The organism is Streptomyces sp. NPDC046465, assembly GCF_040646035.1.
In the GTDB taxonomy this organism is placed as follows: domain Bacteria; phylum Actinomycetota; class Actinomycetes; order Streptomycetales; family Streptomycetaceae; genus Streptomyces.
On sequence record NZ_JBEYZK010000026.1, the window covers coordinates 1 to 57,202 of the forward strand.

General features: G+C 72.4%; 47 protein-coding genes. 23 read left to right on the top strand and 24 right to left on the bottom strand.

Annotation, left to right across the window (positions count from 1 at the left end):
* The 4 genes from ABZ953_RS32180 to ABZ953_RS32195 form a co-directional block, all read right to left on the bottom strand.
* A partial coding sequence (locus ABZ953_RS32180) for a 3-deoxy-7-phosphoheptulonate synthase (protein WP_361731378.1) occupies positions 1–248 on the bottom strand: 248 nt, incomplete at its 3' end.
* 348 nt (positions 249–596) lie between these two features.
* A complete protein-coding gene (locus ABZ953_RS32185) occupies positions 597–1,877 on the bottom strand; it encodes an FAD-dependent oxidoreductase (RefSeq protein WP_361731381.1) in 1,281 nt (426 codons plus the stop codon).
* Positions 1,877–2,200: a 2Fe-2S iron-sulfur cluster-binding protein gene (locus ABZ953_RS32190; protein ID WP_361731384.1), complete on the bottom strand. Its 324-nt coding sequence runs from the start codon at positions 2,198–2,200 to the stop codon at positions 1,877–1,879. The genes ABZ953_RS32185 and ABZ953_RS32190 overlap by 1 nt, the downstream gene beginning before the upstream one ends.
* 267 nt (positions 2,201–2,467) lie before the next feature.
* Complete coding sequence (locus ABZ953_RS32195) at positions 2,468–3,388, bottom strand: LysR substrate-binding domain-containing protein (protein ID WP_361731386.1); 921 nt, start codon at positions 3,386–3,388, stop codon at positions 2,468–2,470.
* A gap of 291 nt (positions 3,389–3,679) precedes the next feature.
* Here ABZ953_RS32195 and ABZ953_RS32200 point away from each other — a divergent pair, with 291 nt between their 5' ends.
* From ABZ953_RS32200 to ABZ953_RS32225, 6 genes are all read left to right on the top strand, one after another.
* Positions 3,680–4,981, top strand: a complete 1,302-nt coding sequence (locus ABZ953_RS32200) for a cytochrome ubiquinol oxidase subunit I (RefSeq protein ID WP_361731389.1) — start codon at positions 3,680–3,682, stop codon at positions 4,979–4,981.
* Between the two features lie 64 nt (positions 4,982–5,045).
* Positions 5,046–6,068: a cytochrome d ubiquinol oxidase subunit II gene (gene cydB / locus ABZ953_RS32205; protein WP_361731392.1), complete on the top strand. Its 1,023-nt coding sequence runs from the start codon at positions 5,046–5,048 to the stop codon at positions 6,066–6,068.
* A 30-nt stretch (positions 6,069–6,098) separates the two neighbouring features.
* Positions 6,099–7,805 carry a thiol reductant ABC exporter subunit CydD gene (gene cydD / locus ABZ953_RS32210; protein ID WP_361731395.1) on the top strand — a complete coding sequence of 569 codons (1,707 nt, stop codon included), beginning with the start codon at positions 6,099–6,101 and terminating at the stop codon, positions 7,803–7,805.
* Positions 7,802–9,556 carry a thiol reductant ABC exporter subunit CydC gene (gene cydC / locus ABZ953_RS32215; RefSeq protein WP_361731398.1) on the top strand — a complete coding sequence of 585 codons (1,755 nt, stop codon included), beginning with the start codon at positions 7,802–7,804 and terminating at the stop codon, positions 9,554–9,556. The genes cydD and cydC overlap by 4 nt, the downstream gene beginning before the upstream one ends.
* Positions 9,557–9,681: 125 nt before the next feature.
* Positions 9,682–10,680 carry a TIGR03842 family LLM class F420-dependent oxidoreductase gene (locus ABZ953_RS32220; protein WP_361731401.1) on the top strand — a complete coding sequence of 333 codons (999 nt, stop codon included), beginning with the start codon at positions 9,682–9,684 and terminating at the stop codon, positions 10,678–10,680.
* A 49-nt stretch (positions 10,681–10,729) separates the two neighbouring features.
* Positions 10,730–11,410, top strand: coding sequence for a DUF4232 domain-containing protein (locus ABZ953_RS32225; RefSeq protein ID WP_361731404.1), 681 nt, complete (start codon positions 10,730–10,732; stop codon positions 11,408–11,410).
* Positions 11,411–11,428: 18 nt separating this feature from the next.
* Here ABZ953_RS32225 and ABZ953_RS32230 read toward each other — a convergent pair whose 3' ends face one another.
* Complete coding sequence (locus ABZ953_RS32230) at positions 11,429–12,493, bottom strand: biotin/lipoate A/B protein ligase family protein (RefSeq protein ID WP_361731407.1); 1,065 nt, start codon at positions 12,491–12,493, stop codon at positions 11,429–11,431.
* A gap of 221 nt (positions 12,494–12,714) precedes the next feature.
* Here ABZ953_RS32230 and ABZ953_RS32235 point away from each other — a divergent pair, with 221 nt between their 5' ends.
* Positions 12,715–14,088: a deoxyribodipyrimidine photo-lyase gene (locus tag ABZ953_RS32235; RefSeq protein WP_361731410.1), complete on the top strand. Its 1,374-nt coding sequence runs from the start codon at positions 12,715–12,717 to the stop codon at positions 14,086–14,088.
* 19 nt (positions 14,089–14,107) lie between these two features.
* Here the strand turns inward: ABZ953_RS32235 and ABZ953_RS32240 are convergent, their stop codons facing one another.
* Positions 14,108–14,764, bottom strand: coding sequence for an SDR family NAD(P)-dependent oxidoreductase (locus ABZ953_RS32240; RefSeq protein WP_361731413.1), 657 nt, complete (start codon positions 14,762–14,764; stop codon positions 14,108–14,110).
* Positions 14,765–14,868: 104 nt separating this feature from the next.
* Here ABZ953_RS32240 and ABZ953_RS32245 point away from each other — a divergent pair, with 104 nt between their 5' ends.
* From ABZ953_RS32245 to ABZ953_RS32275, 7 genes are all read left to right on the top strand, one after another.
* Positions 14,869–15,882: a MerR family transcriptional regulator gene (locus ABZ953_RS32245; RefSeq protein ID WP_361731416.1), complete on the top strand. Its 1,014-nt coding sequence runs from the start codon at positions 14,869–14,871 to the stop codon at positions 15,880–15,882.
* Between the two features lie 44 nt (positions 15,883–15,926).
* On the top strand, positions 15,927–17,783 hold the full coding sequence (locus ABZ953_RS32250) for a gamma-glutamyltransferase (protein WP_361731419.1): 1,857 nt from the start codon (positions 15,927–15,929) through the stop codon (positions 17,781–17,783).
* Between the two features lie 109 nt (positions 17,784–17,892).
* Positions 17,893–18,720 (top strand): inositol monophosphatase family protein, encoded by an 828-nt coding sequence (locus ABZ953_RS32255; RefSeq protein ID WP_361731422.1) that lies wholly within the window; start codon positions 17,893–17,895, stop codon positions 18,718–18,720.
* A gap of 91 nt (positions 18,721–18,811) precedes the next feature.
* Positions 18,812–20,224, top strand: coding sequence for an NAD(P)/FAD-dependent oxidoreductase (locus ABZ953_RS32260; RefSeq protein ID WP_361731425.1), 1,413 nt, complete (start codon positions 18,812–18,814; stop codon positions 20,222–20,224).
* On the top strand, positions 20,221–20,748 hold the full coding sequence (locus ABZ953_RS32265) for an O-acetyl-ADP-ribose deacetylase (protein ID WP_361731428.1): 528 nt from the start codon (positions 20,221–20,223) through the stop codon (positions 20,746–20,748). Before ABZ953_RS32260 ends, ABZ953_RS32265 begins: the two co-directional genes overlap by 4 nt.
* 98 nt (positions 20,749–20,846) lie before the next feature.
* Positions 20,847–22,358: an AlkA N-terminal domain-containing protein gene (locus tag ABZ953_RS32270; protein ID WP_361731431.1), complete on the top strand. Its 1,512-nt coding sequence runs from the start codon at positions 20,847–20,849 to the stop codon at positions 22,356–22,358.
* A gap of 32 nt (positions 22,359–22,390) precedes the next feature.
* Positions 22,391–22,894: a methylated-DNA--[protein]-cysteine S-methyltransferase gene (locus tag ABZ953_RS32275; protein ID WP_361731434.1), complete on the top strand. Its 504-nt coding sequence runs from the start codon at positions 22,391–22,393 to the stop codon at positions 22,892–22,894.
* Between the two features lie 49 nt (positions 22,895–22,943).
* On the opposite strand, the gene ABZ953_RS32280 is transcribed toward ABZ953_RS32275, so the two are convergent.
* The 6 genes from ABZ953_RS32280 to ABZ953_RS32305 form a co-directional block, all read right to left on the bottom strand.
* On the bottom strand, positions 22,944–23,444 hold the full coding sequence (locus ABZ953_RS32280; protein ID WP_361731437.1) for an NUDIX hydrolase: 501 nt from the start codon (positions 23,442–23,444) through the stop codon (positions 22,944–22,946).
* A gap of 28 nt (positions 23,445–23,472) precedes the next feature.
* Positions 23,473–27,246, bottom strand: a complete 3,774-nt coding sequence (locus tag ABZ953_RS32285; RefSeq protein WP_361731440.1) for an SAV_2336 N-terminal domain-related protein — start codon at positions 27,244–27,246, stop codon at positions 23,473–23,475.
* Between the two features lie 4 nt (positions 27,247–27,250).
* On the bottom strand, positions 27,251–28,246 hold the full coding sequence (locus ABZ953_RS32290) for an AAA family ATPase (protein ID WP_361731443.1): 996 nt from the start codon (positions 28,244–28,246) through the stop codon (positions 27,251–27,253).
* The gene (locus tag ABZ953_RS32295; RefSeq protein WP_361731446.1) at positions 28,243–30,435 is read right to left on the bottom strand and encodes a trypsin-like peptidase domain-containing protein; all 2,193 of its coding nucleotides are present in this window, start codon (positions 30,433–30,435) and stop codon (positions 28,243–28,245) included. The genes ABZ953_RS32290 and ABZ953_RS32295 overlap by 4 nt, the downstream gene beginning before the upstream one ends.
* Before the next feature lie 2 nt (positions 30,436–30,437).
* A complete protein-coding gene (locus ABZ953_RS32300) occupies positions 30,438–30,848 on the bottom strand; it encodes a CU044_2847 family protein (protein WP_361731449.1) in 411 nt (136 codons plus the stop codon).
* Between the two features lie 93 nt (positions 30,849–30,941).
* Positions 30,942–32,666, bottom strand: coding sequence for a BCCT family transporter (locus ABZ953_RS32305; protein WP_361731452.1), 1,725 nt, complete (start codon positions 32,664–32,666; stop codon positions 30,942–30,944).
* A gap of 247 nt (positions 32,667–32,913) precedes the next feature.
* Here ABZ953_RS32305 and ABZ953_RS32310 point away from each other — a divergent pair, with 247 nt between their 5' ends.
* The 3 genes from ABZ953_RS32310 (at position 32,914) to ABZ953_RS32320 (ending at position 35,556) form a co-directional block, all read left to right on the top strand.
* Positions 32,914–34,029 carry a glycerate kinase gene (locus tag ABZ953_RS32310; RefSeq protein ID WP_361731649.1) on the top strand — a complete coding sequence of 372 codons (1,116 nt, stop codon included), beginning with the start codon at positions 32,914–32,916 and terminating at the stop codon, positions 34,027–34,029.
* 154 nt (positions 34,030–34,183) lie between these two features.
* Entirely contained in the window at positions 34,184–34,804 is a 621-nt protein-coding gene (locus ABZ953_RS32315) for a hypothetical protein (RefSeq protein WP_361731455.1), read from the top strand.
* Positions 34,801–35,556: a hypothetical protein gene (locus ABZ953_RS32320; RefSeq protein ID WP_361731458.1), complete on the top strand. Its 756-nt coding sequence runs from the start codon at positions 34,801–34,803 to the stop codon at positions 35,554–35,556. Before ABZ953_RS32315 ends, ABZ953_RS32320 begins: the two co-directional genes overlap by 4 nt.
* 60 nt (positions 35,557–35,616) lie before the next feature.
* On the opposite strand, the gene ABZ953_RS32325 is transcribed toward ABZ953_RS32320, so the two are convergent.
* Positions 35,617–36,855, bottom strand: coding sequence for a helix-turn-helix domain-containing protein (locus ABZ953_RS32325; protein WP_361731461.1), 1,239 nt, complete (start codon positions 36,853–36,855; stop codon positions 35,617–35,619).
* Positions 36,856–37,186: 331 nt separating this feature from the next.
* Here ABZ953_RS32325 and ABZ953_RS32330 point away from each other — a divergent pair, with 331 nt between their 5' ends.
* The 5 genes from ABZ953_RS32330 to ABZ953_RS32350 are packed head-to-tail and all read left to right on the top strand — an operon-like array spanning position 37,187 to position 42,032.
* Positions 37,187–37,978, top strand: a complete 792-nt coding sequence (locus ABZ953_RS32330; protein WP_361731652.1) for an ABC transporter ATP-binding protein — start codon at positions 37,187–37,189, stop codon at positions 37,976–37,978.
* The gene (locus ABZ953_RS32335; protein WP_361731464.1) at positions 37,975–38,787 is read left to right on the top strand and encodes an ABC transporter ATP-binding protein; all 813 of its coding nucleotides are present in this window, start codon (positions 37,975–37,977) and stop codon (positions 38,785–38,787) included. The genes ABZ953_RS32330 and ABZ953_RS32335 overlap by 4 nt, the downstream gene beginning before the upstream one ends.
* On the top strand, positions 38,784–39,674 hold the full coding sequence (locus ABZ953_RS32340) for a branched-chain amino acid ABC transporter permease (protein ID WP_361731467.1): 891 nt from the start codon (positions 38,784–38,786) through the stop codon (positions 39,672–39,674). Before ABZ953_RS32335 ends, ABZ953_RS32340 begins: the two co-directional genes overlap by 4 nt.
* Before the next feature lie 37 nt (positions 39,675–39,711).
* Positions 39,712–40,773: a branched-chain amino acid ABC transporter permease gene (locus ABZ953_RS32345; RefSeq protein WP_361731655.1), complete on the top strand. Its 1,062-nt coding sequence runs from the start codon at positions 39,712–39,714 to the stop codon at positions 40,771–40,773.
* Positions 40,770–42,032: an ABC transporter substrate-binding protein gene (locus ABZ953_RS32350; RefSeq protein ID WP_361731470.1), complete on the top strand. Its 1,263-nt coding sequence runs from the start codon at positions 40,770–40,772 to the stop codon at positions 42,030–42,032. The genes ABZ953_RS32345 and ABZ953_RS32350 overlap by 4 nt, the downstream gene beginning before the upstream one ends.
* 283 nt (positions 42,033–42,315) lie before the next feature.
* Here ABZ953_RS32350 and pssA read toward each other — a convergent pair whose 3' ends face one another.
* From pssA to ABZ953_RS32395, 9 genes are all read right to left on the bottom strand, one after another.
* Entirely contained in the window at positions 42,316–43,170 is an 855-nt protein-coding gene (gene pssA, locus ABZ953_RS32355) for a CDP-diacylglycerol--serine O-phosphatidyltransferase (protein ID WP_361731473.1), read from the bottom strand.
* Positions 43,157–43,813: a phosphatidylserine decarboxylase gene (locus tag ABZ953_RS32360; protein WP_055555195.1), complete on the bottom strand. Its 657-nt coding sequence runs from the start codon at positions 43,811–43,813 to the stop codon at positions 43,157–43,159. Before ABZ953_RS32360 ends, pssA begins: the two co-directional genes overlap by 14 nt.
* A gap of 170 nt (positions 43,814–43,983) precedes the next feature.
* Positions 43,984–45,189: an acyl-CoA dehydrogenase family protein gene (locus ABZ953_RS32365; RefSeq protein WP_361731476.1), complete on the bottom strand. Its 1,206-nt coding sequence runs from the start codon at positions 45,187–45,189 to the stop codon at positions 43,984–43,986.
* Between the two features lie 2 nt (positions 45,190–45,191).
* Positions 45,192–45,716 carry a MaoC family dehydratase gene (locus tag ABZ953_RS32370; RefSeq protein WP_361731479.1) on the bottom strand — a complete coding sequence of 175 codons (525 nt, stop codon included), beginning with the start codon at positions 45,714–45,716 and terminating at the stop codon, positions 45,192–45,194.
* Positions 45,717–45,721: 5 nt separating this feature from the next.
* Positions 45,722–46,741 (bottom strand): CoA ester lyase, encoded by a 1,020-nt coding sequence (locus ABZ953_RS32375; protein ID WP_361731481.1) that lies wholly within the window; start codon positions 46,739–46,741, stop codon positions 45,722–45,724.
* On the bottom strand, positions 46,738–48,765 hold the full coding sequence (locus ABZ953_RS32380) for a protein meaA (protein ID WP_361731484.1): 2,028 nt from the start codon (positions 48,763–48,765) through the stop codon (positions 46,738–46,740). Before ABZ953_RS32380 ends, ABZ953_RS32375 begins: the two co-directional genes overlap by 4 nt.
* Positions 48,766–48,787: 22 nt before the next feature.
* The gene (gene ccrA, locus ABZ953_RS32385) at positions 48,788–50,149 is read right to left on the bottom strand and encodes a crotonyl-CoA carboxylase/reductase (protein WP_361731486.1); all 1,362 of its coding nucleotides are present in this window, start codon (positions 50,147–50,149) and stop codon (positions 48,788–48,790) included.
* A gap of 440 nt (positions 50,150–50,589) precedes the next feature.
* Entirely contained in the window at positions 50,590–51,396 is an 807-nt protein-coding gene (locus ABZ953_RS32390; protein ID WP_361731488.1) for a TetR family transcriptional regulator, read from the bottom strand.
* Between the two features lie 112 nt (positions 51,397–51,508).
* Positions 51,509–53,290 (bottom strand): 3-hydroxyacyl-CoA dehydrogenase family protein, encoded by a 1,782-nt coding sequence (locus ABZ953_RS32395; protein WP_361731491.1) that lies wholly within the window; start codon positions 53,288–53,290, stop codon positions 51,509–51,511.
* Between the two features lie 354 nt (positions 53,291–53,644).
* Here ABZ953_RS32395 and ABZ953_RS32400 point away from each other — a divergent pair, with 354 nt between their 5' ends.
* Entirely contained in the window at positions 53,645–54,214 is a 570-nt protein-coding gene (locus ABZ953_RS32400) for an adenylosuccinate lyase (protein WP_361731493.1), read from the top strand.
* A gap of 150 nt (positions 54,215–54,364) precedes the next feature.
* Here the strand turns inward: ABZ953_RS32400 and ABZ953_RS32405 are convergent, their stop codons facing one another.
* On the bottom strand, positions 54,365–55,975 hold the full coding sequence (locus ABZ953_RS32405) for an alpha/beta hydrolase (protein ID WP_361731496.1): 1,611 nt from the start codon (positions 55,973–55,975) through the stop codon (positions 54,365–54,367).
* A gap of 122 nt (positions 55,976–56,097) precedes the next feature.
* Positions 56,098–57,144, bottom strand: a complete 1,047-nt coding sequence (locus ABZ953_RS32410; RefSeq protein WP_361731499.1) for an Rv2578c family radical SAM protein — start codon at positions 57,142–57,144, stop codon at positions 56,098–56,100.
* Positions 57,145–57,202 lie beyond the last annotated feature (58 nt).

Below are 57,202 nucleotides of genomic sequence, written 5' to 3' on the forward strand. Positions count from 1 at the left end.
ATCAGGCCGAGCGAGCCGGCCAGCAGGTCGAGCAGGGCGGCCTTGCGGGCCACGTGGCGGGGGGTGCACTCCTGGGGGTCCTCGGCGCAGTCGCCGGACTGCAGGACCATCGCCTGGCCCGCGGCGACCTTGCCGAGCAGGGTGCGCAGCGTGGCCAGGTCGTCGCCCTGGACCAGCGGGGGGCGGGCGGCCAGGGCCTCCCCGACCCGGTTCAGCTGAGAAAGGTCGCTCCAATCGGGTTGCTGCAAAGCCCCGCGGATACGAATCTCCCGTATAACGTCTTCCACGACGTACTCCGATCCAGCGGAAATCGAGTGGTCCTCAGGTGGATATATCGGTGCGCTTTATCTCCGCATTAGAAGCGGGCATGACGGTCTCCTCTATGAATGGTGAGGAAATTTCGGGGGATGGCCGGCGCGGGCCGAAGGCCGCCCGTTGGCCCTGAGCGATCCTGCCCGATTCAACGAGGCAAATCAACACCGTTCCGGTGTTCACCAATGAATTCAAATAACCATGCAATCGGTGCGATTAATTCTGCGGATCGGCGCGCGACGGGAATAGGAACAGAGAATTCCGGTCGCGCGCGTACACCGCTGTCAGAGGGCCGCAGGCGCCTCCGTCCCACTCCTGGTCAGGCTCCGCAGGTGCTCTCGGAGGGTGAACCCGGGCGCCGAGGCGGCCTCGGGCGTCAGGGGGGTGCCCTGGGTGCTCCGCGTCAGGAGCCGTCGGGCCGTGAGGTGGTCGGTGGGACGGTTGACGGACTCGACCGCCTGCAGATCGTCCCCGCGGAAGAGGAGGACCGAGAACGCGTCGGGGTCCTCCCCGAGCACCACCTCGGTGTCGTGCCCCTCGTTGAAGCCCGCGATCTGCACGGTCGTGGCGAACTGGTCGCTCCAGAACCAGGGCAGTTCGTCGTAGCCGTGGGGCGCCCCGGTCAGCCGCCGAGCGACCGACTGGGCGTGGCCCACGGCGTTCTGCACGGATTCGAGCCGCAGCCTGTTGCCGGAGCGCACCTGGGGGAACGCCGCGCAGTCGCCGATGGCCGAGATGTGCTGATCACCGGTCAGCAGACGGGCGTCGACGGTGATGCCGCCGTCCACCGCGAGACCGGCCGCGGCGGCCAGCTCCGTGCGCGGGATCGCACCGACGCCGATCAGGACGAGGTCGGCGGGCAGTCGGCTGCCGTCGGCCAGCTCCACCGCCGTCACCGCCGAACGGCCGTCGCCGTGCAGCGCCTTGACGCCCTGGCCGAACAGCAGCCGGGTGCCCGCGGTTCGGTGCAGCCGTGTGAAGTGCTCCGCGGTCGGGGCCGAGACGACCCGGGCGAGCGGGCGGTCGAGCGCCTCGACGACCGTCACCTCGACGCCCGCCTCCCGCGCCACGGCGGCGAATTCGAGGCCGATGAACCCGGCCCCCACCACCACCGCACGGCGGGCCCCGGCCAGTGAGGCCCGCAGTGCGACGGCGTCCCGCGAGGTCCGCAGGGTGTGCACGCCGCGGAGCCCGGCGCCGGGCACGCCGAGCGTGCGGGGCTCGGCGCCGGTGGCCAGGACGAGATGGCCGTAGCCGTACGCGGAGCCGTCGGCGAGGCGCACCGTGCGCCCGGCCGGGTCGATCTCCGTGACGGTGCCCGCGACGAGGTCGATCGACTGGCGGACGTAGTACGTCGCGGGCCGCAGCCACAGCTCGGTCTCGTCCGCCTCGCCCTTGAGGTACGCCTTGGACAGCGGCGGACGCTCATAGGGGAGCGCGTCCTCGGCGCTGATGAGCGTGATGTCTCCCGTGTAGCCGTGCTCCCGCAAGGACGCCGCCGTCTGGTAGCCGCCCTGGCCCGCTCCGACGACGACGACGGACTCGGGGGTCGTGCCGTCCGTCATCAGTTCTGCCGCTCGGGGAGGTGCACGATCAGGCCGTCCAGCGCGTCACACGACTTGAGCTGGCAGCTGAGGCGGCTGTTGGGCTTGCGCGGGCAGGCCGTGAAGTCGAGCATCTCGTCCTCCCGCTCCTTCGGCGGCTCCAGCTTGTCGAGGGTGGTCTCGTCCACGTAGACGTGGCAGGTGGCGCACTGCATGTTGCCGCCGCACTGGGCGACGATGCCGTCGATGTCGTTGAACACGGCGCCGCGCATGACGCTCGTGCCCTCCGGGACGTCGATCGACGTCTCGTGTCCGTTGATGGCGACATACGTGATTTTGGGCATGACGGAGCTCCTCGATGGCATCCGGACGCGCGCGGGGGCGCGCCGTGGCGCGGATGCCTGGCAAGTGGAAAGACGGAAGGTGGAGATGGTGCGGCCCGGCGGTCGGCGGAGGAAGCGGCACCCCGGCCAACTCGCCATCACCAGCCGGCCGTTCGGACACGCGACGTCCTGGGCCAGGGATATGGCAGCGCTGCGGAGCGTACCAAACTACTTCCGGCCAGACCAGGAGCGGATGGCTGGGACCGGCCGGGGATGTGACACAGGCTCTCAGGTCCTGCGGCCGCGGCGCGGGTCGGGCAGGCGGTGTGTCATGAAGGGCCTGCTGGTGGTGAACTCCCGGAATTTCACGGCGGCGTCGGACAGGTACGTGTCGCGGTTCCACACCAGGGTGAGCACCCGGTGGCAGTCCGGCGCGTTGAGATGCACCCAGGCCACCGGGACCTGGGAGTCGGTGCCGGCCTGGCGGGAGATGGCCGGGATGAGTCCGATGCCGAGGCCCGCGCTGATCATGTCTTGGCTCGCCCCCGGCTCGTCGCCCTCGCAGGACAGCATCGGCGTGAGCCCCTCGGACGCGAAAAGGCGGTCCAGGAGGGTGCGTTGCCAGTGCCCCGGCCGGGTCGTGACGAAGGGCTCCGCGGCGATCTCACGGATCGTCACGCTCTCCTGGCCGTCGAGCCAGTGGCCGCGCGGCACGGCGAGCAGCACCTCCTCGCGGGCGAGTTCGATCGAGTCGAGGTTCGTGCCGGTCAGCGGCTGTGAGGCGACGCAGAAGTCGACCTCCCTGGCGCGCAGCTGGCGGTCCATCTCCTCGGCGTTGGACTGGTAGAGCCTGACGTCGGCGCGGGGATAGGCGGCCCGGAAGCTGCCGAGGAGATGCGTGATCGTCAGGAGGGTCTCGGAGGCGACGCTGACCCGGCCGAGCGCCGTGTCACGGGCGTCGCTCAGGGCCCTGCGGGCGTCGTCGAGCTCGCTCAGGGCGCGGTCGACGTGGCGCAGGAACACCATCCCGTACTGGTTGAGCCGGATGCGGCGGCCCTGCCGGTCGAAGAGCGGGACGCCGAGCTCGCTCTCCAGGCGCGCGATGGTGCGGCTGAGCGAGGGCTGGGCGACGCGCAGCTCCTCCGCGGCGCGGCTGATGTGCTCGAAACGGGCGACTGACTGGAAGTAGCGCAACTGCAGAAGATCCATGCTCCACCTTCACTTATGCCTTCCGAGACATCCTCACATGGCAAAACCGGTCTTGGAATGCATAAGGAATCCTCCCTACGGTTTTCATCGAGGTCACCGCACAGGTGGCGGGCAGCGGCGCCCGGCACCTGCACACGCGAAGCGGCGGCCCCGCGCCCGCCCACCGTCTCCCACAGAAACCGTCCACCGCCCCGACGACACCGTGCTCCCCGAACCCCCCCGAACCCCCCGAACCCCCGAACCCCCCTCAGCCGTCCCAACCGGCCACCGTCCCCCCAGGAAGGTCGCATCATGAGCGCTGCGGATCTGGCCCGACTCCAGTTCGCGGCCACGACCGGCATCCACTGGCTGTTCGTGATCCTCACCATGGGGCTCGTCCCCATCGTGGCGATCATGCACACCCGGGCCGCGTTCACCCGTGATCCCGCCAAGAGAGCAGTCCGGGAGCGGATGACCCGCTTCTGGGGTCAGCTCTACGTCATCAACTACGCGGTCGGCATCGTCACCGGCCTCGTCATGGAGTTCCAGTTCGGGCTCAGCTGGAGCGGCCTCAGCAAGTTCGCGGGCAACGTCTTCGGCGCCCCGCTGGCTCTCGAAACCCTCATCGCCTTCTTCGCCGAGTCCACCTTCCTCGGCATGTGGATCTTCGGCTGGGGCCGCCTGCGCAGGGGCGTGCACGTCACGCTCATCTGGCTGGTCGCCCTGACCGCGTACGCCTCCGGCTACTGGATCCTGATCGCCAACGGCTTCATGCAGCACCCGGTCGGCTACGAAGTGCGCGACGGAGCGGCCTACTTGACCGACTTCGCGGCGCTGCTCACCAACTCCAACGCCCTGATCGCGCTCCTGCACCTCTCGCTCGGCGCCCTGACGACGGGCGGCGCCTTCGTCGCGGGCATCAGCGCCTGGCACTACCTGCGGGGCACCAAGGAGACCGAGCTCTTCCGCACCTCCCTGAAGCTGGGGCTCTGGGTCTCGGCCATCGCCTCCTTCTTCGTCGTGGTCGTCGGCGAGATGCAGCGGCCCATCATCGAGCGCACCCAGCCCATGAAGGACGCGGTTCTGGAGAACAGCGGCGTCGCCGAACTGCAGGCCCAGCTCGTCAAGGAGCACGGTCCCGGCGACTACGTGCCCTGGCAGGACACGATGCGCATCTCGATGGACGCCATGTCGCTCATCGGCAACACCGTGTCCACCATCACCCTCATCGCTCTGGTCCTGCTGTGGAAAGACCGGCTGATGCGCTGGCGGTGGGCCTCGTGGATCCTGGTGTGGATGATCCCGTTCCCCTTCATCGCCTCCGTCGGCGGCTGGATCGTCCGTGAGGTGGGACGCCAACCCTGGCTCGTCTACGGCGAGTTGACGGTCGAGGACGCCCTCTCCAACGTCGGGAAGACCTCGCTGATCCTGTCCTGCACGCTGTTCATCGCGATCTTCCTCGCGCTGGCCGTGACGAACTGGACCCTGATCACCCGCTTCGCTCTGCGCGGCCCCGACGCCACCCAGCTCGGCCTCACCGAGCCGCTCCCGGACGACGTGCCCGACGGGCCGGAAGGCAGCGCCGACGAGAAGCAGCCGGTGCCCGTCTTCTGAGCCGGGTCCACCCGGCACCCCTCCCCGACATGTCCTCCCCTGCTGTAACGGAAAGTTGAGCGAGATGAGTCTCGAGACCGTCTGGCTGGCCCTTCTGGGCCTGCTGCTCGCCGGGTACTTCGTACTCGGCGGCTACGACTACGGCGCACAGATGCTGCACCCCTTCCTCGGCCGGGACGGTGAGGAGGAGAAGCGCACCAGCGGGAATGCCGCCCTCGACGCCATAGCGCCGTTCTTCCTGGGCAACGAGGTCTGGCTGGTCGCCTTCGCGGGCGTCCTCTTCGGTGCCTTCCCGCACCTGGAAGGCACCCTCCTGTCCGGCCTGTACCCGCTGATCGTGGCGATCCTCGCCGGCCTGGTCCTCGGCAACGCCGCGGTCCAGCTGCGCCGCCGCTCCCACAGTCCGCGTGGCCGCCGGATGTGGGACGTCCTGATCGTGGTCGGCGGCACCGTCCCCGCCATCTGCTGGGGTCTCGTGGTGGGGCTGCTGCTCCACGGCGTGCCCCGCCGCGCCGACGGCAGCTTCCACATCGGGTTCGGCGAGGTGTTCACGCCGTTCGTGCTGGTCTGCGGCGCCGTCACCGTGCTGCTCTTCGCCGCGCACGGCGCGACCTTCGTCGCCCTGCGCTCGGAGCCCCGCATCGCGGCCAAGGCCCGGGAAATGGGCGCCAAGCTGATCGGCGGCGCCGCCGCCGTGGGCGCCCTCGCGTTGCTCCTCACCCTCTTCGGCGAGGGCGCCTCGATGACGAACCGCGCCACCTCGGCCGTCATCACGGCCCTGTTCGTCGCGGCGCTCGGCGCCGGGTGGTGGTATCTCACCCGCGGGCGCAACGTCCTGGCGTTCGTCGCCACCTGCTGCGCGACCGCGCTGCCGGTACTGCTCCTGGGGGCCGGGCACTACCCGTACCTCCTGATCACCGGCGCCGGTGCCGGTCTTGACATCGACCACGCCATCACCGACGACGCCACCTTGAAGATCCTCAGCGGCTTCGGGGTCCTGGTGATCCCGACGATCCTCGCCTACCAGTTCTGGAGCTGGTGGGCCTTCCGGGGGCGGACGGGCCAACGTCACCCCAGCTACTTCTGACCCCCGGAAAGCGACGAGAGGTACCCCACGATGAAGCCCGTCGAACGCCGTTTGATGCGGGAAATCCCAGTGCTGCGGCGCCACATGACGTACTCCTCGGTCCTGGCCCTGGCGGGCGCCGGGCTCATCGTCACCCAGGCGGTCCTCTTGGCGACCGTCCTCGCGGACGGCTTCGCCGACCGCTCGGTCCGCCTCGGTCCGCTGGCCGCGCTGGCCGTCGTCATGGCGCTGCGCGCCCTGCTGACCTGGCTCCGCGGCGTGCTCGCACAGCGCGCCGCGGCCGACGCCAAGCGCACCCTGCGGGACCGGATCACCGGACGGCTGCGGCACACCGACCCGCTGCGGCTCGCCTCCCGCCGCCACGGTGAGACGGCCACCCTGCTCACCCGCGGCCTCGACGCCCTCGACCCCTACGTCGTCGGCTATCTGCCCACGATGGCGGCCACCGCCGTCGTTCCCCTCGCGGTGGTCGCCGCCGTGTGGTGGACCGACTGGACCTCCGCGCTCATCATCGTCATCACCCTGCCGCTGATCCCCGTGTTCGGCGCGCTCGTCGGCCTGCACACCGCCCAACGCACCGCCCGCCAATGGCGGTTGCTCTCCCGCCTCGGCGGCCACTTCCTGGACGTGGTCGCCGGACTGCCCACCCTGCGCGCGTTCGGCCGCGAGCGCCACCAGACCAAGGTGGTGCGCGAGATGGCCGACGCCCACCGGCGGGCCACCATGCGCACCCTGCGCGTGGCGTTCCTCTCCTCCCTGGTCCTCGAGACCGTCGCCACCCTCTCCGTAGCGCTCGTCGCCGTCCCGGTCGGACTGCGGCTGCTGCACGGCGAAGTGGACCTGCACACCGCCCTGATCGTCCTGTTCCTCGCCCCCGAGGCGTATCTCCCGCTGCGCGCCATGGGCGGGGCCTTCCACGACAGCGCCGAGGGCATCGCGGTGGCCGAGCGCGTCTTCACCACCCTCGACGAGGAAGAGGCGTCCCCGGCGCCCGCCGAACCCGTCCCCGCCCCCGACGCCCGCACCGCGCTCCTTCGCCTCGACGACGTCACCGTCCAGTACCCCGACCGGGCCGCGCCCGCCCTGCGCCACATCTCCCTGAGCATCGCCCCCGGCGAGCACATCGCCCTGATCGGCCCCAGCGGCGCGGGCAAGTCCACGCTGCTCTCGCTGCTCCTCGGCTTCGTCACCCCCACCTCGGGCCGCGTCACGGCAGACGGCACCGACCTCGCCGCCCTCGACCCCGACGACTGGTGCGCCCAGGTCGCCTGGGTGCCGCAGCGCCCGCACCTGATCGCCGCCTCCGTCGCCGACAACATCCGCCTCGGCCGCCCCGACGCGAGCGACGCGGAGGTACGCGATGCGGCCCGCAACGCCTCGGCCGACCTCTTCGTCGAAGAGCTGCCCCAGGCGTACGACACCCTGCTCGGCGAGCACGGCGCCGGAATCTCCGCGGGCCAGCGCCAACGGATCGCCCTGGCCCGCGCCTTCCTCAAGGACGCCCCCGTCCTGCTCCTGGACGAACCGACCGCCCACCTCGACCCCGAGAGCGAGGCGGCCGTCACCCGCGCCACCGTCGCCCTCATGCGCGGCCGCACCTCGATCGTGGTGGCACACCGTACGAGCCTGCTGCCGCACGCCGACCGGATCATCACGGTACGGGCGGGCGCCATCGCCCCGCCGCCCCTGCCCGCCCACCCCGAACCGGCACCCACGGAAAGCCTGGTGGCCTCATGACCCCGCACACCGAGGCCGCCGCCCCCGGACGCGCCCGCGGGCCCCGCCCCACCGCCCGCCTCCTGCACCACCTCCTGCCGTACTGGCGCAGGCTGCTGCCCGCCGCGCTCGCCGCGGCCGGCAGCGAGCTCGCCGCCGCCGCGCTGATGGCCACCGCCGCCTGGCTGATCACCCGCGCCGCCGAACAGCCGCCCCTGGCCGCCGTGAGCGTCGCGATCGTCGCCGTACGCGCCCTGGCCCTCGGACGCGGCGCCCTGCGCTACATCGACCGGCTCCTCGGCCACGACGGCGTGCTGCGGGCCGTCGCGGGCTTCCGCGCCCGGGTGTTCGAGGCGCTGGTGCCGCTCGCCCCGGCAGGCACCCCCGCCTTCCGCAGCGGCGACCTGCTGACCCGGCTCGTCGACGACGTCGACGCCGCCCAGGACCTGCTCCTTCGCGTGCTGATCCCGGCCACGGCCGCCTTCGTGGTCGCCGCGACCGCCACCGGCACAGTGCTGCTGCTCCTGCCGGAGGGCGGCCTGCTGCTCGGCGCCCTGCTGATCGTGGCGGGACTCCTCGTGCCCGCCCTCGTCCTCGTACTGTCCCGGCGCGCGGGCCGCGCGGAGAAGGCGGCGCGCGCCGAACTCGCCGCCGTCACCGTCGACCTGACCCAGGGCGCCGCGGACCTCGCCGCGTACGGCGCCCGGGGCCGCACCCACGACCGGGCGCGCGAGGTCGCGGCCCGCATCGCCCGCCTGGAGCGCCAGAAGGCCCTGACGACCTCGCTCGCCCAGGCCGTAGTGCTCGTGCTGCAGGGCGCGGCGACGATCGGTGTCACCTGGCTCGCGCTGCGCGCCCACGCGGCGGGCGACCTGCCCGCCGTGCAGCTCACCGTCCTCGCGGTCCTCGCCCTCGTCTCCTTCGAGGCCCTCGCGCCGCTGCCCGCGGCGGCCCGGCGCTTCGCCGAGGTACGCGCGTCGGCGCAGCGCCTCGCCGACCTGTTCGACACCCCGGCGCCCGTCGCCGACCCACAGTCCCCGGACCCGCTGCCCACCGACGAGCCCCTCGACGTGACCATCACCGACCTGCGGGTCCGCCACCTCCAGGACGGCCCCCCGGCCCTGGACGGGGCGAGCCTGCGGCTGCCGGCCGGTCAGCGGGTGGTGCTCCTCGGGGCCAGCGGGTCCGGTAAATCGACGCTGATCGCGGCGCTCATGCGGTTCGTCCCGTACGAGGCGGGCAGCATCCGCGTCGGCGGGCGCGAACTGAAGCACTGCGCGGGCGCCGACGCCCGCCGCGCGATCACCGGCATGACCCAGGACGCGCACCTCTTCCACGCCGCCATCCGCGCCAACCTGATCCTGGCCCGCCCCGACGCCACCGAAGCGGAGCTGCGCGACGCGGCCCGCCGGGCCCGGATCCTGGACTGGATCGAGTCGCTGCCGGACGGCTGGGACACCGTGCTCGGCGGGGACGGCGCCACGATGTCGGGCGGCCAGCGCCAACGCCTGCTGCTTGCCCGCGCGTTGCTCGCCGACCCGCCGGTCCTCGTCCTCGACGAGCCCACCGAGGGCCTCGACCCGGACACCGCCGCCGCGGTCCTCGCCGACATCCTCGACGCCACCCGCGGCCGCACCACGCTCCTGGTCACGCACGAGCGGGCGGGCCTCGCCGCCGCCGACCGGATCCTCACCCTGGACGGGGGCCGGATCCGGTCCATCAGCCACGCGGACCTCGACGACGTCACGGACGGCCTGGCCCTGGCGCTCTGACGCCCGTCGTGTCCCTCTTGCCAAGCTCCGGCAACAAGCCGAGGATTGTCCCTCCTCGGGCGGCTTCCTCGGAGGGCTTCCGGGACGTCATTCGACCTGTGTGACCTGCGTGAGGAGCCGGGGCAATGGATTTCGGACTCGTACTGCAGACCGACCCGCCGGCGTCGGAGGTCGTCGGCCTCATGCGACGCGCGGAGCGGGGCGGCTTCCGCTACGGCTGGACCTTCGACTCGTCCGTCCTGTGGCAGGAGCCGTTCGTCATCTACAGCCGCATCCTGGAGCACACGACGCGCCTGACCGTCGGCCCCATGGTCACCAACCCGGGCACCAGGACCTGGGAGGTCACCGCCTCCACCTTCGCCACGCTCAACGACATGTACGGCAACCGCACCGTGTGCGGCATCGGGCGCGGCGACTCCGCGATGCGCGTCGCCGGGCGCAAGCCCAACACCCTCGCCCGGCTCGGCGAGGCGATCGACGTCATCCGGGACCTCGCCGAGGGCCGTGAGGCGGACGTCGGCGGGCAGCGCCTGCGGCTGCCGTGGGTGCGGGACGGGAAGCTGCCCGTGTGGATGGCGGCGTACGGGCCGAAGGCGCTCGCGCTCGCCGGGCAGAAGGCCGACGGCTTCATCCTGCAGCTCGCCGACCCGTTTCTGACGGAGTGGATGATCAGGGCCGTACGGGACGCGGCCGCCGACGCCGGGCGCGATCCGGCGGACGTGAAGATCTGCGTGGCAGCGCCCGCCTACGTCGGCGACGACCTCGCGCACGCCCGCGAGCAGTGCCGCTGGTTCGGCGGCATGGTCGGCAACCACGTCGCCGACCTGGTCGCCAGGTACGGCGAACACTCCGCGATGGTGCCCGAGGCCCTCACCGCGTACATCAAGGCCCGCGAGGGATACGACTACAGCCACCACGGCCGCACCGGGAACCCCGACACCGCCTTCGTGCCCGACGAGATCGTCGACCGGTTCTGTCTTCTCGGGCCCGTCGAGTCCCACCTCGAACGCCTCAAGGAGCTAAGGGAGTTGGGCGTCGACCAGTTCGCGGTGTACGCGATGCACGACGCACGGGAAGACGTCATCGACGCGTACGGCTCCTCGGTGATTCCGGAGCTCTCCTGACACTCCTCAGGGCGCCGGGGGTCAGCCATGGCCATGGCATGATCTCCGCGTGACCGTCGCACCGAGACCTCTCAGACGCACCGCGGCCCTGTCCTTGGCCGCGGTGCTCCTGACCGGCTGCGGGCTCTCCGAGGAGCTGGACCGCGAGGCGAACCCGGAGCGCCGCACGCCGACCCCCGGGGCGACGCCGCCCGACATCCGTACGGAGCGCCCCGTCACGCCGCCGTCCCCCGTCACGCCGCCGTCCCCCAGCGCCCCGCGCTGCCCGGAGTCGGGCCTCACGACGTCTCCCGGCATGGTGACGGCCGCCATGGGGCTGCGCGCGATGTCGGTGACCCTGACCAACTGCGGCGACGGCGTGCGCGAGGTCGAGGGCTACCCCGACATCCGCGTCCGCGGCCTGGACCGCCAACTCTTCGACGTCACCGTGCTCAAGGGGACGGAACCGGTCACCACCATGGACGACCCGGGCCCGCGCCGCATCGCGCTGAAGCCGGGGGAGTCCGCGTACACCTCGCTGGTCTGGCGGTACTCGGCCGTCGACGCGGCCACCCGGCGGGGCAGCGGCGTCTACGTGGAGATCGGTCCCGCCAAGGGCGCCCCGCGCAGCACCATCGAGCCGGAGGGCGGCCTCGACATCGGCGAGACGGGCATGCTCGGCACGACGGCGTGGCAGCGGAGTCCGTCGGACGACGACGGACCGCGGCGGCCCCGGCCCCGAACCCCCTGACGTCGGCGTGTACTTCGGCTACGGCACGCGGGCCGTCCACTCGGCCGTCGCGAACTTGGTGCGCACGAGTTCCTCGGCGCGCGCCATCTCCTCATCGGTGACCTGCCCCGCCGCGAGACCGTAGCGGCCGCGGAAGGAGTCGACCATGCGCTCGATGACCGCCTCGCGGGGCAGCCCGGTCTGACGGCGCAGCGGATCGACCCGCTTCTTGGCGCTCCGCGTGCCCTTGTCCGACAGCTTCTCCTTGCCGATGCGCAGCACTTCGAGCATCTTGTCCGCGTCGATGTCGTACGACATCGTCACGTGGTGCAGCACCGCGCCCGAGCCCCCGCCGGACCCCACCGAGCGCTTCTGCGCGGCGCCCGCGATCTTCCCCGCCTCCGTCGCGATGTCGTTCAGCGGCTGGTACCACGCCTTGATCCCCATGTCGGCGAGAGCACCGAGCACCCAGTCGTCCAGATACGCGTAGCTGTCCTGGAAGGAGAGCCCCTGGACGAGGGCGTCCGGGACCGAAAGGGAGTACGTGATGGTGTTGCCCGGCTCCACGAACATCGCCCCGCCGCCGGAGATCCGGCGCACCACCTCGATGCCGTGCCGGGCCGCGCCCTGTGCGTCGACCTCGTTGGCAAGCGACTGGAAGCTGCCGATGATCACCGAGGGCGAGGCCCACTCCCACACGCGCAGCGTCGGCGGGCGCCGGCCCGCCGCCACCTCCTGGGTCAGCACCTCGTCGAGGGCCATGTGCAGCGCGGGCGGCTGCGGTCCCTCGTGCACGAGCTGCCAGTCGTAGTCGGTCCAGTCCGTCGCGTGGGCGAGGGCGCGGCGGACGGCGACACCGATGCCCTCCGACGTCAGGCCGTACATGACCGTGAGTTCAGGGAGCGCGGCCTCGATCCGGGCGGCGAGACCCGCGGCGTCCGTGTCGGAAGGGGCGCCGTCCAGCGCGCCGTTGATCGCGTCGAGCGCCTCGTCGGGTTCGAGGAAGAAGTCACCGGCCACCCGCGTGTTCCGCAGCGCGCCGCCCTCGACGTCGAGATCCACCACGACGAGCTTGCCGCCGGGGACCTTGTACTCACCGTGCACGTGCTTCCTCCATGCCCGCGGGGCGCAGCCGCCCTCGGCTCGATGTTCCGAATGTCCCCCCACGCTAGCCGAGCCCCGACATATCCCCATGTGCGCGCCGAATGGGGGAACACGCACCGCACGGCGCACCCCCGGAGCCGCTCCGAAGGAGAGTGGGGCGCAGAACCCGGCGCCGCCGCCGCGCCACGACCCCACGGCACTCGTTCTCTGGAGCCCGCACCATGCACATCTCGGTCGTCCTGTTCACCTCCGACCTGCGGGTGCACGACCACCCGCCGCTGCGCGCCGCCGTCAAGGGCGCGGACGCCGTCGTGCCGCTCTTCGTCCTGGACCGGACGATCGACGACATCGGCGGTACGGGCCCCAACCGCGAGGCGTTCCTCGCCGACTGCCTGGCCGACCTCGACCGGCAACTGCGGGACCGCGGCGGCAGGCTCGTGGTGCGCGCCGGTGACCTCGTGGACGAGGTACGGGCCGTCGTCGAGGCGACGGACGCCGACGAGGTGCACATGGCCGCGGGAGTCAGCCGGTACGCGCACGGCCGCGAACGAAAGCTGCGCGAGGCGCTGGCAGCGGACGGACGGAGTCTGCACGTCCACGACGCCGTCGTCACGGCGCTCCCGCCCGGCGCCGTGACCCCCGCGAACCGCGACCACTTCGCCGTCTTCACCCCCTTCCACCGCCGCTGGACCGCACAGGGCGTGCGAGCCGTCCTCGCCGCCCCGCGCACCGTGCGCGTGCCGGACCGCGTCCGCTCCCACCCCCTGCCGTCCCGGTCCGGCGTGAAGGGGCTCTCACCGGGGCTCGCCGAAGGCGGCGAGAGCGTCGGCCGCGCGCAGTGGAAGGCCTGGCTGCGCGCGGGCATCGACCGGTACGACACGACCCACGACGACCTGGCGGGCGACGCCACCTCCAAGCTCTCGCCGCACCTGCACTTCGGCACCCTGTCCTGCGCCGAACTCGTCCGCGACGCGGGCAGGCGCACGTCCCAGGGCGCCGAGGACTTCGTACGGCAACTGTGCTGGCGCGACTTCCACCACCAGGTGCTCGCCGCCAGACCGGCCGCCGCCGACGCCGACTACCGCACGCGCGGCGACCGCTGGCGCACGCGGAAGACGGCGCGGAAGGACATCGGCGCCTGGGAGGAAGGCCGGACGGGATACCCGATCGTCGACGCCGCCATGCGTCAACTCCTTCACGAGGGATGGATGCACAACCGCGGCAGGCTGCTGACCGCGAGCTTCCTGGCCAAGACGCTCTACGTCGACTGGCGCGTGGGCGCCCGGCACTTCCGGCGCCTCCTCGTCGACGGCGACATCGCCAACAACCAGCTCAACTGGCAGTGGGTGGCCGGAACCGGCACGGACAGCCGCCCCAACCGGGTGCTCAATCCCGTACTGCAGGCCAAGCGCTACGACCCGGACGGCGCCTACGTACGCCGCTGGGTGCCCGAGCTCGGCGAACTGAAAGGGGCGGCCGTCCACGAGCCGTGGAAGCTGAAGACGTCGGAGCGGGCGAGCTACGACTACCCCGAGCCGATCGTCCAACTGGCCGACGGGCTAAGCCGTTTCAAGGAGGCCCGGGGGATCGAGTGACGGCTCGGGGGGCGGATGGTCAGGCCGAGGCGATTCCCTCCACCAGGGACAGCGCCGTCTTCAGCGCGTCGGCCCCGGGCGGGAGCGCGGGCGGGCGGCCGATCAGCGGCCGGTCGGCGCAGCCCGTGTCCAGATGCGGCACCCGGAAGTCGAGGACCGAGACGGAGCGGGGCGCGAGCTCCTCGGAGAGCACGCCGAGCCAGCCGCTCAACGCCGCCTTGGAGGCGGTGTAGTCCGCGGTGCCCTCGATGTGCGACTGCTCCGGCGGCGTTCCGGTGACGGCGAGCAAGAACCCCTTGTCCGCCACCACCGGGGCCGCGCCCCGCAGCACGGCCATGGGGCACAGCGCGTTCACCGTGAGCAGGTGCTCGGCCGCCGCGTTCGACACGTCCTCGACGGCGCCGAAGCCCATGGCCCCGACCGTCACAAGGACCCCGTCGAGCCCCGACAGCATGCGCGCCGCCCACGTCGCGAGCGAGGTGCACTGGTCCAGGTCGCACGCCTCGAAGCTCCGGGCGGGCGGGGCGCCGAGGTCCCGCGCGAGCGCGGCAAGACGTACCGGGTTGCGGCCCGCGAGGGCCACCTGCGCACCGCGCTCCGCCAAGGCGCAGGCGGTGAGACCGCCGAGGACGCCGGTGGCCCCCACCACCAGGACTCGGGAACCCGCTAATTCCATGGATCTGCCTCCACATGTCGGTACAGGGGCCGGAGTCGCCCTCAGAGTGGTGACAGTCCGTGGAAGGGGCAACCTGCAGCGCTTGTGCGTCGTATCGTCGCGGGATGGTCGTCACACGGCAGTCGGAGCCCTCCCGGGACAGTGGCGCCGTCGCCGCTCTGACCACGGGATCCGTCGCCCGCAGACTGGGTGTCGCGCCCACCACGCTGCGCTCGTGGGAGCGGCGGTACGGCATCGGGCCCGCCCACCGCGACCAGGGAAGGCACCGCCGCTGGACCCCCGAGGACGTGGGGCGGGTGGAGGAGATGTGCCGACTGACCGCGCTCGGCGTGCCGCCCGCCGAGGCCGCGCGACTGGCCCTGCGGGAGGTGCCGGAGGCGCGGGAGGCCGGGCCCGCAGGACCCGGCACTTCGCGGACCCGGCACGGCGGTGACCCGCGCGCCCTCTCCCTCGGCACCGTCCGGCAGGAGTGCCGCGGCCTGGCGAAGGCGGCGGTACGGCTGGACGCCCCCGCCGTCGAGTCCCAGCTGCGGACCGCGCTCACCGCGTACGGCTTCACGACGGGGTGGGAAGAGGTCATGGCCCCCGCCCTGCACGCCATCGGCCGCAAATGGGCGTCCTGCGGGGAGCGGTACGTGGAGGTCGAGCACCTGCTCTCCTGGCACGTCTCCTGCGCCCTGCGGCAGATCCCGGGCCCCGGCACGGACCACGTCCCGCCGCCCGCCACGGCGCCCGTCGCCCCGGTCCTGCTCACCTGCGTCCCCGGCGAACAGCACACCCTCCCACTGGAAGCCCTCACCGCGGTCCTCGCCGAACGGGGCCTGCCCACAAGGATGTTCGGCGCCGCGCTCCCCGCGGAGGCGTTGTACGAGGCGGTGCGGCGCATCGGCCCCTCCGCCGTCATCCTCTGGGCGCACTCGCGGGGCACCGCCGACCGCGCCCTTGTGCACCTCGTCACGGAGAAGGAGTGGGGCGTACGAGGGGCCCGGGGCCACCCGACCGTGCTGATCGCCGGGCCCGGCTGGACGACGGGGACGGGGGCCTACGCGCCGGGGGTCGAGCGGCTGACCGGGCTGCGGACCGGCGCGGACAGGATCGAGTCGCTCGTCGCGGGCTGAGACGACGGTGACCCGCGGGGGTGCCGAGGGCTAGCCTGCCGATCATGTTCACGACGCGTCCCACCCTCCAGGGCACCTTCGGCATGGTGTCGTCCACCCACTGGCTCGCCTCCCAGTCCGCGATGGCCGTACTGGAGGACGGGGGCAACGCCTTCGACGCCGCGGTCGCCGCCGGGTTCGTCCTGCACGTGGTCGAACCGCACCTGAACGGGCCCGCTGGCGAGGTCCCGGTCATCCTCGCGCCCGCCGGAGGCGACGTGCGCGTGCTCTGCGGGCAAGGGGGCGCGCCCGCCGGGGCCACCGTCGCCCACTACCGCTCCCTCGGCCTGGAACTGGTGCCCGGCACCGGCCCGCTCGCCGCCGCCGTGCCCGGAGCCTTCGACGCGTGGATGCTGCTCCTGCGGGACCACGGCACGAAGTCGCTCGCCGACGTCCTCAAGTACGCCATCGGGTACGCGGAGGACGGGCACGCCCCCGTCGAGCGGGTCTGCGAAACGGTGGAGACGGTACGGGAACTCTTCGAGAGCGAGTGGCCCTCGTCCGCCGACGTCTACCTGCCCGGCGGCCGGTCCCCGCGCCCCGGGGAACTGTTCCGCAACCCCGCGCTCGCCGCGACCTGGCGGCGCCTGATCACGGAGGCGGAGGCCGCGGCGGCCGGGGGCGCGGGCGGCACGGAGGAAGGACTGCGGGTCGCTCGGATCGAGGCCGCGCGCGAGGTCTGGCGCTCCGGGTTCATCGCCGACGCGCTCGTACGGCAGGCCGGGCGGCCCACCATGGACACGAGCGGCGAACGGCACACGGGGACCCTCGCCGCGCAGGACCTGCGCGGCTGGTCGGCGTCCTACGAGGACCCCGTCACGTACGACTGGAACGGCTGGACCCTGTGCAAGGCGGGCGCCTGGAGCCAGGGCCCCGCGTTCCTGCAGCAGTTCGCCCTCCTGCCGCAGTCCGTCGCGGAGCTCCCCGAGTACGGGTCCGCCGAGTACGTCCATCTCCTCGTCGAGGGCTGCAAGCTGGCCATGGCGGACCGGGAGGCCTGGTACGGGGACGCGGGGGAGGACGGTGCGGGGAGCGTGCCGGTGCGGGAGCTGTTGTCGGCCGAGTACAACACGCGGCGACGGCGGCTCGTCGAGGACAAGGCCTCGTACCGGTTGCGGCCGGGGGCGCCCGGCGGGCGGGAGCCGAGGCTCTCCGCGCACGCCCTCGCGGTGGCCGCGGGGGAGACCGCGGGCCTGGACAGGGGGGCCGGTGCCGCGGCGGGGGCCGGGGAACCGACCGTGGTCGCGGACGGGGGGACGCGCGGCGACACGTGCCACCTCGACGTGGTCGACCGGTGGGGGAACATGCTCTCCGCCACACCGAGCGGAGGGTGGCTGCAGTCCAATCCCGTCGTGCCCGAGCTGGGTTTCCCGCTGGGCACGCGGCTCCAGATGGCCTGGCTTGAGGAGGGCCTGCCGAACTCGCTGATGCCGGGCCGTCGCCCGCGGACGACCCTGACGCCGTCGCTGGCGCTGCGGGACGGCATACCGGTCCTGGCCTTCGGCACGCCGGGAGGCGACCAGCAGGACCAGTGGCAGGTGCACTTCTTCCTGGGCGTGGCGCTGCGGGACCCCGTCCGGGGCGGCCTCGACCTGCAGGGCGCGATCGACGCCCCGAACTGGCACACGGAGGCGTTCCCCGGCTCCTTCCATCCCCGGGACATGCGCCCCGGCAGCCTCACGGTGGAGTCCCGTACGGCCCCCGAGGTGGTGGACGAGCTGCGGCGGAGGGGACACGAGGTGACGGTGGGCGGCGCGTGGTCGGAGGGCCGGCTGTGCGCGGTGGCGCGCGATCCGCGCACCGGGGTGCTGTCGGCGGCGGCGAATCCTCGCGGGGCGCAGGGGTATGCGGTGGGGCGGTAGGAGGGTGGGGGCAGGGGTGGGCCAGGGGCGAACCGGGAGTTCACGGGGGGTTCAGGCGCCGTTCACCGGGACCGTACGGGATGTCAGTGCGACGTGCTCTCATGGACGCATGATCGAAGACTTTCTGACGCACGGTGTACGCGACGTGGAGGAGGCCATCCGCAAGGCCGCCGCGGCGGAGGTGACCCCCCGTTTCCGGCAGCTCGCCGAGGGCGACGTCGTGGAGAAGAGCGGCCCGCACGACATGGTGACCGTCGCCGACCGCCGCGCGGAGGAGCAGCTGACCGCCGACCTCGCCGCCCTCCTGCCGGGCTCGGTCGTCGTGGGCGAGGAGGCGGTGCACGCCGACCCGGCGATCTACGAGGCGATACACGGCGACGCGCCCGTCTGGATAGTGGACCCGGTCGACGGGACGAGGCAGTTCGTCAACGGCGACCCGGGCTTCTGCATGCTCGTCGCCCTCGCGGTGGGCGGCGAGGTGCGGGCCTCCTGGACGTACGCACCGGCACTGGAGGAGTTCGCCGTGGCGGTCCGCGGCAAGGGCGCCTGGCTGAACGGCGAGCGGCTGACCGCCGGATCGCCCCAGGCGGGCGCGGATCTGGAGGTGGCCACCTCGCATCCGGACTTCACCACGGAGGACCAGAAGCGGGCCCTTGTGGGGCTCGCGGTGGAAGGTGTCCGCCCCCGGCCGTGCGGTTCGGCCGGTCTGGAGTACCTCGCGATCGCCCGGGGAGAGCTGGACGCCATCGCCTTCACCTGGGAGCTGGCCTGGGACCACGCCGCGGGCCTGCTGCTCGTCGCGGAGGCCGGCGGCGCCGACCTGACGCTGACGGGGGAGCCGTTCCGCATCGGCGGGGGCAACACGCTGCCGTTCACCGCGGCCCGCGACGCGGCCACGGCCCGGCGCGTCGCGGACCTGCTCGCGAGCGGTGCCTGAGAGGACCGGGGCCCGGGGAACGGCGCCGGAGCCCCCGCCTATCCTGGCGGCAGTGGCCATCGGCTGACAAAGGAGTCCGAAGGTGCCGTCGATGCTTGATGCCGTCATCGTGGGGGCGGGACCGAACGGTCTTACCGCTGCCGTGGAGCTGGCCCGCCGGGGCTTCTCCGTGGCCGTCTTCGAGGCCAAGGACACGGTGGGGGGCGGTGCGCGCACCCAGGAGCTGACGCTGCCCGGGTTCCGGCACGACCCCTGCTCGGCCGCCCACCCGCTGGGCATCAACTCCCCGGCGTTCCGTGCCATGCCCCTGGACCGGTACGGCCTTGAGTGGCTACAGCCCCCGCTGCCCATGGCCCACCCCTTTCCGGACGGCACCGCCGCCGTGCTGTCCCGCTCCGTCGCCGAGACCGCCGCCTCGTTCGGGCCGCGCGACGCGGGGGCGTACCGAAGGCTGGTCGAGCCCTTCCTGCCCAAGTGGGACTCCCTGCTGCGGGACTTCATGGCGCTGCCGCTGAGCTCCCTGCCGCGGGACCCCGTGACGCTCGCCCGGTTCGGGCTCGTGGGGCTGCCGCCTTCGACATGGCTGATGCGCCGCTTCCGTGACGAGCGGGCCCGTGCCCTGTTCTCGGGGCTCGTCGCCCACGTCATCGCGCCGCTCGACGGCATCGTCACCGGTGGTGTCGGCCTGGTCTTCGCGCTGGCCGCGCACGCCCGCGGCTGGCCCGTCGCGCGGGGCGGCTCGCAGTCCATCTCCGACGCGCTCACCGCGTATCTGAAGGACCTCGGCGGCTCCGTCCACACGGACTACGAGGTCAAGCGCCTCGACGACCTGCCGCCCGCCCGCGCCTACGTCTTCGACACCTCGCCGACCGCGCTCGCCAGGATCGCGGGCCTCGGGCGCGCCTATGCCGGATTCCGGTACGGCGCCGGCGCCTTCAAGATCGACTACGCCCTGGACGGGCCCGTCCCCTGGACCGCCGAGGAGGCGCGGAGCGCCGGGACCGTGCAGGTCGGCGCGGACAGCGAGGAGATCGGCGCCGCGCTGCACGCCGCGTCCAGGGAGGGCCGGGCGCCGGACGCGCCGTTCCTGATCACGGTCCAGCCCAGCGTCGTCGACCCGTCCCGCGCCCCGGCAGGCAAGCACGTCTTCTGGGCGTACGGCCACGTCCCGAACGGCTGGGAGGGTGACCTCACCGACGCGATCGAACGGCAGCTGGAGCGCTTCGCCCCCGGCTTCCGCGACCGCGTCCTCGCGCGCGCCACGGCAGGCCCGCCGGAGCTCGCCGCCCACAACGCGAACTACGTGGGCGGTGACATCGCCTGCGGCGCCGCGAGCGGCCTGCAGCTGCTGCTTCGGCCCAAGATCTCCCTCTCCCCGTACACCACCCGGCACCCCGCGGTCTTCCTCTGCTCGTCCGCGACGCCCCCGGGCCCGGGCGTGCACGGCATGTCCGGGCACAACGCCGCGAAGGCCGTCTGGAAGACGCTCAGGAGGCAGCCGTGACCGTCCGCATCACCCTGGTCCAGGGCGACCTCACACAGCAGCACGCCGACGCCGTCGTCAACGCCGCCAACTCCTCGCTGCTTGGCGGCGGGGGAGTCGACGGCGCCATCCACCGGCGCGGCGGCCCCGACATCCTCGCCGACTGCCGCAGGCTGCGCGCCGCGAACTATGGCAAGGGACTGCCCACCGGCCGCGCCGTCGCCACGACCGCGGGGCGCCTGGCCGCCGGGCACGTGATCCACACCGTCGGCCCTGTCTGGTCCGCCGCCGAGGACCGCTCCGAGCTCCTCGCCTCCTGCCACCGCGAGTCGCTGCGCGTCGCCGCCGAGCTGGGCGCGCGCACGGTCGCGTTCCCCGCTATCTCCACCGGCGTCTACCGCTGGCCGCTCGACGACGCGGCCCGCATCGCCGTCCGTACGGTCCGGGAGGCCGCGGATCCCGCCGACTTCGACGAGGTGCGCTTCGTCCTGTTCGGCCAGGAGGCGTACGACGCGTTCGCCGCCGCGCTGACCGGCGGGGAGTAGGCCTGCCGGAGGCCGGGGAGAGGCCGGGCGGCGCGACGTCGATGTCGATGTCGGATTCTCGCCAGCCATGCGGGTCGCCGAACGCGATCCTTGGAGGCATGCACACCGACACAGAGCGCTGTGTACGCGCCGTACAGTCGAAGGACGCCCGCTTCGACGGCTGGTTCTTCACGGCCGTCGTCACCACCCGGATCTACTGCCGCCCCAGCTGCCCGGTCGTGCCGCCCAAGGCCGAGAACATGACGTTCTACCCGAGCGCCGCCGCCTGCCAGCAGGCCGGTTTCCGGGCCTGCAAGCGGTGCAGGCCCGACAGCAGCCCGGGCTCGCCCGAATGGAACCAGCGCGCCGACCTGGTGGCCCGCGCCATGCGCCTCATCGACGACGGCGTGGTCGACCGCGAGGGCGTGCCCGGCCTCGCGGACCGCCTCGGCTACAGCACCCGGCAGGTCGAGCGGCAACTGCTCGCCGAGCTCGGCGCGGGCCCGCTCGCGCTCGCCCGCGCCCAGCGCGCGCAGACCGCGCGGCTGCTCATCGAGACCAGCGCGCTGCCCATGGCGGAGATCGCCTTCGCCGCCGGGTTCTCCTCGATCCGCACCTTCAACGACACGGTGCGCGAGGTCTTCGCGCTGGCCCCGGGGGAGCTGCGCGCCCGCGCCCCGAAGCGGCGCGGCGCCACGCCGCCCGGAGCCGTGCCGTCCGGCACCGCGTCGCCCGGCGCCGCGGGCGGCGTCCTCTCGCTGCGTCTGCCGTTCCGCGCCCCGCTCAACCCCGACAACCTCTTCGGGCACCTCGTCGCCACCGCGGTGCCCGGCGTCGAGGAGTGGCGGGACGGCGCGTACCGCAGGACCCTGAGCCTCCCCTACGGGCACGGCATCGTCGCCCTCACCCCGCGCCCCGACCACATCGGCTGCCGACTCGCCCTCACCGACCTGCGCGACCTGACCATCGCGATCAGCCGCTGCCGCCGCATGCTCGACCTGGACGCCGATCCGGCCGCCGTCGACGGCCAGTTGAGGACGGACCCGCTGCTCGCGCCGCTCGTCGACAAGGCGCAGGGGCGGCGCGTGCCACGCACCGTCGACGAGGCCGAGTTCGCCGTGCGCGCCGTCCTGGGCCAGCAGGTCTCCACCGCTGCGGCCCGCACCCACGCCGCCCGCCTGGTCACCGCCCACGGCACGCCGGTCGAGGACCCCGAGGGCGGCCTCACACACCTGTTCCCCACGCCCGCGCAGCTCGCCGCGCTCGACCCCGAGTCGCTCGCCCTGCCCCGCAGCCGCCGCGCCACCCTGACCACGCTCGTGAGCCGCCTCGCCGACGGCGGCCTCCGCCTCGGCGTGGAGAGCGACTGGGACGAGGCCCGCGCCCGGCTCAACGAGCTCCCCGGGTTCGGCCCCTGGACGGTCGAGGTCATCGCCATGCGGGCGCTCGGCGACCCCGACGCGTTCCTCCCCTCCGACCTCGGCGTCCGCCGCGCCGCGCAGGGGCTTGGCCTGCCGCACACCCCGGCCGCGCTCACCGCGCGCGCCGCCGCCTGGCGGCCCTGGCGGGCGTACGCGGTCCAGTACCTGTGGGCCACCGACGACCACCCCATCAACTACCTGCCCGCGTAAGGGGCATCGAGGACCAATCGAGGACCATGCTCATGGAACGCCTGCACACCCGCATCGACAGCCCCTACGGGACGCTCACCCTCGTCGCCACCGACGGCGTGCTCAGCGGCCTCTACATGACCGAGCAGCGCCACCGCCCGCCCGAGGAGACCTTCGGCCACCGCGATCCGGCCCCGTTCGGCGAGGTGACCGGCCAGTTGGCGGCCTACTTCGCCGGGGAGCTGACGGAGTTCGACGTGCCGCTGCGGCTCGACGGCACCCCGTTCCAGCGCACGGTCTGGCGCGAACTCCAGCGGATCCCCTACGGCGAGACCCGTACGTACGGCGAACTCGCCGGCATCCTCGGCAAGCCGGGCGCCTCACGCGCGGTCGGCCTCGCCAACGGCAAGAACCCGATCGGCGTCATCGTGCCCTGTCACCGCGTCATCGGCGCGGGCGGCGGCCTGACGGGGTACGGCGGCGGGCTCGACCGCAAGCAGCGGCTGCTCGCCTTCGAGGGCGGGGCGGCGAAAGCCGGTGACGACGTCCTGTTCTGAGCTGCCGCGGAGCTACCCGCTACCCGCTACCCGCTGCCCGCGCGCCGGATCAGCCGACCCGGTGTCCGTCCTCCAGCTCCGCGGGCCCGCCGCCCCGCGCCAGCACGTCAAGCGCGACGGCGACCCGGCGCCCCAGCGAGCCGGGCAGGTGCTCCGCGAGGTCCGCGGAGTCCACCAGACGCCAGGAGAGCAGCTCCTCCTCCTGCAGCCTGATCGACTTCAGCCGGTCGGCGTCGAGCACTCCGCCGTCGTACAAGTAGGCCACCAGCGGCGGCCGTTCACGTACCGGACCCGGCGGCACCCAGTCGACCACGAGCAGCGGGCCGAGCGTGACGTCGAGCCCCACTTCCTCAAGGGTCTCCCTGCGCGCCCCCTGCCGCGGACTCTCCCCGTCGTCCGACTCGACGGTTCCGCCCGGCAGCGCCCAGCCCTCGCGGTAGTTGGGCTCGACGAGCAGTACCCGGCCCGCCGCGTCGCGAAGGAGCGCGGCGGCCCCGACGAGGACGCGGGGGAGGCCTGCGATGTACGTGGCGTAGTCCTGGATGGTCACGGGGGGAAGGGTAGCCGGGGCGGCCCGGTCAGCCCTCCGACAGCTCCAGCTCGGTCAGGACGCGCCGCGTCTCGACGGTGTCCGGGTGGTCGGGGCCCAGGACGAGCTCGCGCTCCGTCAGGACGGTGCGGGCGACGCTGCGGGCCTCGGCGGTGCGGCCCGCACCGCCGAGCGCGATGGCCAGCTCGTGGCCGCTCGCGAGGGTGCTCGGATGCCGGTCGCCGAGGGCGGACGCGCGGCCCCTCCGGGCGAGGCGCGCCTCGCCCACCGCCTCGTCGTAGCGCCCCAGGGCGATGAGGGCGACGGCCAGGTTGTGGCGGCAGAGCAGGGTGTCGGGGTGGGCGGCGCCCCGGACGTGCTCCCAGTGGCCGAGCACGGTGCGGTAGACCTCCTGACCCTCGTCGTGGCGTCCCATGCGGCAGAGCACGAAGGCGCACTGCTGGCGCGCGGTCAGGGTGTCGACGTGCTGCTCGCCGAGCACGGCTTCGCGTCGTGCCGCGCACTCCGCAAAGGAGATCAGTGCTTCCTGCGGGAGTTCCAGCGTGAGCTGGAGGTGGCCGATCTCGTAGCGGGTGGCGAGCATCTGGGGGTGGTCGGGGCTAAGGCGCTGATCGGCGCCAAGGCGCTCCAGCCAGTTCAGTGCCTCGTGGTGATGTCCCTTGCGGCCGTGGGCCACGGCAGCGTGGAGCTCGTCGGCGAGGAAGGCTTCGTACGGGACGCGGCGCGGGAGCGGGAGCCGGAAGGCAACGCCGGACGAGGGCGCGCCCGAGTGGTGGAGGACGGGGTTCCGGCCGGTGAGGTCGATGCGGAAGTCGAAGTCGACCGGGCCTCTCGTGGCGCCCTCCATGAGGAGGAGATGGATGCCCAGGTCTTCGAGCCAGCCCAGCTCGCCCGGCAGGGCCTCCGGCGTGAGGACCACGATCAGGCTGGTCAGTTCGGGGCGCGGGCGGCCCGCCGCGCGCGCGGCGGTGAGCAGCGTCCGGCGGCGGTCGCGCTCGGCGCCCAGGGCCCGTTCCAGGGTGCGGGGGTCTTCGTCCGTCACGATGTGGGGCAGCGCGGTCGCCGTCGTGGAACGCAGGTACCGCTCCGTCGAGTCGAGCATGTGGAACTGCACCGACGCCGGGGAGTGCCGTTCGGCAAGGCCGCGCACGATCTTGTCCAGGACGGCGGAGCAGTCCTCGGGCGCGCCCCGCAGGACGCCGTGCGGGCCCATGGCGCGGAAGTCGAGGACGACATCGGCGCCCCCGCCGTCGCGGCCGATGGCCACGGCGAGGCGGTCCCCTGCTCCGCCGATCAGCTCGGGGCTGCGGCCGTACACATCGACGAACTCCTCGAAGTGGGCGGCCACTTCGGCCGCGGTGGGCCGCCGGTCGAGCAGGGGGGACCCGCAGCGCCGCAGGATGGCGGTCAAGGACCGGGGAACGGTGTCGCCCGCGGCCTTGAGGAGGACGAGGCCCAGCTTGGAGACGTCGTGGGCGGCGCCGTCACCGTGCTCCTGCACGCGCCAGCCGGTCACGCACACGTCGCCCGCCGTGAGCAGCACCCTTCTCGGCGCCAGGTCGCCGTGGTGGATGCCAAGGGCGTGGGCGTCCGCGAGCACCCCGGCGAGCAGCCGGGCGAGCCGGGCGAAGTGCAGGACGTGGTCGAGCCGTGCCGCGGCCGGCAGCGGGTCGTCCAGGTGCGGGACCGGTCGGCCGTCGTCCGACAGCTGGAGCTCCGTCGCCAGCCAGGACGGCTCCGGCGCGGGGTCCACGCCGAGGAGACGGGGCACCCGTCTGCCGTCCAGGAGGCGCAGTGCCTCGGCTTGGCCCGCCAGGGAGAGGCGGCGCGCGGAACCGGGGCGCGTGAGCCTGAGCGCCGCGACCTCGCCCTGCTCGCTCCGTCCGAGGAACACTCCGCTGCTGCTCCTTGCGCTGCTGTGCCGGGCGAACAGGTGCCAGGGCCCGGCCCGCCGGGGGTTCCCCGGGGTCAGCGACCACCACGGCGAGCCCGGCGCGTCGACGTACGGCGGAACCTCCGGATCCGCGGGCGGTACGGGTACCGCCCGCGGCACACCCACCCCGAGGCGCCGCATCAGCCGCTCGTCCACCCACCCGAAGGGCCGGGCCCCGTCCCCGCCCCGGTCGACCCCGTCGGGATGGGCGAGCCAGGCGGGGAAGTCGGCGGAGCGGCCCGCCAGTTCACCGAGGCGGGCCGTCACCGCCCGGCCGGTGCCCAGGAGTTCACGGACCGGCGCGGTGCCGAGGAGGATGTCGCGGGCCTCGGCCGTGACGTCGTAACTCCGGTGCCGCGGGGCGAGACCGGCGGTGTCGTCGCAGCGCCGGAACAGGCCGCTCAGGAACACCTCCGCCAGGTGCCCGGTCGTCACGCCGGGCCCGAGCACGTCCTGCACCAGGCGCATCACCGGCACGGACACCGGGGCGACGGCGGCGAGATGGGCGGCGAGGCGGTACGACTCCGGGGACGCCGTGTCCCGGAACCGCAGGATGTGCTCGCCCGCGTCGAGGCCGACGGGTGCCCGCGGTGCCGTCGCGAAGGGCGCCGTCAGGAGCGGGAGCACCGTGCTCGCCCCGGGGGAGGCGATCAGGCCCGCCCAGGCGCCGACCGCTCCCGGTTCGGGCGCGAGGACCGGGACAGGCACCCCGTCGAACGCCGTGAGGCCCGCGGGCAGCACCGGATCGGCCACGTCCCAGGTGAGGTTGGGCGCGCCGCGGCGCCGGGTGGTGACCCGCCAGCGTTCGGCGCGGATGCCGGAGCCGTCCCACAGATGCGGTGGCAGTGCGTGCAGCACGGCCGTCGGCCCGAACCGTCCCCACTGCTTCAGGAGCTCCCGCATCCGGCCGTCCCGCCAGGCCGCGCCGACGCCGTCGCTGAGGACGAGGATCAGGGTGTTGCCGCCGGGGTCGGTCACGGTGGCGGGCGGCAGCACGGCGGTGCCGGGCGTGAAGGGGCGGCGGCCGAGCAGCGGGGCACCGGGGGTGCGGGTGTCCAGGCCGTGCACGCGTACGTCACGGAAGGCGCCGCTGCGCTCCAGGAGCAGCCGGGTCTCCGTGGCGAGCCGCTGCCACAGCAGCATGGAGGCGCCGTCGTCCACGAGCAGCGTCAGATCGAGCCAGCGCGCGCGGGCGGGGCGCAGCACGGCGTCGGTGAGGCCGCTGTGGGCGGTCGAATCGGCGGTGGCCGTCTCGTCGAGCTCCCACCGTCTGCGGTCGGCCACGGTCAGCTTCAACGGGCGCAGGGCGCGGCCAAGTTGCAGCTGCCGGGAGCCGAGGGCCCGGGTCTCGGGGGTGCGCACGGGGCGGACGGGGACGGTGCGGTGGGGCGGGACGTGGCCGGGGGCGGTGCCGCCGTAGAGGGGCGCGTCGCCGGTCGGCCGCCGGACGCGGACGGTCCGGGTCGAGAGCAGCGGGGGGCCGAACTCGGGGTCGATGCTGACGGGGGGTTGCTCCTCGGGCCGGGGCTTCGCCGGGGCCGGGCTCCTGCCGCTGTCCGGCCGGGGCGTGTCGGGCCGTGCGGGCTTCGCCGTCATCCGTGCCAGGGCGGGCCGGGGAGGCCGCACGTCTCCGTACGTCTGCCCGGCCGATGTGATCGTCCCCGACGCCCGTACCAGGGAAGTCGACGCCCCCTCGGGCAGCTGCCCGGCGAGCCACAGCGCGTCGAGCAGCTCTTCCTGGGTGAGTTCCACCCCGCTCGCCGCCAGCGTCCCGAGCGCCTGGCGCAGCCGCGCGGACCGCATGAGCGCGTGCGGACGCTTGACCGGGGCGCGGGAGGGCGCGTCCTCCTCACTGGACTCGGCCCCCATCCCGCTACACCGCCCCGCCGAGCCGGTGCAGGACCGCGTCAAGGAGCGCGCCCGGCGGCAGGTCGACGCCGCCCTTGCGCAGGAACACGGCGTTCAGGAGCTGGTCCGTGGCCAGTTCGCCGGGGGCGCGGCGGCCCAGGAAGGCGCGCAGGAGGTCGTCGACGCCGTCGAGCGCCGCTTCGCCGAGGTGCGCCTCGACGATGTCGCGCAGCCGCTGCTCGTCCGGCTCCGCGAGGTCCAGACGGACGCAGCGGCGCAGGAACGCGGGCGGGAACTCGCGCTCGCCGTTGCTGGTGATGACCACCACGGGGAACTCGGAGCAGCGCACCCGGCCCCGCGCCACCGGCGCCCGCACCTGGGGGTCGGCGGTCAGGACGTCGACGTGCGACTGGTCCTCGGGCAGCCTGGCCAGCTCCGGGATCTCGAACTCGCCCTCCTCGAAGACCGTCAGGAGGTCGTTCGGCAGGTCGACGTCGCCCTTGTCGAGCTCGTCGACGAGCAGGACGCGCGGGCGCTCGCCCGGGACCATGGCGGTGCCGAGCGGGCCGAGGCGGACGTACGAGCCGATGTCGGGGCCGCGTTCGGGCCGCTCATCGGCGGGCCCGTCGGAGCCGGTCTCGCGGCGCAGGTTGGACTCCCGCAGGCGGCCGATCGCGTCGTAGTCGTAGAGGGCGTCGCGCAGTGTGGAGCGGCTGTTGACCGACCAGGTCAGGACCCGGCCGAGCGTCAGCTCGTGGGCGACGGCGTGCGCGAGGGAGGACTTGCCGGTCCCCGGGTGGCCGGTGACGAGGAGCGGACGGCGCAGCAGCAGCGCGGCGTTGACGACCTCCGACTCGTCGGGGCCGATCAGATAGGGGCGCGGCCGGGGCGCGCCGTCCGCCGGGGCGAAGCGGCGCCACGGCGGAGCCTGCGGAAAGTCGGCGCGCCGTGCGTCGCCGTCCCCCCGGAAGAGCCGCCAGTCGCCTTCCTGCGGTGCCTGGGCTGCCTGGGGTGCCGTCATGGACTGCGTACTCCTTCGTCGGAATGCGGGCGCGGCGCGTCGGGGTCCGTCAGCCTCGGCTCGCGGTCGGCCCCCGCGAGGCTCTGCCACGCGGAGTCCTCCCATACGAGGGACGGGCGCGCGAGCCCCGTGGGGTCCGGCAGCGCGGCCGCCCGGAACCGGTGCACCCGGAAGGGCAGGCCGTGCAACAGGCCGGTGGGCGAAAGGGGTTCGAGGCGGTGGGCGTGGTCGTGGCCCTCGGCCTCGCGGTCCCAGAGCACCACGGGGACGCCGAGGGCCAGACAGAGGTCGAGCAGCTGGGCGCGGAGGGCGGGCGGGCCGTGCAGGACGACCTGGTTGGCGTCGCGGTGGGTGGAGCCGAGCAGCGCGGCGACCTGCCGTCCGTCCGCGCAGCTCGGATCGATGACCAGGGCTCTGCCGTGTCCGTCGCCCCAGCGGCGGCGGTGCTCCGTCTCCCGTCGCGGCACCCGGCGGCTCATCTCCGGGCAGCGCAGCATCAGCGGGAACGACGCGCCGAGCGGCAGGCTCGGCACGAATTCGTTGGGGCTGCCCGCGTCCCATTCGTCGACGGGCAGATGGAGCCCGGCGCGGTCGACCTCGATGTCCACGGCGGGCAGCCCTTCGCCGGACCGCTCGGCGCCCTCGCGGATCACCGCACCCACCTGACCGGGCGTCAGGGGCGCGTCCCCCGCGGTGGTCTCCAGGCGGCGCACCGTGCCGTCCGCGTGCTGCTGCCAGAGCCGGCAGCGGAAGCGCTCGGCCCGCTCCGTGCCCTCGCCCGTCGGCTCCGTGCGGGTGAGTCGCGCGAGCAGCCGGACCACCGCGGGCGTCTGCGTGAGTGTCCAGCGCGCGGCGTCGGCCCTGCGCTGGTCGCGGGCGGCGGGGTGCACGCCGAGGCGGGCGCAGACCCGCTCGCTCCAGTTGCGGAGCTCTTCGCCGACCTGGTCGCCCGTGGCGGCGGCGATGAACTCGACGAGGTGCACGAGCGCGGGGACCCGCGAGGTCCCCGCGGGGACGCTGCCGCCGTCTTGGTACTCCTCCAGGTCGGCGATGACCGCTCCGAGCGCCGATATCGGCAGCCGCGCGGTGCACAGGGCCGAGGGCAGCGGCGTGTAGCGCAGCGCCTCCCGGGCCGCGCGGGCGGGCAGGGTCGGGTCGGCGCGGACGACCCGTCTGAGCTGCCGCGCCAGGAAGGCGTGCTCGCCGTGGGAGAGCAGCCCGGCCGCCTCCACCGCGCGGCCGGTGCCGAGCAGGGCGGTGAGCTGCTCGGGCCGTGCGCCGTAGGGACCGGCGGTCTGCAGGGACTCGCTGAGCGTGGGCAGGGCGCGGTGGTGGGTGAGCAGCAGGGCGGCCAGCTCTTCGGTCGTGGGCGCCGTCCCGTCCTGCGGTGCGACGAGGCCGAGTTCGGTGGCGAGGCGCCGCGCGTGCTCGGCGCGCACCGCGGGTTCCGGCAGCAACGACCGGAGCAGCGCGCACAGTTCGGCGGCGAGCGGGTCCTCGGGCGGGGTGGCGCGCAGGGCGTGGCAGTCGTCCACGATGTCGCCCGCCCCGGCCGCGCACAGCTGTTCGCGCACGGTCTGCCACGGCAGGGCCCAGGCGCGCCGGAGCGTGTCGGCGGGGTGCGCGGGGGCGTCGGGGCCGCCGAGCCGGCCGACGACGAGCCCGGCCGCGCTGTCGCCCGCGTCGGTCCACAGCGGCCCCCCGCTGAACCCGGGGCCGATCGCGGCACCTGACAACTGCCCGTCCAGATAGCCCACTCTGCCGTCGAGCAGCTTCAGGACCGTGTCCGCGAAGGTGATCGGCTCCCCACAGCCGTGCCAGGCCCGCAGCGACTGGCCCTCCGCCATCTCCGTCCAGACGACGGGCCGGGCACTGGCGGGCGCGGGCTCGGTGAGGCGCAGCACACACAGGTCGCCCTGCCAGGCGACGGCGTCGTGCCGGGGCGGCACCCACACCTCCACTTGCGCCGCGATCCGCACCGTGTGCCGGTCGAACCCCACCTGGAGGACCTCGTCCGAGGGCCTCGCGGCGCTCATCGGGGGCAGCCCGAGCGCTTCGTTGACCACGTGCGCGCAGGTGAGGACGCGCCCGGCGGAGAGCAGCGCGGCCGCGCCGACCGCCCCCTCGCCGTGCCGGTCCAGGACGGCGACGACCGGCGGGGGGCCGTCCGTCCGCCGGAACCAGCCCATGGTTACGCCCCGGAGTCGCCGCTGGCAGGATCACCGGCGCCTGGGTCTTCCGTACGCTCTTCCGTACGCCGCCACGTCGCCGACACGGTCATCGTGGCCGCCCCCTTCAGTCCGACGATGCCGAGCTTGAGGTCCTTGCCCACCTCGATGCCGAACTCGACCGTGAACTCCTCGGGCGGCCGACGCGCCCCGGACACCGAGGCGTGCACCTCGTCGAGGAGCGGCCCGAGCGGGCGCAGGGTCGCCCGCAGCGCGTCGGCGGCGAGCGCGGCGGCGCGGCCGCCCCCGCTGGACACGGGCTCCGGCGCCCCGAACTCCGGTGGCAGCGCCCGGGGTTCGGGCCGCTGCCCCACATCGGCGAGCTCGACGCGCAGCGCGGCCCCTGCCAGGTCGAGTTCCAGGTACTCAGGCATGGGTTCATTGTGCGGCCAACTCGGCCGCTTCCGCCGCTGGTTCGCTGATCAAGGCGTACGCGTACTTCGTTTCCGGGCGTACGCGTACTTCGCTCACTCCCCGTCCCGGCTCCGGGACCTGACGATCCGTCGCAGCCGATGGTGCCGGTCCGGACTCTGCTCGGTCATCGCGTCGCCGACCATCGTGCGCACCGCGTCCCGCAGCCCGTGCAGGGCCTGACCGCGTGCGGGGCCCGCGCCCGGGTCCTCGCGCAGCTCCTTCAGGAGCGCCCAGCACAGCGTCAGCATCACCACGACGAACGGCAGGGCCACGAGGATCGTCGCGCTCTGCAGGGAGTTCAGGCCGCCCGCGACCAGGAGCACCGCGGCGACCGCCGCCATCAGAACGCCCCAGACGACGACCAGCCAGGTGGGCGGGTGCAGCGAGCCGCGGCTGCTGAGCGAGCCCATCACCAGGGACGCGGAGTCGGCGCTGGTGACGAAGTACGTCATGACGAGGAGCATCGCGACCCAGGAGGTGACCGTGCCCAGCGGCAGCGCGTCCAGCATCGCGAAGAGCGAGGCCTCCGCGCCCTCCTCCACCTTCGCCGCCATGTCGGCCCTGCCGGTCGCGTCGAGCCGGATGCCCGTGCCGCCCATCACGCAGAACCACACGACGGTGGCGCCGCTCGGCACGAGGAGCACGCCGATGAGGAACTCGCGGATCGTGCGGCCGTGCGAGATGCGGGCGATGAACGTGCCGACGAACGGCGCCCAGGACAGCCACCACGCCCAGTAGAAGATCGTCCAGGTGCCGAGCCAGGTGCTGTCGGTGAACGCGCCGGTGCGCGAGGCCATCGGGAGCAGTTGGTGCAGATAGCCGCCGACGCTCGCGGGGATCGCGTCGAGGACGTAGACGGTCGGGCCGAGGACGAACACGAACAGCATCAGGCAGGCGGCGAGGACGATGTTGAGGGTGCTGAGCCACTTCACGCCCTTGTGCACCCCGGAGAAGGCCGAGACCACGAAGGCGGCGCCGAGCGACACGATGATGATCAGCTGCAGGGTGGTGGAGTCCTCCACCCCCGTCGTGAGGTTGAGCCCCGTGGCGACCTGGAGCGCGCCGACGCCGAGACTGGTGGCCGTGCCGAAGACGGTCGCGAAGACCGCGAGCAGGTCGATGAGCCTGCCGGGCCACCCGGCCGCCCGCCGGGCCCCGATGAGCGGCACGAAGACCGCGCTGAGCCGGTTGCCGCGGCCCTTGCGGAAGCCCGCGTAGGCGAGCGCGAGGCCCGCGATGCCGTAGATCGCCCAGGGGGTCAGCGCCCAGTGGAAAAAGGAGTACTCCAGGGCGGTGCGGGCCGCGGCGCCGGAACGGGGGCCGACCCCCGAGGACGGGGGAGGGTTCAGATAGTGGGTCAGGGGCTCCCCGACGCCGTAGAACATCAGGCCGATCCCCATGCCCGCGCTGAACATCATCGCGATCCACGCGAGGTTGGTGAACTCCGGTCTGGAGTCGTCCTCGCCGAGCCGGATACGGCCGAAGCGGCTGAGCGCGAGACCTACGCACAGGACGAGGAAGACGTCGGCGGCGATCACGAAGAGCCAGGCGAAGTTGGCCAGGACCCAGCCGAGCGCGGTGTCCGACGCGCTGTCGAAGGAGTCCTTGCCGAGCGCGGCCCAGGCAACCACCGCGAGCACGGCCGCGACGCCGATGCCGACGACCGCGAAGTCCGGGCCGCCGTCCGGGGGCGAGCCGCTCGCGGGGTCCCGGCCGTTCGACGGCGGGTCGGGCGGACCCTCGTCGGGCAGGTGCTGATCGATCATTTCCGTGCTCATGGCGCACCACTATGGTGCGATATAGGCGAGTTTTTCGCCGGGGCGCGCCGTCTCGCGCTGTGGGTGGCCATGGGCAGCGGGCCCCGTCTGCGGTTATGGTCGCAGCGGCGCGACTGCCTTGACGCGAGCAAGGCCCGGAAAGCAAGGGGAAACCAAGGTGGCGGACGCTGCAGGGACGGCGGGACACGAGCGGCAGGCGCACGCCGGTCGCGACGACGCACAGCGCGGGAACGCGCAGCGTGTACTCATCGCCGCGGACAAGTTCAAGGGTTCGCTCACGGCCGTACAGGTCGCCGAGCGGGTGACGGCGGGGCTGCACCGCGTCGCCCCCGGCGTGCGGGTCGAGGCGCTGCCGGTCGCCGACGGCGGCGACGGCACGGTCGCCGCGGCCGTCGCGGGCGGCTTCGAGCGCCGGGAGGTGCGGGTCACCGGGCCGCTCGGCGAGCGGGTGACGGCGGCGTACGCGCTGAAGGACGGCACTGCGGTGGTGGAGATGGCCGAGGCCTCCGGCCTGCAGCTGCTCCCCGAGGGCGTCTTCGCGCCGCTCACCTCCACGACGTACGGCTCCGGCGAGCTGCTGCGCGCGGCGCTCGACGCGGGGGCCCGCAGCATCGTCTTCGGCGTCGGCGGCAGCGCCACGACCGACGGCGGCGCGGGCATGCTCGCCGCGCTCGGCGCGCGCTTCCTGGACGCGGAAGGCGACCCCGTCGCGCCCGGCGGCGGGCCGCTCAAGGAGCTGGCCACCGCCGATCTGTCGGGTCTGGACCCGCGCCTGAAGGACGTCGAGATCGTGCTCGCCAGCGACGTCGACAACCCGCTGACCGGCCCGAAGGGCGCACCCGCCGTCTACGGCCCGCAGAAGGGCGCGTCCCCCGAGGACGTCCGGGCCCTGGACGCGGCCCTCGCGCACTTCGCCACGGTCCTGGAGAAGGCCATCGGCCCCAAGGCCGCGGAGTACGCGCAGTCGCCGGGCGCCGGTGCCGCGGGCGGCATCGGGTACGGCGCCCTCGTCGGGCTCGGCGCGGGCTTCCGGCCCGGCATCGACGTCATGCTCGACGTGCTCGGCTTCGCGCCCGCCCTGGAGCGGGCCACCCTCGTCATCACCGGCGAGGGCTCGCTCGACGAGCAGACCCTGCACGGCAAGGCGCCCGCCGGGGTGGCCGCCGCCGCGCGGGCCGCGGGGATCGAGGTCGTCGCGGTCTGCGGCCGCCTCGCCCTCGCCCCGGAGGCCCTCGGCAAGGCCGGTATCCGCCGCGCGTACGCCCTGACCGACGTCGAGCCGGACGTGGCCCGGTGCATCGCGGAAGCGGGCCCGATCCTGGAGACGGTGGCGGAGAACATCGCCAGGGACTTCCTCGCGTGACCGCCTGACCGCGTGACCGCCTGACCGCCTGACCCCAGCCGCACGCCGGGGGCGCCCGAACCCCATCACTCGCGCGCCCCCGCGTCCGCGGCCGCCCCCCCCGTGTCGTACCGGCAACGTGATCGTTTCTTCAGTACGTGAAGAGGAGTCGATCTTGACTGGGTGGGCGCAGCTCGGCGGTCTCGGCATCGTTGCGACGCTGTGTCCCGTGGGCGGGCTTTCCGTGCACGCGCAGGTCGAAGCCCTCGGCGTGGTCCTGTCCGAGCGGCTGGAGATCTGCCAGGAGGACCTGCCGGGCGCCCCGGCCGACGAGGCGCGGGAGCCGGGGCCACCGCGGCCGTCGGAGCCGCCGGAGCCGAAACCCGAACTCGCCCCCGCCCCCGCCCCCCGCGCGCCCGCCACCACCCCGCCGCGCCCCGAACCGCCCGCGGCCACCGCGCAGCCCGCGGCCCGCGCGGCACCCCCTCCGGCCGCCCGCCCCGCACAGCGCCCCCGCGCCGCGCCCCGGGTGCGGGAACTCCTCGTCCCCGTACGCCTGGAGTCCGCCCCGCGCCCCGCGCGCCCCGCACCACCGCCCGCGCCGCCCTCCTTCGCGGGGCCGGGCTACCGCCCCGCCGGGGAGGACGAGCGCGCGGGCGGGCGGTCCATGGTCACCACGACGATGGTCGTCACCACCCCCGCGGTGCTCGCCGCCGCACTGCTGCGCCCACGCTCGCGCTCCGCCGCGTCCGGCGCCCGATCACGCCCCAACCCGCCCTCCGGAGGCCCCTCGTGACGGAATGGTTCGTACTCGGTCTTGCCATGGTGCTCGCTTGCGCGGTCGTGCTGACCGTCACCGTGCTCAGACAGCGCCGGGTGCCCGAGGACGACGACACCAGCGAGACGCCCGACGTGCTCGAATACATGGTGATGATGGTCGGCGTCGTGTATGCGATCGTCCTCGGTCTCGCCATCGCAGGCGTCTGGGAGGCCCGCGGCGCCGCCCAGGACGGCACCCGCGACGAGGCCCAGGCCCTGCACGAGATCAGCAGGCGCGTGGAGGTCTATCCGGCGGACGAGCGCGAGCGCATCCAGCAGGACGTGCGGCGCTACAGCGAGCACGTGTCGAGCGTCGAGTGGCCCCGCATGATCGAGGAGCACCGGCTCACCGACCGGGGCGGCGAACTCCTCGACACCCTGCGCAGGGACATCGCGGCACGGCCGCCCGCGAACGAGCTGGAGGCCCAGACCTACCAGCCGCTGCTCGACCAGGTGGCCGCCGCCGACGAGGCGCGCAGGGCGCGGGCCGACAACGCGGAGGAGACGCTGCCCGGCGTGGTCTGGTTCGGTCTGGTCGCCGGAGCGCTCGTCACCGTCGGACTGATCTTCACGCTGCAGATCAGGCGCTCCTCGCGCGAGATGCTGCTTGCCGGTACGTTCAGCGCCCTGATCGCCTTCCTGCTCTTCCTCGTCTGGAACTTCGACGCGCCCTTCGGCAGGTCGACGGCGGAGACGGCGAGTGCTTTCCAGGACCTGATCAGCACCTGATCAGCACCTGATCAGCACCTGAATTCCCTTACAGGCGGGGCCACTTCGCGTCCGCCCGGTTCACGCCGGGCGGGCCCGCGGGGACAGCCGGTGCGCCTCCACCGCGAGGGCCACCTCCACCAGGTCCCGCGGCCGCGCCAGGGAGCGTGACGTCAGCTGCTCCAGGCGGCGCAGGCGGTTGAAGACCGTGTTGCGGTGGCAGTAGAGCCGCCCCGCTGCCCGGCCCGCCGAACCCTCGCAGGCCAGCCACGCGTCCAGCGTCTCCAACAGCACCGCCCGGTCCGCCGGTTCGAGCGCGAGGACCTCGCCGAGCACATCGGAGACCAAGTGCCCCGCCAGCTCCGGCTGGCTCACCACCAGGGCCGTCGGCATCCGCCGGTCAAGGCGTACGATGCCGGTCGCGTCCGGCGGGCAGGTGCGCAGCGCGAGCTCCGCGAGCCGCCGGGCGTGGCCAAGGTCCGCGAGGCCGCCCACCACGGGGCTGATCCCGCCGGGCCCCGGGCAGCGCCCGTCGAGCAGCCGGGCCAGCCCGTCGAGGCCGGTTTCCGCTCCGCCCTCCGGCCCGCCCAGTGCGACCACGCCGACCTCGCAGTCCGTCCGCATCCGCCAGATGAAACGGAACCCCGCCCGCTGGATCTGCCGGTGGAAGGCCTCGCGCCCGTCGCGCCGTTCCACGCGGAGCACCACCACCGCGTACGGGCCGTGCTCGGGCAGATCGAGACCGGCCGCCGCCCGCGCCGCGAGGCCCGGCGCCGACCGCCCCTCCAGGAGCGCGTCGAGCAGCGCCTGCAACTGCTCGTCCGTGCGCCGGCGCAGCTCCAGCTCCGTCGCGCGGTACGCGTCGGACGCCACCGCCGCCTGGGCGTCCACCGCCGACCACACCATCGTCGCCGAACGCATCAGGACCGCCAGCTTCTCGGGGTCCTTGCCCGCCGTGCCTTCGAGGAGCGAGTCCCAGACCAGATAGCCGGCGTTGCGGTACGAGTGGACCAACAGGTCGAGCGGCAGGCCCTGTTGGGCGCGGCGCCGACCCGCCTCCTCCGCGTACTCCAGGTCGCGGCGCGGCGAGGCCCGCGGTGCCGAGATCGCCTCGATGCCGATCCGCATGGCCTCCTCGGCCTCCCGCCACTGCACGTCGTACGCCAGGACCCGCCCGTACACCGTCGAGTGCTCGCCGAGCTGGCGCAGATGTTCGTCGACCAGCTCGGGCAGGCGCGGCAGGAGGGCGGTGCACGCCTCCTTGAGGAGCTTCCAGTCGTGCCCGGTCCGAGGCCTTCGGGTGTGCGTGGGGCCGGTCATCGTTGCCTCCGTCACCGCGCTCCGTGACGTCGCCGGGGCGCTCCCGGGACGGCGTTGCTGCGGAGGATGCCACTGGTCCGTCCGCTTCGGCAGGCCCCTGACACGCGGTGTTGTGCGCGTGCACAACGGCGGGGCACCGCCGCTGGTCTCCCGCAGCGTTTCGTCCGCGGCCCGTGGACGGGCCGGTCCCGCGGTGCTGGGGTGAGCGCCACGCGACGGCGGACGGGCCGTGCGGAACAGCCGGGTGGGACAAGGGAGTCGATACGTGGGCGGGTTCGATGAGGGAGGCGTCGGCAAGGCCGGATCCGGCGCACGGGGCGGAGGGCTCGTCGTGCGCGACGTGTCGGTCGGCTACGGCCCGGTGCGGGCCCTGCGCCGGGTCTCGCTGCACCTGCCCGAAGGCGCGGTCGTGGCCGTGCTCGGCGGCAACGGCGCGGGCAAGTCGACCCTGCTGCGGGCGATCTCGCGCACCCTCTCCTTCCACGGCGGGGCGCTCACCTCGGGCGACATCAGCTTCGACGGGCGGCGCACGGACATCCTCGCGCCGGACCGGGTGGTGGCCGCCGGGATCTCCCAAGTCCCCGAGGGGAGACGGGTGTTCGCCCGGATGACGGTCGCCGACAACCTGCGGGCCGGGGCGCTCGGCTCCACCGGCTCGCGCACGGCCAAGGCGGCCGCCCTGCGGCGCGTGCACGACCTCTTCCCCGTCCTCGCCGAGCGCGGCGCGCAGCGCGCCGGACTGCTCTCCGGCGGCGAGCAGCAGATGCTCGCGGTGGGCCGGGCGCTGATGGCATCCCCGCGCCTGCTCCTCCTGGACGAACCCTCCCTGGGGCTCGCCCCGTTGATGGCCGCCCGCATCGCCGACACCGTCCGGGAGATCAACGCGCAGGGCACCTCGGTGCTCCTCGTCGAGCAGAACGCGGCCCTCGCGCTGCGGCTCGCCTCCACCGCGTACGTCCTCGACGTCGGCGAGGTCGCCCTCTCGGGCCCCGCGGACGAGCTCGCCGCCTCCGACGAGGTGCGCCGCCGCTACCTCGGCGTGGTCGACGAGGACGCGGCGGCCGACGCCTCCCGTGGCCTCGGCGCGCTGCCCGTCCTCGCGCGCTGGGAGGCCACACCATGAGCGATTCCGCCGCCGTGGCCCCGCCGGACGACCGCACGTCCGTACCGTCCCTGGAAGTACGCGACGTGACCGTCCGCTTCGCCGGACTCACCGCCCTGGACGCCGTCAGCTTCACGGTCCGCCCCGGCACCGTGCACGCCGTCATCGGACCCAACGGCGCGGGCAAGTCCACCTGTTTCAACGTCCTGTCCGGCGTCTACCGCGCCACGGCGGGCAGCGTCCGCTTCGGCACCCACGAGCTCACCGGCCTGCGCCCGCACCGCATCGCGGGCCTCGGTGTCGCCCGGATCTTCCAGAACCTCGCCCTGCCGCCGCGCGCCACCGTCGCCGACAGCCTGCTGCTCGGCCGCCACCGGCTGACCCGCACCGGATTCGTGGCCGCAGGGCTCCGGCTCCCCGCCGCCGCCCGCGAGGAGCGCCGCCACCGCGCACGCGTCCGCGAGATCGCCGCGTTCGTCGGCCTGGAGCGCCAGCTCGACCTGCCCGCGGGCTCCCTGCCCTACGGCCAGCAGAAGCTCGCCGAGCTCGCCCGCGCCCTGTGCATGGAGCCGCGGCTGCTGCTCCTCGACGAGCCCGTCGCCGGGATGACCGCCGACGAGCGGCGCCGTACCGCGGCCGTCATCGCGGGCGTCCGCGACAGCCTCGGCATCTCGATCGTCCTGGTGGAACACGACATGGGGGTGGTGATGCGGCTCGCGGACGCGGTGACCGTACTCGACTTCGGACGCCGGATCGCCGACGGCACACCCGCGGAGGTCCAGCGCGACCCCGCGGTCGTACGCGCCTACCTGGGTGAGGACCACTCGTGACCACGTTCACCGAACTCCTGCTCAACGGCGTCTCGCTGGGCTCCGTCTACGCCCTCATCGCCCTCGGCTTCGTCGTCATCTTCCGCGCCACCGAAGTGGTGAACTTCGCGCACGCCTCGCTCCTCCTCGCGGGCGGCTACATCACCGCCTCGCTCCACGACGACCTCGGCTTCTGGCCCGCGCTGCTCGTCGGCATCGCGGGCGCGGCGGTGGTCGGGGCGGCCGTCGAGTTCCTCGTCATGCGCCGCTACCGCGGCCACGACCACAGCGTCCTCGCCATCGTCACCATCGGCGTCGACATCCTGCTCACCACCGAACTCACCCGCCGCCTCGGCACGGACGTCCTGCCGCTCGGCGACCCGTGGGGCGACGACGTGCTCACCGTCGGGCCCGTCTCCCTCGCGCACACCCGCATCGCGGCGTTCGTCGCCGCCGCCCTCCTCATCACGGTCTTCCTGCTCGCCTTCCGCTACACCTCATGGGGCGTGGCGACGCGGGCGGCCGCCGAGAGCCCGGAGACCGCCGCGCTGATGGGCGTACGGCTCGGCAGGGTCTCGCTCGGCGCATGGGCGGTGGCGGGCGCGCTCGCCGCCGTGGCCGCGCTGTTCCTCACCGTCTTCCCGACGCCGGGCCTGGAACGCACGACCTCCCTGGCCGCGCTCAAGGCGTTCCCCGCCGCGATCCTCGGCGGCCTCGACTCCACCACCGGCGCCCTCGTCGGCGGGCTCGTGGTCGGGGTGACGGAGTCCCTCGCCACCGGCTACCAGAGCGACCTGACCTTCCTGGGGCGCGGCCTCGGCGACCTCGCGCCCTACCTCGTCATGACCGCGATCCTGCTGATCCGGCCCGCGGGACTCTTCGGCACGAAGGAGCTCGCCCGTGTCTGACACCCGCACCCGGGCCGGACGCTCCCGCGGCCACGCCCTGGTCACGAGCCGTCGCACGTACCTGTGGGCGGCCGGAGCGGCCCTGCTCCTCGCCCTGCCGTTCTACCTCGACCGCTTCTGGCTCCAGGCGGGCCTCTTCGCGATGGCCGCCGCCATCGGCGCGATCGGCATCAACCTCCTCACCGGCGCCACGGGCCAGCTCTCGATGGGGCACGCCTTCTTCCTCGCCGTCGGGGCGTACGGGTACTGCGCCCTCGCCGGTGACGGGAGCGACGGCCTGACCGGCCTCGGCTTGCCCACCTGGCTCGCCGCCGCCCTCGCGGTGGCCGTCGCCGGGCTCGCGGGCGGTCTCTTCAGCCCCATCGCGGGCCGCCTGCACGGCGCCTACCTCGGCATCGCGACGCTCGCGCTGATCTTCATCGGCCAGCACGTGCTCTTCAACGCGCACGATCTGACCGGCGGCTCCAACGGGCGTGACGTGCCGCCTCTCGACCTCTTCGGGCTCACCTTCGACGAGCACGAGGTGGTGGTCGCCGCGGTCCCGTTCGGCTCCGCGGAGAAGCTCTGGTACGCGGGCCTCGTGCTGCTCCTGGGCTGCGGACTCTTCGCCCGCGGGGTGCTGCGGGGCCGCCCCGGCCGCGCCATGAACGCGATCAGGGACCACAAGGTCGCCGCGGGCGTGATCGGCGTACCGGTGGCCCGCTACCGCGCCGGGGTCTTCGTCCTGTCGTCGATGTACGCGGGCCTCGCCGGGGTGCTGCTCGCCCTGGTCTTCCAGCGCACCGTGCCCGACTACTTCGGCATGACGCTCTCCCTGGAGTACCTCGCGATGATCGTCATCGGCGGCCTTGGCTCGGTCGCGGGGGCGGTGGCGGGCGCCGCCCTCGTCTCCCTGCTGCCCCAGCTGCTCAGCCGGTACAGCGACGCGCTGCCCCTCGTCTCCGCGCCCGGCACCGGCGGGATCTCACCGGGTGAGGCGTCCCGGTATCTGTACGGCGCCGCCGTCGTGGCGGTGGTGCTCTTCCTGCCCGGCGGCCTGGTGAGGCTCGCCGCGCGGCGCGGCACGCACAGTCCAGGCACTCCAGGGGAGGAAGCATGAACACATTGACCAGGGCCACGGCGGCCGGCACCGCCCTCGCCGCGCTGCTCGCGCTCACCGCGTGCAGCTCCAAAGCGAAGGACGACGACGGCGGGGGCGCGAGCACAGGAGGGGTGAAGACCGGCGTCGGCGTGACGGGCAAGACGATCGACCTGGGCGCGCTCACCGACATGACCGGTGTCTACGCCACCCTCGGCAAGAGCGTCACGCAGGCACAGCAGCTCTACGTCGACCAGGCCAACGCGGACGGCGGCATCTGCGGCCGCAAGCTGAAGCTCACCGTCCGCGACCACGGCTACGACCCGCAGAAGGCCGTCGCCGCCTACACCGAGCTTGAGCCGAAGGTCCTCGGCTTCGCCCAGTTCATCGGCTCCCCGTTCGTCGCGGCCGTCAAGCAGCGCGTGGCGGGCAACAAGGGCTTGGTCCTGCCGCAGGCCTGGTCGGCGAACCTCCTTGGCAGCCCGTACGTGCGCGTGGTCGGCTCCACGTACGACCTGGAGACGATCAACGCGATCGACTTCCTCATGAAGGAGAAGGGCCTCAAGAAGGGCGACAAGCTGGGCCACGTCTACTTCGAGGGCGACTACGGAGAGAACGCCCTCAAGGGCTCGAAGCACATGGCCGACGAGGCCGGTCTCACGGTCGTCGAGCAGAAGATCAAGCCGACCGACAACGACATGACCGCCCAGGTGTCCGCCCTGAAGAAGGCGGGCGTCAAGGCCATCGTGATCAGCGCGGGTCCCCGCCAGGCGGCGTCCCTGGTCGGCGTCGCCGCGGCGGGCCGTTTCGACGTCCCGGTCATCGGCAACAACTCGGCGTTCGCCCCGCAGCTCCTCGCCACCCAGTCGGGCCCGGCCCTCACGAAGAACTACTACGTCGCCTCGCCCACCCTGCCCATCGGAGCGGACACACCGGAGGCCGAGAAGCTCGTCGCCGACTACAAGAAGGCCCACCCGTCGGACTCCCTCGACAACGGCGTCGTGGCGGGCTGGACGGCGGCGTCCGTCTTCGGCGAGGCCCTGAAGAAGGCGTGCGCGGACAAGGACCTCACGCGCGAGGGCGTGGACAAGGCCCTCCTGACGATCGACGACTTCGACGCGGGCTTCGGCGTCCCCCAGAACTTCACCGACCCGAAGGCACCGTCCTCCAAGGAGAGCGTGATCCTCCAGCCGGACAAGAAGGCAACGGGCGGCATGAGGGTGGTCCGCAAACCGAGCACGGCCGAGGCCGCACGAGGCTTTAGCCCGTCCGGCAATTGAGGACGAGCCCGAAGGGCGATTAAGAGCCTGTGTCATATCCCCGGCCGGGCGGGCGTCGCCTGGCACGCACGCTCGCCGCGTTGCCGAAAAGCCCTAGTAGCTCCTCCCCCAGGCCTCAAGGGCCCGGGGGGACCCCCATCGAGGACTTCCCGGCGCCTTGCGATCGCACGCACCAGACGCCGCCCGCTGATCCGACCGGGGATATGACACAGGCTCTAACGGCAAGCGAAGGGGGCCCGAACCAAACGGTTCGGGCCCCCTTCGCTACGGAACAAGCAAGCCGCTACGGCAACTGAGTAGCCCGCGCCTCACGACGGTTGTCGCGGAAGTTGTTCACCCGCCGAGCCGTGGCGAAGAGGGGAATCACCGCGCCGAGGACGAGCTGGAGCGCGCAGCCGGTCTGCAGGAGCAGCTGGCCGCCCGGGGCCTCGAAGGCCCAGGCCGCGAGGAGCCCCATGGCCGACACGATCCACGCGAGCATGGCCACCGCGAGGGGGCCCCGCGGCTTCGGGTACTCGACGCGGCTGACCATGAGCCACGCCGTGCCGATGATCGCAAGGAGCGTCGCCACGAAGGGCAGCTCCAGGAGCACGATCGAGACGACCGTCAGCGCGCCGAAGGGCGACGGCATGCCCTGGAAGGTGCCGTCCTTCACGGTCACGCAACTGAACCGCGCAAGCCTCAGCACCACCGCCAACAGCACGACGATCGCACCGACCGCCGCCACCCGCTGGTGGGCGTCGTCGGCGACCATGCCGTAGACGAGGACGAAGTACGCGGGCGCCAGACCGAAGCTGATCAGGTCCGACAGGTTGTCGAGCTCCGCGCCCATCGGCGAGGACCGCAGCTTGCGGGCCACGAGACCGTCGAAGAGGTCGAAGACGGCCGCGCAGAGCATGAGGATCACGGCGGTCGCGGCGGAGTGCCGCGCCATGCCGCTTTCGTTGCTGCCCTGGAGGTGCGGGATGAGGATGCCCGTGGTGGTGAAGTACACCGCCATGAACCCGCAGGTGGCGTTACCGAGCGTGAGGGTGTCCGCTATCGAGAGGCGGAGTGAGAGAGGCATCTCCTCGTCGGCCTCGTCCTCCACCGCCTCGGGCACCCAGCCCGCTTGTGTTTCGGGATCAACCACGGTCAATGCGAGTCACCCCAGCCACGGTCTTCTGACCGACCTCGACGTCCACCTCGACACCCTCGGGGAGGTAGATGTCGACGCGCGAGCCGAAGCGGATCAGGCCGATCCGCTCGCCCTGCTCCACCTTCGAGCCCTGCGGCACGTACGGCACGATGCGCCGCGCGACAGCGCCCGCGATCTGGATCATCTCGATGTCGCCGAGCTCGGTGTCGAAGTGCCAGACAACACGTTCGTTGTTCTCGCTCTCCTTGTTGAACGCCGGGACGAACCCGCCGGGGATGTGTTCCACGGACGTCACGGTGCCCGCGAGGGGCGCACGGTTGACGTGGACGTTCAGCGGGCTCATGAAGATGGCGACGCGGGTACGCCCGTCCTTCCACGGCATGATGCTCTGCACCACGCCGTCGGCGGGGGAGATGACCCGGCCCTGAGCGATCTCGCGCTCGGGGTCGCGGAAGAACCACAGCATGCCCGCCGCCAGAGCGGTGGCGGGTACGGCGACGGCCGCGGCGCCCTTGGAGCGACGCGCGCGGGCGAGACTGAGTGCCGCGGTTGCGACGGTCGGCAGGAGCCACGGCGATGCTCCGCGAGCAAGGCGTCCCTGAAGAATGCCGTCGCGTGGTGCAGAGGTTTGGCTGTGGGGCATGGATGACCTTCGTAGCGGATGATGCCGCGCAGTGAACGGGGGACGGCGGCTTTTTCCGGATGCTATCGGTTGCGAGCCACAACTGGGCAAGCCAGGAAGCCGAGTCGGCGGCCGAAGAGTGTTGACAGGGTGTGATCTTCTTCTCGGCGAAAACGGCCCAAACCGGGCATCTAGCCCTGGAATCGATACTCTTCGAGTAGTCGTCGGCCAATGATCATTTTCTGGATCTCGGCGGTACCTTCACCGATGAGCAGCATCGGAGCCTCCCGGTACAGGCGCTCGATCTCATACTCCTTCGAAAAGCCGTAACCGCCGTGAATCCGGAACGCATCCTCCACGACTTCCTTGCAGTACTCGGAGGCGAGGTACTTCGCCATCCCTGCTTCGAGGTCGTTTCGCTCCCCGGAGTCCTTTTTGCGCGCTGCGTTCACCATCATCGCATGGGCGGCCTCGACCTTGGTAGCCATCTCGGCCAGCTTGAACTGGATCGCCTGATGCTGCGCGATCGGCTTGCCGAAAGTGTGGCGTTGCTGGGCATATGAGACACCCAGCTCAAATGCACGCTGAGCGACACCGCAGCCACGCGCCGCGACATTGACGCGGCCGACTTCGACGCCGTCCATCATTTGGTAAAAACCTCGGCCGGTAACCCCGCCGAGCACACGATTGGCCGGAATTCGCAGTCCGTCCATGATGAGTTCGGTCGTGTCGACGCCCTTGTAACCCATCTTGTCGATCTTGCCGGGGATGGTGAGGCCGGGCCGGACCTCTCCGAAGCCGGGCTCTTTCTCGACAAGGAACGTCGTCATCGACTTGTGGGGCGCCGTGCCCTCCGGGTGTCCTTCGTCACTCCGGCACAGGACGGCCACCAGGGTCGAGGTCCCGCCGTTGGTCAGCCACATCTTCTGACCGTTCAGGACGTACTCGTCGCCGTCCTTCACGCCCTTGGACGTGATGGCCGACACATCGGAGCCGAGCCCCGGCTCCGACATCGAGAACGCGCCCCGCACCTCGCCGGCCGCCATCCGCGGCAGGAAGGTCTCCTTCTGCTCCTGCGTGCCGTGCTGCTTGAGCATGTAGGCAACGATGAAATGGGTGTTGATGATGCCGGAGACCGACATCCAGCCACGCGCTATCTCCTCGACGCACAGCGCGTACGTGAGCAACGACTCGCCCAGACCGCCGTACTCCTCGGGGATCATGAGCCCGAAGAGGCCCAATTCCTTGAGGCCGTCGACGATTCGCTGCGGGTACTCGTCACGGTGCTCGAGCTCGGTCGCGACCGGGATGATCTCCTTGTCGACGAAGTCCCGGACCGTGGACAGGATCTCCTGCTGGATGTCGGTGAGACCGGCGGTCTGCGCGAGTCGGCTCATGGCTACTTCTCCGTGCTCTTCGAAGGGGCGTTCAGCTCCGGGCGGCCGGGCTGTTCGCCGCCGCGCTCCTTGATGTACGTCTCGGTGGGCACCATCACCTTGCGGCGGAACACGCACACGAGCGTGCCGTCCTGCTTGTAGCCCTTGGTCTCCACATAGACGATCCCGCGGTCCGACTTGGACTTCGACGGGGTCTTGTCCAGGACCGTGGTCTCGCCGTAGATCGTGTCGCCGTGGAAGGTCGGCGCCACGTGCTTGAGCGACTCGACCTCCAGGTTGGCGATCGCCTTGCCCGAGACGTCCGGCACGGACATGCCGAGCAGCAGCGAGTAGATGTAGTTGCCCACGACGACGTTCTTCCCGAAGTCCGTCGTCCGCTCCGCATAGTTGCTGTCCATGTGGAGCGGGTGGTGGTTCATGGTGAGCAGACAGAAGAGGTGGTCGTCGTACTCGGTGACCGTCTTCCCGGGCCAGTGCTTGTACACGGCGCCGACTTCGAACTCTTCGTAGGTGCGGCCGAACTGCATGTGTCTTACGCCTCCGGGGCCTCGAACTTGGACGTGCGCCGCATGCCTGCCGCACGGCCCTTCCCGGAGATGACCAGTGCCATCTTCCGGCTCGCCTCGTCGATCATCTCGTCGCCGAGCATCGCCGAGCCCTTCTTGCCGCCCGCCTCGGACGTGCAGTACTCGTACGCGTCCAGGATCAGCTCGGCGTGGTCGAAGTCCTCCTGCGAGGGCGAGAAGACCTCGTTGGCGGCCTCGACCTGGCCGGGGTGCAGGACCCACTTGCCGTCGAAGCCGAGCGCGGCGGCGCGGTTCGCGACCTCGCGGTAGCCGTCGACGTTCTTGATCTGGAGGTAGGGGCCGTCGATCGCCTGGAGGTTGTTGGCGCGGGCGGCCATCAGGATCTTCATCAGGATGAAGTGGTAGGCGTCCGCCGGGTAGCCGGGCGGCTGCTCGCCGACCACCAAGGACTTCATGTTGATGGAGGCCATGAAGTCGGCCGGGCCGAAGATGATCGTCTCGACGCGCGGGGAGGCCTCGGCGATCGCGTTGACGTTGTTGAGGCCCCGCGCGTTCTCGATCTGCGCCTCGATGCCGATCTTGCCGACCTCGAAGCCCATCGTCTTCTCGATCTGGGTCAGGAGGAGGTCGAGGGCGACGATCTGGTCGGCCGTCTGGACCTTCGGCAGCATGATGCAGTCGAGGTTCTCACCGGCGCCCTCGACGACCGTGACGACGTCGCGATACGTCCACTCGGTCGTCCAGTCGTTGACGCGCACGACCCGCGTCTTGCCCGTCCAGTCGCCCTCGTTGAGGAACTTGACGATGGTGTGCCTGGCCTCCGGCTTGGCGAGCGGCGCGCAGGCGTCCTCCAGGTCGAGGAAGACCTGGTCGGCGGCCAGGCCCTGGGCCTTCTCCAAGAAGCGGGGGTTCGAACCCGGTACCGCGAGACAGGAGCGTCGCGGGCGGAGACGATTGGGCAGGTGCGCGGCGGAGCCGCTCGTTGAGGGGCGGTGGTCGGGCGACGGGTGGGCGGGCGCGGTCATGCGGGGACCTCCAGAGGGTCGAGCTTGTTCGCTTTCCGGATCTCGTCGACGATACGGCCGATGATCTCGGTGATGCCGAAGTCCTTGGGGGTGAACACGGCGGCCACTCCCGCCGCCTTCAGGTCCTCGGCGTCTCGGTTGGGGATGATGCCGCCCGCGATGACGGGGATGTCGGGCGCCCCGGCCTCCCGGAGCCGTACGAGGACGTCGGGCACGAGCTCCGCGTGCGAGCCGGAGAGGATCGAAAGGCCCACCGCGTGCACGTCCTCGGCGAGCGCCGCGTCGACGATCTGCTCGGGCGTGAGGCGGATGCCCTGGTAGACGACTTCGAACCCGGCGTCCCTGGCGCGCACGGCGATCTGCTCGGCGCCGTTGGAGTGCCCGTCGAGGCCGGGCTTGCCGACCAGGAAGCGGAGCCTGCCGCCGCCGAGGTCCTCGGCCGTCCGGGCGACCTTCTCGCGGACGAGGGCGAGCGGCGAGCCCTCCTCCGCGGGGACCGCCACGGGAGCGCTGGAGACGCCCGTGGGCGCCCGGAACTCCCCGAAGACCTCCCGCAGGGCCCCCGACCACTCGCCGGTCGTCACACCGGCGCGTGCGCACTCCAGAGTGGCCTCCATGAGGTTGCCCGTTCCCGCGGCCACCTCCTTGAGCCGCTCCAGGGCCTTGCAGGGGCGCGGGTGGTTGAACGGCGGCTGGTAGCGGTTGTCGCGCCAGTGCGCGAGGGCGCCGACGACGCGGGCCTCGACCGCGGGGTCGACCGTCATGATCGCCGCGTCCAGGTCGGCGGTCAGCGGATTCGGCTCGGTGGACTCGTAGGAGTTCACGCCGATGATCTTCTCCTGGCCGGACTCGATGCGGGCCCGGCGCTCCGCGTGCGAGGAGACGAGCTGCGACTTGAGGTAGCCGGACTCGACGGCGGCCATCGCGCCGCCCATCTTCTCGATCCGGTCCATCTCGGCGAAGGAGGCCTCGACGAGCGACTCCACCTTGGCCTCGATGACGTGCGAGCCCGCGAAGATGTCCTCGTACTCCAGGAGGTCGCTCTCGTGCGCGAGGACCTGCTGGATGCGCAGCGACCACTGCTGGTCCCAGGGCCGTGGCAGGCCGAGGGCCTCGTTCCAGGCCGGCAGCTGCACGGCACGCGCGCGTGCGTCCTTGGAGAGGGTGACGGCCAGCATCTCGAGCACGATGCGCTGGACGTTGTTCTCGGGCTGGGCCTCGGTCAGGCCCAGCGAGTTGACCTGCACGCCGTAGCGGAACCGGCGGTGTTTCGGGTTCTCGATGCCGTACCGCTCGCGCGTGACCTGATCCCAGATCCGCCCGAACGCCCGCATCTTGCACATCTCCTCGATGAAGCGGACGCCCGCGTTCACGAAGAAGGAGATGCGGGCCACGACGTCCCCGAACTTCTCCTCGGGGACCTGCCCCGAGTCGCGTACGGCATCGAGAACCGCGATGGCGGTGGACATCGCGTACGCGATCTCCTGGACCGGTGTGGCCCCCGCCTCCTGGAGGTGGTAGCTGCAGATGTTGATGGGGTTCCACTTGGGGATGTGGGCCACCGTGTACGTGATCATGTCGGTGGTCAGGCGCAGTGAAGGACCGGGCGGGAAGACGTGCGTCCCGCGCGAGAGGTACTCCTTGACGATGTCGTTCTGCGTCGTTCCCTGGAGCTGGGTGATGTCCGCACCCTGCTCCTCCGCGACCACCTGATAGAGCGCCAGGAGCCACATGGCGGTGGCGTTGATCGTCATCGAGGTGTTCATCTGCTCCAGGGGAATGTCCTGGAACAGCCGCCGCATGTCACCGAGGTGCGAGACCGGTACGCCGACCCGGCCCACTTCGCCGCGGGCGAGGATGTGGTCGGGGTCGTAGCCGGTCTGCGTGGGCAGGTCGAAGGCGACCGAGAGTCCCGTCTGCCCCTTGGCGAGGTTGCGCCGGTACAGCTCGTTGGACGCCTCCGCCGTGGAGTGACCGGCGTAGGTCCGCATCAGCCACGGCCGGTCCTTCTGGCGCTCTGTCATGTTCCGCTGCTCCTTGTCGCGTTCAGACGTTGCGGAAGCGGTTGATCGCGTCGATGTGCTTGGCCCGCATCTCGGGGTCGCGCACGCCGAGGCCTTCCTCGGGTGCCAGGGCGAGGACGCCGACCTTGCCCTGGTGGAGGTTGCGGTGCACGTCGTAGGCCGCCTGGCCGGTCTCCTCCAGCGCGTAGACCTTGGAGAGCGTCGGGTGGATCTTGCCCTTGGCGATCAGGCGGTTGGCTTCCCAGGCCTCGCGGTAGTTGGCGAAGTGCGAGCCGATGATGCGCTTCAGGGACATCCACAGGTAGCGGTTGTCGTACTCGTGGTTGTACCCGGACGTCGAGGCGCAGGTGACGATCGTGCCGCCCTTGCGCGTGACGTACACGGAGGCGCCGAAGGTCTCGCGGCCCGGGTGCTCGAAGACGATGTCGACGTCCTCGCCGCCGGTGAGCTCACGGATGCGCTTGCCGAACCGCTTCCACTCGCGCGGGTCCTGGTTGTGCTCGTCCTTCCAGAACTTGTAGTCCTCGGCGTTGCGGTCGATGATCGCCTCGGCGCCCATCGCGCGGCAGATCTCCGCCTTCTGGGGGCTGGAGACGACACAGATGGGGTTGGCGCCGCCGGCGAGCGCGAACTGCGTGGCGTAGCTGCCGAGTCCGCCGCTCGCGCCCCAGATGAGCACGTTGTCACCCTGCTTCATGCCGGCGCCGTTGCGCGAGACGAGCTGGCGGTACGCGGTGGAGTTCACCAGGCCGGGTGAAGCGGCCTCCTCCCAGCTGAGGTGGCCCGGCTTCGGCATCAGCTGGTTGGACTTGACGAGCGCGATCTCGGCGAGGCCGCCGAAGTTGGTCTCGAAGCCCCAGATGCGCTGCTCGGGGTCGAGCATCGTGTCGTTGTGTCCGTCGGAGGACTCCAGCTCGACGCTCAGGCAGTGCGCGACGACCTCGTCGCCCGGGTGCCAGGCGTTCACGCCGGGCCCGGTGCGCAGCACGACGCCCGCCAGGTCGGAGCCGATGATGTGGTGCGGCAGGTCGTGGCGCTTGGTGAGCTCGCTGAGCCTGCCGTACCGCTCCAGGAAGCTGAACGTGGACACGGGCTCGAAGATCGAGGTCCACACGGAGTTGTAGTTGACCGAGGAGGCCATGACGGCCACCAGGGCCTCACCGGGACCGAGTTCCGGGATCGGCACGTCGTCGAGGTGGAGCGACTTGCGCGGGTCCTTGTCGCGGGTGTCGAGGCCCGCGAACATCTCCGCCTCGTCCTTGTGCACGGTGATCGCGCGGTACGAGTCGGGCAGGGGGAGAGCGGCGAAGTCGGCGGACGTGACCGCGGCGGAGCCGCTCGCGGTCGCGGTCTGGGCCTGAATCGCGTCCAGGATTTCCTTCACGGTGTTGCCTCCGGCGAAGAAGCGTCTGAGGGGAACGCTCTTGAGGGTTGCGTCGGGTGCTGAAGTTGCGGTGGAGGGTGTGCCGTCGGTTCGGCGAAGGGTGGTGCTCGGCGACGCCTTGGTGGGGCGTGGGAGGTGCCTGTGACGCAGGCGTCCGGGCGCACGAGCCGTGGCTTGTGGGGACAGCCGACGTACGGGAGATCTCTGCACGCCGGCCGCCCGGACACCATCAACGTATGGCACCGCGTGCCAACGGGCAAGACACTGGGTGCCATTAGTTTTTGACCGATGATCGATCAGTGCAGGTCAGAGGGGGTGAGGGCACGGCAAAGGGGGCGCTACCGGCCGGTAGCGCCCCCTAAAAATTCACGGGCAAAACGGGATAAAAGGGTGACTATGAATGCCTGCGAAACGCCTTTACGAGTGCTCGCGCAGGGCCTTTACGAGTGTTCGCGCAGGGCCTTCTCAATGGTCCGCATGACCTCGTCGAGGGGCGCGTCCGTGCGGGCCACCGTGACCAGGACCTCGCCCTGCGCCGAGGCCCTCGCCGCCGCCGAGGCCGGCAGGGTGTCGCGGCCCGCGCCGATGCCGCTGCCGAACGTGCGGCGCACGATCGCGAAGGCGTGGTCCAGCTGGGTCTCCACGTCGCCCTGGCCGCCCGCCCGCAGCCAGCGCCGCAGCACGTGGTTGTGGGCCGTGACGACGGCGGAGGCGGCGACCTCGGCGAGCAGCGGGTCGTCGTTGCCGTCGTGGTGCGCCTGCTCGTCGAAGTGGCCCAGGAGATAGCGGGTGAACAGCCGCTCATAGCGGGCCACCGAGGCGATCTCGCGCTCACGGAGCGTGGGGACCTCGCGGGTGAGGCGGTAGCGCTCCACGGAGACCGCGGGCGACGCCGCGTACATCTTCATGACTTCCTTGATGCCCCGGCACACCGTGTCCAGCGGGTGCTCGTGCGGCGGCGCGGCGTTGAGCACCGCCTCCGCCCGGATCAGGGTGTCGTCGTGGTCCGGGAAGATCGCCTCTTCCTTGGAGCGGAAGTGCCGGAAGAAGGTCCGGCGCGCGACGCCCGCGGCGGCGGCGATCTCGTCGACCGTCGTCGCCTCGTACCCCTTGGACGCGAAGAGTTCCATGGCCGCGGCCGCCAGCTCCCGGCGCATCTTGAGCCGTTGGGCGGCGGCACGGCTGCCCGCGGCACTCTCCGGAGCGTCGGGGCTTGCGGTGCGTGAGGATTTGGCGGCCTTGGACATGCCATGAACGTACTGCATGTGCGCGGCGAGGTGCTCCTGAGGGACGGGGCTGCCCGAGGGCCCGAGCAGCCCGCCCCAGTCCGTCCGATCCTCCGGGCGCCCCTCGGCCGGCTCAGCGCCGGGCATATTCGCGGAAGCCACGACCCGTCTTGCGGCCGAGGCAGCCCGCGGCCACCAGATGCTCGAGCAGCGGCGCCGGGGCCAGGCCCGGGTCGCGGAACTCGCGGTGCAGGACCTTCTCGATCGCCAGCGAGACATCGAGACCGACGACGTCCAGGAGCTCGAAGGGGCCCATGGGGTAGCCGCCGCCGAGCTTCATCGCGGCGTCGATGTCGTCCAGCGTCGCGTAGTGCTCCTCCACCATCTTGATCGCGTTGTTGAGGTAGGGGAACAGCAGCGCGTTCACGATGAACCCCGCGCGGTCGCCGCAGTCCACCGGGTGCTTGCGGATCTTCGTGCAGACCTCGCGGACGGTGGCGTGCACGTCGTCCGCGGTCACCACGGTGCGGACCACCTCGACCAGCTTCATCGCCGGTGCCGGGTTGAAGAAGTGCATGCCGATCACGTCGCGCGGGCGCGAGGTGGCGCGGGCGCAGGCCACGACGGGCAGCGAGGACGTCGTGGTCGCCAGGATCGCGCCGGGCTTGCAGATCTTGTCGAGCGTCGCGAAGAGCTGCCGCTTGATCTCCAGGTCCTCGGCGACGGCCTCCAGGGCCAGATCGACGTCGGCGAACGCCTCGTACGACCCGGCCGGGGTGATCCGCTCCAGCGCCACCGCCGCGGCCTCGGCCGTCATCCTGCCCTTGTCGACGGAGCGCAGCAGGGACTTGCCGATCCGGGACTTGGCCGTCTCGGCCTTCTCCTGTGAGCGGGCGGCGAGCACCACGTCGAAACCGGCCTTGGCGAAGACCTCCGCGATGCCCGACGCCATCGTCCCGGAGCCCGCGACCCCCACCGAGCGGACGCTGCGCCCCGGCCCCCGCACCTCGTCCTGTGGCGGGGTCAGCGCGTCGCGCACCACCTCCGTACTGCCGGGGGCGGCGTACGTGTAGAAGCCGCGGCCCGCCTTGCGGCCGGTCAGCCCCGCCTCGCTGAGCTGCTTGAGGATCGGCGCGGGCGCGTGCAGGCGGTCCTGGGACTCCGCGTACATGGCGTCGAGGACCGTGCGGGCGGTGTCGACGCCGATCAGGTCGAGCAGCGTGAGCGGGCCCATCGGCAGCCCGCAGCCCAGCTTCATCGCGGCGTCGATGTCCTCGCGCGAGGCGTACTTCGCCTCGTACATCGCGGCGGCCTGGTTGAGATAGCCGAAGAGCAGCCCGTCGGCGACGAAGCCGGGCCGGTCGCCGACCGCGACGGGCTCCTTGCCTAGCGCGTACGCGAGATCGGTGACGGCGGCGACCGCGGCGGGCGCGGTCAGCACGGACGAGACGATCTCGACGAGCTTCATCGCCGGTGCCGGGTTGAAGAAGTGCAGGCCGAGCACCCGCTCGGGGCGCCCCGATTCGGCGGCGAGGCGGGTCACGGACAGTGCGTTGGTGCCGGTCGCGATGATCGTTCCCGGGCGCACGACGGTGTCGAGTTCGCGGACGACCTGCTGCTTGATCTCGTACGACTCCGGGACGACCTCGATGACCAGGTCCGCGTCGGCCGCGGCCCGCAGGTCGGTGAAGGTGCGGAAGCGGGCGAGGATGCCGCGGCGCTCCTCCTCGGTGAGGCGCTCCCGGCGCACGGCGCGGGCGGTCGAGGCCTCCAGGGACTCGACCGCGCGGGCGGCCGCCGCCTGGCTGATGTCGATGCCGATGACCTCGCGGCCCGCGCGGGCCAGGACCTCGGTGATGCCGGTGCCCATGGTGCCGAGGCCGATGACGGCGACGGTGTTCAGGGGAGTGTCCATGCGTGGACTCCAGGAAGAGAGTGACGACTGAGGGGCGCGCGCGAGTACGGCAACTGCCGCACGGCGGGCGGGAAGTGGTGCGTGTCGTGTCCGGGCGGCGCGCAGGGCACGCCCGGTGAGGGGAGCCGACCGGCTCTGTCCCGGAGCCACGTCGTACTGAGGTACCTGAAGTACCGAACCGACCAACACTCGCGGCGGCTGCGTCACCAGGCCGCCACGAGACAAGAAGACTGCTACAGGGAGGGTGCCCCGCTCACATGAGACTAACCGGCGAGTAACGAGCGCGCCAGCCCGCGATGTTTCCCGGTGCCTGTGATCTACATCGCGACCGCACATAAGGCTTAGGCTCGCGCCATGGATGAGGAGTTGCGCACGGTGACGGAACGCTTACGGGCCGAGGCGGGCGGGTCGCGGGAGTACGAGAGGCTGGTCGCCGCCGGGGATCCCGATGAGCTCGCCGAGGCGCTCGTCTCGCCCGGCCAGCCCCTGTGGGCGCGGGAGTTGGTGGCGGTCAGGCTCGGCGTCGCGGGGGACCGCAGGGCCTTCGAGTCGCTCGTCCTCCTCCTCAACCACCGGGACCCGCCGCGGTGCGCCGCCGCGGCCCACGCCCTGGCGCGGCTCGGCGACCCGCGCACGGCGCGCGCGGCGGCCGCCCTCGCCACGAACGAACTGCGTATCGCCTACGCGCTGTATCCCGTGCGCCTGCTGACCGAGCTGCGCGCCCCCGAGTCGGCGCCCGCGCTCATCACCACGCTGCAGCGCAGACTGGCGCCGCACGACCCCTACGGCAAGATCGCCCTGGCGTGCGTGGAGGGGCTCGGGGCGCTGGGGGACGGGCGGGCCCGCCCGGTCCTCATGGCCGCGCGCGGCCACCCCCGCCTCGCGGCCGCGGCGTCGGCGGCGCTGGCCCGGCTGCCGGAGTGAGGTGCGGGCGCGTTCCGCGCCTCCCGCGCGGCCGGCATGTGCGCCATGTCCGTCACGAAGTACGTCAGCTTCACGACGTCCTCGAAGACGACATGGGTGTACGCGGTGGCGGGGGTGACGCCTTCGGGGCGCTGATGCGGGTCAGTCCGCTCATGCCCCCATGGTGGACCATGGGTGTGACAGCGCCCCGCGGCCGGACCCCGACGCACCCTTCCCGGCCTTCGCGGGCTTCGGGTCCGGCAGCGCGTCGCACACCGCGTCGACCTCGCCGCCGCTCTCCGGCACCTCGCCGTCCGCCAGGTACGCGGCCAAGTGCCGGTCCAGGCAGGCGTTTCCGCTCAGGGTGACGCCGTGGTTGCCGCCGCCCTGCTCGACCACCAGACGGGAGTCGTGCAGCTTGCGGTGCAGGGTGACGGCGCCGTCGTACGGGGTGGCGGGGTCCTCGGTCGCCTGGAACAGCAGGACCGGCGGCAGTGCGGAGTTGGAGGTGTCCGGCGCGCTCAGGTGGTGTGTCGGCCAGAACGCGCACGGGGCGTTGTACCAGGCGTTGTTCCAGGTGGAGAACGGCGCCTTCTCGTGCGCCGCCTCGTTGTCGTCGCGCCATGTGCCCCAGTCGCGCGGCCACTGCGCGTCCCGGCACTGCACGGCCGTGTAGACGCTGTAGCCGTTCTCGCCCGCGGCGTCCACGGCGCCGAACCTCTCGTACGCCTTGACGAGCGGGGCGCTCTTCCCGCCCTTCGCGTACGCCGCGAACGCCTCGGCCAGGGCGGGCCAGTAGCCGTTGAAGTAGGCGCCGGGAATGAAGGTGTCCTCCAGCTCGGCGCCGCCCACCTTCTTGCCCGCGGGCTTCTTGGTGACCGCGTCCCGCATCGCGTACCACTTGGCCTCGACCCTGCCCGGGTCCCTGCCGAGGCCGTACGCCGCGTCGTGCCGGGCGATCCAGGCCATGAACGCCTTGTGGCGGGCGTCGAAGGCGTAGTCCTGGCGGAGGTTGTCGTCGTACCAGATGCCCGTCGGGTCGACGAGGGAGTCCAGCGCCATGCGGCGCACCCGGTGCGGATAGAGCTTTCCGTAGAGGGCGCCCAAGTAGGTGCCGTACGAGTAGGCGTAGTAGCTGATGCGGTGCGCGCCGAGGGCCGCGCGGATGTCGTCCATGTCCTGCACCACGCTCACCGTGTCGATGAACGGCAGGATGTCCGCGTACTTCGAAGAGCACGCCTGCCCGAACTCCCGTGCCCTGTCGAGGTTGGCGCGCTCCAGGGCGGGCGTGGTGGGGACGGTGGCGGGGCGTACGGGGGAGAAGTGGCCGGGGCGGCAGTTGAGCGCGGGCTTGCTCTTGCCCACGCCCCGCGGGTCGAAGCCGATCACGTCGTACTGCGCCGCCACCTTCTTCGGGAGCTTCCTGGCGACGAACCCCGCCATGCTCAGCCCGCTGCCGCCCGGCCCGCCGGGGTTCACCAGGAGCGGCCCCTGGGAGGTCTTCGCGGTGTGCGGGACGCGGGAGAGGGCGACAGTGATCCGTCTGCCGCCCGGGTCCTGGTGGTCGAGCGGCACCTTCAGCGACGCGCACTGCAGCGTCGGGCTGTTCTTGGTGGCGCACTTCTTCCACGGGAGCGGGGTGTGCGCCTGTGCGTACGGGGCCGGGGCCGGGGCGGGGACGGTGTACGAGGCGGCCGGGGCGCCCGCTGCGGGCGGCACCGCTGTCACCATCCCCGCCGCCACGGCGGCGACTGAGCAGAGTACGACGGTGCGCTTCTTCATCCGGCCTCCCAGAGCGATGGGTTCGGGGCCCGGTAGGCCGCGAACCTTGGCGCATGCTCCCGGAAACCGCGTCTGGAAGGGGCTGATCCGGCGGGAAATGACCCGAAAGGGGGCACGTCGCCTCAGAGCAGCGTGAGTTGCGTGGGGCCGACCGTGGACTCGGCCGTGGGTCCGGCCGCCTCGGGGACGCGGATCCGTCGTGCCGCCGCCGCGCGCGTGGGGCCGATCCCGAACTCCTCGGCCAGCTCGTGCACGTGCCGGGTGATGCGGCGCTGGTACCACTTCGGGGCGTAGGCCCCCTCCGCGTAGAGCCGTTCGTACCGCCGCACCAGGTGCGGGTGGTGCCGCCCGAGCCAGGCCATGAACCATTCGCGCGCGCCCGGCCGCAGATGCAGGACCAGCGGGGTCACGGAGGTCGCGCCGGACGCGGCGACCGCCCGCACCGTGGCGCGCAGCTGGTCGGGGTGGTCGCCCAGGAACGGGATGACGGGTGCCATCAGGACGCCGCAGCCGATGCCGTGCTCGCTCAGGGTGCGGACCGCGTCGAGGCGCCGCTCCGGAGCGGGTGTGCCCGGCTCGACGGTGCGCCACAACTCCTCGTCGGTGAAGCCCACGGACACGGAGATCCCGACGTCTGTCACCGCGGCCGCCTGCCGGAGCAGATCGAGGTCGCGCAGGATCAGCGTGCCCTTCGTCAGGATCGAGAAGGGGTTTCCGTGGTCCCGCAGCGCTTCGATGATGCCCGGCATCAGGCGGTAGCGGCCCTCCGCGCGCTGGTAGCAGTCCACGTTCGTGCCCATGGCGATGTGCTCGCCGTGCCAGCGCGGCGAGGCGAGCCTGCGCCGCAGCAGCTCGGCGGCGTTGACCTTGACGACGATCTGGCTGTCGAAGCCGAGGCCGGTGTCCAGGTCCAGATAGCTGTGGGTCTTGCGCGCGAAACAGTAGACGCACGCGTGCGTGCACCCCCGGTAGGGGTTGACCGTCCATTCGAACGGCATGCGGGACGCGCCCGGCACGCGGTTCACGATCGACCTGGCCCGGACCTCGTGAAAGGTGATTCCCCTGAACTCAGGGGTGTCGAAGGTTCTGGTGGTCACCGCGTCCGCGCCGAACAGCGCGGCGTCGACGGTCCCCGGACGTGGCTCGTCGGAGAGGTTCTCCCAGCGCATGACGCCTCCTCGGTAGCACTGACCACAGAATAGAACATGTGTTCCCTTGATCGTGCGA

Excerpts from the sequence above, each read along its gene's own strand:
- ABZ953_RS32185 (WP_361731381.1), bottom strand. The coding sequence starts at position 1,877 with ATGACGGACGGCACGACCCCCGAGTCCGTCGTCGTCGTCGGAGCGGGC.
- ABZ953_RS32190 (WP_361731384.1), bottom strand. The coding sequence starts at position 2,200 with ATGCCCAAAATCACGTATGTCGCCATCAACGGACACGAGACGTCGATC.
- ABZ953_RS32195 (WP_361731386.1), bottom strand. The coding sequence starts at position 3,388 with ATGGATCTTCTGCAGTTGCGCTACTTCCAGTCAGTCGCCCGTTTCGAG.
- ABZ953_RS32200 (WP_361731389.1), top strand. The coding sequence starts at position 3,680 with ATGAGCGCTGCGGATCTGGCCCGACTCCAGTTCGCGGCCACGACCGGC.
- cydB (WP_361731392.1), top strand. The coding sequence starts at position 5,046 with ATGAGTCTCGAGACCGTCTGGCTGGCCCTTCTGGGCCTGCTGCTCGCC.
- cydD (WP_361731395.1), top strand. The coding sequence starts at position 6,099 with ATGAAGCCCGTCGAACGCCGTTTGATGCGGGAAATCCCAGTGCTGCGG.
- cydC (WP_361731398.1), top strand. The coding sequence starts at position 7,802 with ATGACCCCGCACACCGAGGCCGCCGCCCCCGGACGCGCCCGCGGGCCC.
- ABZ953_RS32220 (WP_361731401.1), top strand. The coding sequence starts at position 9,682 with ATGGATTTCGGACTCGTACTGCAGACCGACCCGCCGGCGTCGGAGGTC.
- ABZ953_RS32235 (WP_361731410.1), top strand. The coding sequence starts at position 12,715 with ATGCACATCTCGGTCGTCCTGTTCACCTCCGACCTGCGGGTGCACGAC.
- ABZ953_RS32240 (WP_361731413.1), bottom strand. The coding sequence starts at position 14,764 with ATGGAATTAGCGGGTTCCCGAGTCCTGGTGGTGGGGGCCACCGGCGTC.
- ABZ953_RS32245 (WP_361731416.1), top strand. The coding sequence starts at position 14,869 with ATGGTCGTCACACGGCAGTCGGAGCCCTCCCGGGACAGTGGCGCCGTC.
- ABZ953_RS32250 (WP_361731419.1), top strand. The coding sequence starts at position 15,927 with ATGTTCACGACGCGTCCCACCCTCCAGGGCACCTTCGGCATGGTGTCG.
- ABZ953_RS32255 (WP_361731422.1), top strand. The coding sequence starts at position 17,893 with ATGATCGAAGACTTTCTGACGCACGGTGTACGCGACGTGGAGGAGGCC.
- ABZ953_RS32260 (WP_361731425.1), top strand. The coding sequence starts at position 18,812 with ATGCTTGATGCCGTCATCGTGGGGGCGGGACCGAACGGTCTTACCGCT.
- ABZ953_RS32270 (WP_361731431.1), top strand. The coding sequence starts at position 20,847 with ATGCACACCGACACAGAGCGCTGTGTACGCGCCGTACAGTCGAAGGAC.
- ABZ953_RS32275 (WP_361731434.1), top strand. The coding sequence starts at position 22,391 with ATGGAACGCCTGCACACCCGCATCGACAGCCCCTACGGGACGCTCACC.
- ABZ953_RS32285 (WP_361731440.1), bottom strand. The coding sequence starts at position 27,246 with ATGGGGGCCGAGTCCAGTGAGGAGGACGCGCCCTCCCGCGCCCCGGTC.
- ABZ953_RS32290 (WP_361731443.1), bottom strand. The coding sequence starts at position 28,246 with ATGACGGCACCCCAGGCAGCCCAGGCACCGCAGGAAGGCGACTGGCGG.
- ABZ953_RS32295 (WP_361731446.1), bottom strand. The coding sequence starts at position 30,435 with ATGGGCTGGTTCCGGCGGACGGACGGCCCCCCGCCGGTCGTCGCCGTC.
- ABZ953_RS32300 (WP_361731449.1), bottom strand. The coding sequence starts at position 30,848 with ATGCCTGAGTACCTGGAACTCGACCTGGCAGGGGCCGCGCTGCGCGTC.
- ABZ953_RS32305 (WP_361731452.1), bottom strand. The coding sequence starts at position 32,666 with ATGAGCACGGAAATGATCGATCAGCACCTGCCCGACGAGGGTCCGCCC.
- ABZ953_RS32325 (WP_361731461.1), bottom strand. The coding sequence starts at position 36,855 with ATGACCGGCCCCACGCACACCCGAAGGCCTCGGACCGGGCACGACTGG.
- ABZ953_RS32335 (WP_361731464.1), top strand. The coding sequence starts at position 37,975 with ATGAGCGATTCCGCCGCCGTGGCCCCGCCGGACGACCGCACGTCCGTA.
- ABZ953_RS32350 (WP_361731470.1), top strand. The coding sequence starts at position 40,770 with ATGAACACATTGACCAGGGCCACGGCGGCCGGCACCGCCCTCGCCGCG.
- ABZ953_RS32360 (WP_055555195.1), bottom strand. The coding sequence starts at position 43,813 with ATGCCCCACAGCCAAACCTCTGCACCACGCGACGGCATTCTTCAGGGA.
- ABZ953_RS32365 (WP_361731476.1), bottom strand. The coding sequence starts at position 45,189 with ATGAGCCGACTCGCGCAGACCGCCGGTCTCACCGACATCCAGCAGGAG.
- ABZ953_RS32370 (WP_361731479.1), bottom strand. The coding sequence starts at position 45,716 with ATGCAGTTCGGCCGCACCTACGAAGAGTTCGAAGTCGGCGCCGTGTAC.
- ABZ953_RS32375 (WP_361731481.1), bottom strand. The coding sequence starts at position 46,741 with ATGACCGCGCCCGCCCACCCGTCGCCCGACCACCGCCCCTCAACGAGC.
- ABZ953_RS32380 (WP_361731484.1), bottom strand. The coding sequence starts at position 48,765 with ATGACAGAGCGCCAGAAGGACCGGCCGTGGCTGATGCGGACCTACGCC.
- ABZ953_RS32390 (WP_361731488.1), bottom strand. The coding sequence starts at position 51,396 with ATGTCCAAGGCCGCCAAATCCTCACGCACCGCAAGCCCCGACGCTCCG.
- ABZ953_RS32395 (WP_361731491.1), bottom strand. The coding sequence starts at position 53,290 with ATGGACACTCCCCTGAACACCGTCGCCGTCATCGGCCTCGGCACCATG.
- ABZ953_RS32400 (WP_361731493.1), top strand. The coding sequence starts at position 53,645 with ATGGATGAGGAGTTGCGCACGGTGACGGAACGCTTACGGGCCGAGGCG.
- ABZ953_RS32405 (WP_361731496.1), bottom strand. The coding sequence starts at position 55,975 with ATGAAGAAGCGCACCGTCGTACTCTGCTCAGTCGCCGCCGTGGCGGCG.
- ABZ953_RS32410 (WP_361731499.1), bottom strand. The coding sequence starts at position 57,144 with ATGCGCTGGGAGAACCTCTCCGACGAGCCACGTCCGGGGACCGTCGAC.